At 63.0% G+C, this 56,821-nt stretch carries 56 protein-coding genes (1 of these 56 cut by a window edge); 31 read left to right on the top strand and 25 right to left on the bottom strand.

Annotation, left to right across the window (positions count from 1 at the left end):
* On the bottom strand, positions 1-65 hold the start of the coding sequence (locus AC1TPF_RS24850; protein WP_482145616.1) for an IclR family transcriptional regulator. It extends 727 nt beyond the left edge of the window; only the first 65 of its 792 coding nucleotides appear in the window; its start codon is at positions 63-65; its stop codon lies beyond the left edge, outside the window.
* Between the two features lie 175 nt (positions 66-240).
* Between AC1TPF_RS24850 and AC1TPF_RS24845 the strand changes: the two genes are divergently transcribed.
* From AC1TPF_RS24845 to AC1TPF_RS24805, 9 genes are all read left to right on the top strand, one after another.
* On the top strand, positions 241-1,290 hold the full coding sequence (locus AC1TPF_RS24845; protein WP_482145615.1) for an ABC transporter substrate-binding protein: 1,050 nt from the start codon (positions 241-243) through the stop codon (positions 1,288-1,290).
* A complete protein-coding gene (locus tag AC1TPF_RS24840) occupies positions 1,290-2,213 on the top strand; it encodes an ABC transporter permease (protein WP_482145614.1) in 924 nt (307 codons plus the stop codon). The genes AC1TPF_RS24845 and AC1TPF_RS24840 overlap by 1 nt, the downstream gene beginning before the upstream one ends.
* Positions 2,210-3,022, top strand: coding sequence for an ABC transporter permease (locus tag AC1TPF_RS24835; RefSeq protein ID WP_482145613.1), 813 nt, complete (start codon positions 2,210-2,212; stop codon positions 3,020-3,022). The genes AC1TPF_RS24840 and AC1TPF_RS24835 overlap by 4 nt, the downstream gene beginning before the upstream one ends.
* Positions 3,019-4,119 (top strand): ABC transporter ATP-binding protein, encoded by a 1,101-nt coding sequence (locus AC1TPF_RS24830; protein ID WP_482145612.1) that lies wholly within the window; start codon positions 3,019-3,021, stop codon positions 4,117-4,119. Before AC1TPF_RS24835 ends, AC1TPF_RS24830 begins: the two co-directional genes overlap by 4 nt.
* Complete coding sequence (locus AC1TPF_RS24825) at positions 4,116-4,802, top strand: DUF1028 domain-containing protein (RefSeq protein WP_482145611.1); 687 nt, start codon at positions 4,116-4,118, stop codon at positions 4,800-4,802. The genes AC1TPF_RS24830 and AC1TPF_RS24825 overlap by 4 nt, the downstream gene beginning before the upstream one ends.
* Positions 4,795-6,012, top strand: a complete 1,218-nt coding sequence (locus tag AC1TPF_RS24820; protein ID WP_482145610.1) for a M20/M25/M40 family metallo-hydrolase — start codon at positions 4,795-4,797, stop codon at positions 6,010-6,012. The genes AC1TPF_RS24825 and AC1TPF_RS24820 overlap by 8 nt, the downstream gene beginning before the upstream one ends.
* A 38-nt stretch (positions 6,013-6,050) precedes the next feature.
* Positions 6,051-7,427, top strand: coding sequence for an MmgE/PrpD family protein (locus AC1TPF_RS24815; protein ID WP_482145609.1), 1,377 nt, complete (start codon positions 6,051-6,053; stop codon positions 7,425-7,427).
* 86 nt (positions 7,428-7,513) lie between these two features.
* Complete coding sequence (locus AC1TPF_RS24810; protein WP_482145608.1) at positions 7,514-8,689, top strand: acyl-CoA dehydrogenase family protein; 1,176 nt, start codon at positions 7,514-7,516, stop codon at positions 8,687-8,689.
* A gap of 51 nt (positions 8,690-8,740) precedes the next feature.
* Complete coding sequence (locus AC1TPF_RS24805) at positions 8,741-9,253, top strand: flavin reductase family protein (protein WP_482145607.1); 513 nt, start codon at positions 8,741-8,743, stop codon at positions 9,251-9,253.
* A 63-nt stretch (positions 9,254-9,316) separates the two neighbouring features.
* Here AC1TPF_RS24805 and AC1TPF_RS24800 read toward each other — a convergent pair whose 3' ends face one another.
* Both AC1TPF_RS24800 and AC1TPF_RS24795 read right to left on the bottom strand, forming a co-directional pair.
* Complete coding sequence (locus tag AC1TPF_RS24800; protein WP_482145606.1) at positions 9,317-10,507, bottom strand: NAD(P)/FAD-dependent oxidoreductase; 1,191 nt, start codon at positions 10,505-10,507, stop codon at positions 9,317-9,319.
* Positions 10,508-10,553: 46 nt separating this feature from the next.
* A complete protein-coding gene (locus tag AC1TPF_RS24795; RefSeq protein ID WP_482145605.1) occupies positions 10,554-11,789 on the bottom strand; it encodes an allantoate amidohydrolase in 1,236 nt (411 codons plus the stop codon).
* Between the two features lie 146 nt (positions 11,790-11,935).
* On the opposite strand from AC1TPF_RS24795, the gene AC1TPF_RS24790 reads away from it, so the two are divergent.
* Positions 11,936-12,829, top strand: coding sequence for a LysR family transcriptional regulator (locus tag AC1TPF_RS24790; RefSeq protein WP_482145604.1), 894 nt, complete (start codon positions 11,936-11,938; stop codon positions 12,827-12,829).
* Here the strand turns inward: AC1TPF_RS24790 and AC1TPF_RS24785 are convergent.
* Positions 12,826-13,575: a glycoside hydrolase family 16 protein gene (locus AC1TPF_RS24785; protein WP_482145603.1), complete on the bottom strand. Its 750-nt coding sequence runs from the start codon at positions 13,573-13,575 to the stop codon at positions 12,826-12,828. The genes AC1TPF_RS24790 and AC1TPF_RS24785 overlap by 4 nt on opposite strands.
* A 250-nt stretch (positions 13,576-13,825) precedes the next feature.
* Here AC1TPF_RS24785 and AC1TPF_RS24780 point away from each other — a divergent pair, with 250 nt between their 5' ends.
* The 5 genes from AC1TPF_RS24780 to AC1TPF_RS24760 all read left to right on the top strand — a co-directional run bounded on the left by AC1TPF_RS24780 (position 13,826) and on the right by AC1TPF_RS24760 (position 18,742).
* Positions 13,826-14,599, top strand: a complete 774-nt coding sequence (locus AC1TPF_RS24780; RefSeq protein WP_482145602.1) for an SGNH/GDSL hydrolase family protein — start codon at positions 13,826-13,828, stop codon at positions 14,597-14,599.
* Positions 14,600-14,903: 304 nt separating this feature from the next.
* Positions 14,904-15,419 carry a hypothetical protein gene (locus AC1TPF_RS24775; protein WP_482145601.1) on the top strand — a complete coding sequence of 172 codons (516 nt, stop codon included), beginning with the start codon at positions 14,904-14,906 and terminating at the stop codon, positions 15,417-15,419.
* A 151-nt stretch (positions 15,420-15,570) separates the two neighbouring features.
* A complete protein-coding gene (locus tag AC1TPF_RS24770; protein ID WP_482145600.1) occupies positions 15,571-16,437 on the top strand; it encodes a hypothetical protein in 867 nt (288 codons plus the stop codon).
* 1 nt (position 16,438) lies between these two features.
* Positions 16,439-17,155: a hypothetical protein gene (locus AC1TPF_RS24765; RefSeq protein WP_482145599.1), complete on the top strand. Its 717-nt coding sequence runs from the start codon at positions 16,439-16,441 to the stop codon at positions 17,153-17,155.
* Positions 17,156-17,242: 87 nt separating this feature from the next.
* Positions 17,243-18,742, top strand: coding sequence for a protein adenylyltransferase SelO (locus AC1TPF_RS24760; RefSeq protein ID WP_482145598.1), 1,500 nt, complete (start codon positions 17,243-17,245; stop codon positions 18,740-18,742).
* Between the two features lie 107 nt (positions 18,743-18,849).
* On the opposite strand, the gene AC1TPF_RS24755 is transcribed toward AC1TPF_RS24760, so the two are convergent.
* Positions 18,850-20,202 (bottom strand): replication-associated recombination protein A, encoded by a 1,353-nt coding sequence (locus AC1TPF_RS24755; protein ID WP_482145597.1) that lies wholly within the window; start codon positions 20,200-20,202, stop codon positions 18,850-18,852.
* Positions 20,203-20,483: 281 nt separating this feature from the next.
* On the opposite strand from AC1TPF_RS24755, the gene AC1TPF_RS24750 reads away from it, so the two are divergent.
* The 3 genes from AC1TPF_RS24750 (at position 20,484) to AC1TPF_RS24740 (ending at position 22,382) form a co-directional block, all read left to right on the top strand.
* The gene (locus AC1TPF_RS24750) at positions 20,484-21,305 is read left to right on the top strand and encodes an alpha/beta fold hydrolase (RefSeq protein WP_482145596.1); all 822 of its coding nucleotides are present in this window, start codon (positions 20,484-20,486) and stop codon (positions 21,303-21,305) included.
* A gap of 659 nt (positions 21,306-21,964) precedes the next feature.
* Positions 21,965-22,210: a response regulator gene (locus AC1TPF_RS24745; RefSeq protein WP_482145595.1), complete on the top strand. Its 246-nt coding sequence runs from the start codon at positions 21,965-21,967 to the stop codon at positions 22,208-22,210.
* Positions 22,149-22,382, top strand: coding sequence for a response regulator transcription factor (locus tag AC1TPF_RS24740; protein ID WP_482145594.1), 234 nt, complete (start codon positions 22,149-22,151; stop codon positions 22,380-22,382). The genes AC1TPF_RS24745 and AC1TPF_RS24740 overlap by 62 nt, the downstream gene beginning before the upstream one ends.
* A 139-nt stretch (positions 22,383-22,521) precedes the next feature.
* Here the strand turns inward: AC1TPF_RS24740 and AC1TPF_RS24735 are convergent, their stop codons facing one another.
* On the bottom strand, positions 22,522-23,355 hold the full coding sequence (locus tag AC1TPF_RS24735) for a TauD/TfdA dioxygenase family protein (protein WP_482145593.1): 834 nt from the start codon (positions 23,353-23,355) through the stop codon (positions 22,522-22,524).
* A 143-nt stretch (positions 23,356-23,498) separates the two neighbouring features.
* Here AC1TPF_RS24735 and AC1TPF_RS24730 point away from each other — a divergent pair, with 143 nt between their 5' ends.
* Positions 23,499-24,152 carry a TetR/AcrR family transcriptional regulator gene (locus AC1TPF_RS24730; RefSeq protein ID WP_482145592.1) on the top strand — a complete coding sequence of 218 codons (654 nt, stop codon included), beginning with the start codon at positions 23,499-23,501 and terminating at the stop codon, positions 24,150-24,152.
* Positions 24,153-24,225: 73 nt separating this feature from the next.
* The gene (locus AC1TPF_RS24725; RefSeq protein WP_482145591.1) at positions 24,226-24,465 is read left to right on the top strand and encodes a response regulator transcription factor; all 240 of its coding nucleotides are present in this window, start codon (positions 24,226-24,228) and stop codon (positions 24,463-24,465) included.
* 11 nt (positions 24,466-24,476) lie between these two features.
* Here the strand turns inward: AC1TPF_RS24725 and AC1TPF_RS24720 are convergent, their stop codons facing one another.
* A complete protein-coding gene (locus tag AC1TPF_RS24720; protein WP_482145590.1) occupies positions 24,477-25,070 on the bottom strand; it encodes a TetR/AcrR family transcriptional regulator in 594 nt (197 codons plus the stop codon).
* Between the two features lie 94 nt (positions 25,071-25,164).
* On the opposite strand from AC1TPF_RS24720, the gene AC1TPF_RS24715 reads away from it, so the two are divergent.
* A complete protein-coding gene (locus AC1TPF_RS24715) occupies positions 25,165-26,109 on the top strand; it encodes an alpha/beta hydrolase family protein (RefSeq protein ID WP_482145589.1) in 945 nt (314 codons plus the stop codon).
* A gap of 46 nt (positions 26,110-26,155) precedes the next feature.
* On the opposite strand, the gene AC1TPF_RS24710 is transcribed toward AC1TPF_RS24715, so the two are convergent.
* Entirely contained in the window at positions 26,156-26,614 is a 459-nt protein-coding gene (locus AC1TPF_RS24710; protein ID WP_482145588.1) for a MarR family winged helix-turn-helix transcriptional regulator, read from the bottom strand.
* An 86-nt stretch (positions 26,615-26,700) separates the two neighbouring features.
* On the opposite strand from AC1TPF_RS24710, the gene AC1TPF_RS24705 reads away from it, so the two are divergent.
* Positions 26,701-27,591, top strand: coding sequence for an alpha/beta fold hydrolase (locus AC1TPF_RS24705; protein ID WP_482145587.1), 891 nt, complete (start codon positions 26,701-26,703; stop codon positions 27,589-27,591).
* A gap of 88 nt (positions 27,592-27,679) precedes the next feature.
* Here the strand turns inward: AC1TPF_RS24705 and AC1TPF_RS24700 are convergent, their stop codons facing one another.
* Positions 27,680-28,324, bottom strand: a complete 645-nt coding sequence (locus tag AC1TPF_RS24700; protein WP_482141550.1) for a LuxR C-terminal-related transcriptional regulator — start codon at positions 28,322-28,324, stop codon at positions 27,680-27,682.
* Complete coding sequence (locus AC1TPF_RS24695; RefSeq protein WP_482141548.1) at positions 28,312-29,562, bottom strand: sensor histidine kinase; 1,251 nt, start codon at positions 29,560-29,562, stop codon at positions 28,312-28,314. The genes AC1TPF_RS24700 and AC1TPF_RS24695 overlap by 13 nt, the downstream gene beginning before the upstream one ends.
* A 108-nt stretch (positions 29,563-29,670) precedes the next feature.
* On the opposite strand from AC1TPF_RS24695, the gene AC1TPF_RS24690 reads away from it, so the two are divergent.
* From AC1TPF_RS24690 to crcB, 4 genes are all read left to right on the top strand, one after another.
* Complete coding sequence (locus AC1TPF_RS24690; protein WP_482141546.1) at positions 29,671-30,441, top strand: ABC transporter ATP-binding protein; 771 nt, start codon at positions 29,671-29,673, stop codon at positions 30,439-30,441.
* 2 nt (positions 30,442-30,443) lie between these two features.
* Positions 30,444-32,954, top strand: coding sequence for an ABC transporter permease (locus AC1TPF_RS24685; protein ID WP_482145586.1), 2,511 nt, complete (start codon positions 30,444-30,446; stop codon positions 32,952-32,954).
* Between the two features lie 202 nt (positions 32,955-33,156).
* On the top strand, positions 33,157-33,603 hold the full coding sequence (locus AC1TPF_RS24680; RefSeq protein ID WP_482141542.1) for a fluoride efflux transporter FluC: 447 nt from the start codon (positions 33,157-33,159) through the stop codon (positions 33,601-33,603).
* Positions 33,600-33,977 carry a fluoride efflux transporter CrcB gene (crcB, locus tag AC1TPF_RS24675; RefSeq protein ID WP_482145585.1) on the top strand — a complete coding sequence of 126 codons (378 nt, stop codon included), beginning with the start codon at positions 33,600-33,602 and terminating at the stop codon, positions 33,975-33,977. Before AC1TPF_RS24680 ends, crcB begins: the two co-directional genes overlap by 4 nt.
* Positions 33,978-33,980: 3 nt before the next feature.
* Here crcB and AC1TPF_RS24670 read toward each other — a convergent pair whose 3' ends face one another.
* The 11 genes from AC1TPF_RS24670 to AC1TPF_RS24620 form a co-directional block, all read right to left on the bottom strand.
* Positions 33,981-34,913, bottom strand: coding sequence for an urea transporter (locus tag AC1TPF_RS24670; RefSeq protein WP_482141538.1), 933 nt, complete (start codon positions 34,911-34,913; stop codon positions 33,981-33,983).
* A gap of 61 nt (positions 34,914-34,974) precedes the next feature.
* Positions 34,975-36,021, bottom strand: a complete 1,047-nt coding sequence (locus AC1TPF_RS24665) for an urease accessory protein UreD (RefSeq protein WP_482145584.1) — start codon at positions 36,019-36,021, stop codon at positions 34,975-34,977.
* Positions 36,018-36,653: an urease accessory protein UreG gene (gene ureG / locus AC1TPF_RS24660; protein ID WP_482141534.1), complete on the bottom strand. Its 636-nt coding sequence runs from the start codon at positions 36,651-36,653 to the stop codon at positions 36,018-36,020. Before ureG ends, AC1TPF_RS24665 begins: the two co-directional genes overlap by 4 nt.
* A gap of 48 nt (positions 36,654-36,701) precedes the next feature.
* The gene (locus AC1TPF_RS24655) at positions 36,702-37,397 is read right to left on the bottom strand and encodes an urease accessory protein UreF (protein WP_482141532.1); all 696 of its coding nucleotides are present in this window, start codon (positions 37,395-37,397) and stop codon (positions 36,702-36,704) included.
* A gap of 10 nt (positions 37,398-37,407) precedes the next feature.
* The gene (gene ureC, locus AC1TPF_RS24650) at positions 37,408-39,132 is read right to left on the bottom strand and encodes an urease subunit alpha (protein WP_482141530.1); all 1,725 of its coding nucleotides are present in this window, start codon (positions 39,130-39,132) and stop codon (positions 37,408-37,410) included.
* Complete coding sequence (locus AC1TPF_RS24645) at positions 39,132-39,545, bottom strand: urease subunit beta (protein WP_482141528.1); 414 nt, start codon at positions 39,543-39,545, stop codon at positions 39,132-39,134. The genes ureC and AC1TPF_RS24645 overlap by 1 nt, the downstream gene beginning before the upstream one ends.
* Positions 39,546-39,603: 58 nt before the next feature.
* A complete protein-coding gene (locus AC1TPF_RS24640) occupies positions 39,604-40,458 on the bottom strand; it encodes a sirohydrochlorin chelatase (RefSeq protein ID WP_482145583.1) in 855 nt (284 codons plus the stop codon).
* Between the two features lie 11 nt (positions 40,459-40,469).
* Entirely contained in the window at positions 40,470-40,775 is a 306-nt protein-coding gene (gene ureA, locus AC1TPF_RS24635) for an urease subunit gamma (RefSeq protein ID WP_482141524.1), read from the bottom strand.
* Between the two features lie 724 nt (positions 40,776-41,499).
* Complete coding sequence (gene dmpG / locus AC1TPF_RS24630; protein ID WP_482141522.1) at positions 41,500-42,543, bottom strand: 4-hydroxy-2-oxovalerate aldolase; 1,044 nt, start codon at positions 42,541-42,543, stop codon at positions 41,500-41,502.
* Positions 42,540-43,499, bottom strand: a complete 960-nt coding sequence (locus AC1TPF_RS24625) for an acetaldehyde dehydrogenase (acetylating) (RefSeq protein WP_482141520.1) — start codon at positions 43,497-43,499, stop codon at positions 42,540-42,542. The genes dmpG and AC1TPF_RS24625 overlap by 4 nt, the downstream gene beginning before the upstream one ends.
* A 25-nt stretch (positions 43,500-43,524) precedes the next feature.
* Entirely contained in the window at positions 43,525-44,313 is a 789-nt protein-coding gene (locus AC1TPF_RS24620; protein ID WP_482141518.1) for a 2-keto-4-pentenoate hydratase, read from the bottom strand.
* A gap of 47 nt (positions 44,314-44,360) precedes the next feature.
* Here AC1TPF_RS24620 and AC1TPF_RS24615 point away from each other — a divergent pair, with 47 nt between their 5' ends.
* From AC1TPF_RS24615 to AC1TPF_RS24600, 4 genes are all read left to right on the top strand, one after another.
* Complete coding sequence (locus tag AC1TPF_RS24615; protein WP_482141516.1) at positions 44,361-45,119, top strand: IclR family transcriptional regulator; 759 nt, start codon at positions 44,361-44,363, stop codon at positions 45,117-45,119.
* Between the two features lie 113 nt (positions 45,120-45,232).
* A complete protein-coding gene (locus AC1TPF_RS24610) occupies positions 45,233-45,895 on the top strand; it encodes a hypothetical protein (protein ID WP_482141514.1) in 663 nt (220 codons plus the stop codon).
* A 22-nt stretch (positions 45,896-45,917) separates the two neighbouring features.
* On the top strand, positions 45,918-47,690 hold the full coding sequence (locus AC1TPF_RS24605) for a GMC family oxidoreductase N-terminal domain-containing protein (protein ID WP_482145582.1): 1,773 nt from the start codon (positions 45,918-45,920) through the stop codon (positions 47,688-47,690).
* Positions 47,691-47,765: 75 nt separating this feature from the next.
* On the top strand, positions 47,766-50,141 hold the full coding sequence (locus AC1TPF_RS24600; protein ID WP_482145581.1) for an FdhF/YdeP family oxidoreductase: 2,376 nt from the start codon (positions 47,766-47,768) through the stop codon (positions 50,139-50,141).
* Between the two features lie 34 nt (positions 50,142-50,175).
* Here AC1TPF_RS24600 and AC1TPF_RS24595 read toward each other — a convergent pair whose 3' ends face one another.
* Genes AC1TPF_RS24595 through AC1TPF_RS24585 form a run of 3 tightly spaced genes read right to left on the bottom strand, consistent with a single transcriptional unit; the run spans position 50,176 to position 54,995 of the window.
* Positions 50,176-50,907 carry an ABC transporter ATP-binding protein gene (locus AC1TPF_RS24595; protein WP_482141508.1) on the bottom strand — a complete coding sequence of 244 codons (732 nt, stop codon included), beginning with the start codon at positions 50,905-50,907 and terminating at the stop codon, positions 50,176-50,178.
* Positions 50,904-53,696, bottom strand: a complete 2,793-nt coding sequence (locus tag AC1TPF_RS24590; RefSeq protein WP_482145580.1) for an ABC transporter permease subunit — start codon at positions 53,694-53,696, stop codon at positions 50,904-50,906. Before AC1TPF_RS24590 ends, AC1TPF_RS24595 begins: the two co-directional genes overlap by 4 nt.
* A 54-nt stretch (positions 53,697-53,750) precedes the next feature.
* Positions 53,751-54,995 (bottom strand): ABC transporter substrate-binding protein, encoded by a 1,245-nt coding sequence (locus AC1TPF_RS24585; RefSeq protein WP_482141504.1) that lies wholly within the window; start codon positions 54,993-54,995, stop codon positions 53,751-53,753.
* A 336-nt stretch (positions 54,996-55,331) separates the two neighbouring features.
* Here AC1TPF_RS24585 and AC1TPF_RS24580 point away from each other — a divergent pair, with 336 nt between their 5' ends.
* Positions 55,332-56,030: a TetR/AcrR family transcriptional regulator gene (locus AC1TPF_RS24580; RefSeq protein WP_482141503.1), complete on the top strand. Its 699-nt coding sequence runs from the start codon at positions 55,332-55,334 to the stop codon at positions 56,028-56,030.
* Between the two features lie 74 nt (positions 56,031-56,104).
* On the opposite strand, the gene AC1TPF_RS24575 is transcribed toward AC1TPF_RS24580, so the two are convergent.
* A partial coding sequence (locus AC1TPF_RS24575) for an HNH endonuclease signature motif containing protein (RefSeq protein ID WP_482145579.1) occupies positions 56,105-56,821 on the bottom strand: 717 nt, incomplete at its 5' end.

Here is a 56,821-nt window from a genome sequence, read left to right as displayed (position 1 = left end):
CGGGTTTGCAGCGTGAGTAAGACCTCGAGACCTCGGCGAATGCTCGTATCGCGTGTTGGCGGCATGATCGTAGCCTCCGTCACCAATTGCAATGTGCGCAACAGCAAATGGCTCATTTGCAACTTCGGAAACATATTCTTAACGTCCCCGTCACCAACCAGGTACTTCTCGGGTGAAACATTCACTGTGTTCATACAGCAACTCCAGTTGCTATATTGCCAACCTTTGAAAAGAGGGCTCATGCGCCGCAAGTTCTGGCGTCTACTTTCCGCGACCACCGTATGCGTGGCGCTCGGCGTCTCCCTGACGGCATGCGGGGAAGGGACGGACTCCGACACCGGAACCCTGAAGTTCCTCAACTACGGCGACTGGGTCGGCGCAACCGAGATCGCGGACTTCGAGAAGGCCAACCCCGGGATCAAAATCGAGCAGTTTGCACTGCCTGAAGGCGGTTCGTCGGCGTTGGCTGCCCAATTGGCCAAGGACAAGGGTGTTTACGACCTCGTCGCGGTCGGCAATGCCACGGCTGCCCGGTTGGAGGCAGGCAAACAGCTCGCTGAATTCGACCCGGCATCGGTTCCGAATCTCGCAAACATGCCGCAGGAGTACGTCGACCAGTTCCCGTGGGGCATCCCCACGGACCTCGGCAAGACCGGGATCATCTTCGACAAGGCGAAGGTCCCGAATCCCCCGACATCGTGGAAAGACCTCTTCGACAGGGCCGAGCAGTGGTCGGGCAAGATCGTGCTCCCGGACTACGACCTCGACGTGGTGGCAATCGCCCTTCTCGCTCTCGGTTACGACATCAACACCACCGACAGTGGTGAGCTCGCGGAAGCCGAAGCGAAAATCAAGGAGATCAAGCCGCACCTGATGGCCTTCCAGCGGACCGGGCAGGCGAAATCGGTGATCGAAGGCTCGGCCTTGATCGCAGTGGCCCCTGACTATGCGTTCGCCGGTGCGAATAACGATGCGTTGGGCTGGGTTTCGCCGGAAGAGGGCACGCCGGGCTACATCGAAGGCGTCGCACTCGTTCCGGGGAGCAAGAAGAAGGAAGAGGCACTCAAGTTCCTCAACTCCCGCCTCCAGCCGCAGACGTATGCCGGGTTCATCAACAACACCGGTGCCTCGTACCTGATGCCGTCGGCCGAGCAGTTCATCGAGCCGCGCATCCTGGAGAACCCGGCACTCAAGCCGAGTGAGACCTCTCCGTTTGTTGCCGAGCAGTTCCTGTCGGCGGAGGACACCGAAGCGCGGGCCAAGATGTGGAACCGGATCAAGGCGAACTGATGTCCCAGGATCTACTCGACGCTCCACCCGGAGCATCGGTGCCGCGCGCGAAGGGCTCCCCACCCTCGCCGCGACGACCTCGCGGCTGGTCCGGAATCCTGCTCGCGGCACCGATGACCGCCTATGTCGCAGTCTTTTTCGTTGTCCCGCTGATAGTGCTCGCGATCTACAGCGTCTCCGAGTTCGATCTGCTGACCTTCGAAGTGAAGTCAGATTTCACACTCGAGAACTACCGTGAACTGTTCAGCGACACGTATATCGGAGCGGTGGTGCGGTCGCTGCTGATGACAGTCATCATGACCGTCGTCTGCGTGGTACTCGGATTTCCTGTGGCACTGACGATCTCCCGGGCCAGCGGCAAACTCAAGGCTATTCTGCTGGTCGCGGTCATCGTTCCGTACTGGATCAGTTTCGTGGTCCGCACCTACGCCTGGCTCGAGTTGCTGTCACCGACAGGCGCGGTCACCAAGCTCGCCGCGTTCCTTCATATCGTCCCCGACGGCACGCAGCTCGGATATTCACCCTTCGCGATCGGTGTCGGCATGGTCGCCGGCTACCTGCCTCTGATGATCCTGCCGATGTTCATGGCCTTGGATCGCATCGATCCGAGCCTGGGGGAAGCGGCGGCCGACATGGGACTGAGCAAGCGCCGAAGCTTCTGGAAGATCACCGTGAAGTTGGCCATGCCCGGCACCATCGCCGGTGTACTCCTGGTGGGCATCCCGGCAACCGGTGAATACACCATCCCGGCGATCCTGGGCGGCTCGAAGACCCTGTTGATCGGCAATGTCGAAACCGAACAGTTCCTCTCCACCGGCAACTACCCGTTCGGATCTGCCATCGCGACCACTCTGATGACCGTCATGCTTGTGGTTCTCTTTGTGTCCCGCAAGCGACTCGACCGATTGGGAGACATCACATGACGCGCCGCATCAGCCCGGCAGCCATCGTCACCATTGTCGTTCTCGCATTTCTCTACCTGCCCATCGGCATGGTGATCATTAATGCGTTCAATGCGAACGAGAACCTCATCAGTTGGGGTGGAACGACATTCAAGTGGATCACCGGGGCGTTCGCCGACGAACGTGTCCGAGAGGACTTCCTGACGAGCTGCGTGATCGCGCTGCTCTCGACGGTTGTCGCGGTGACCCTGTCGCTGGCCGCCGTGATGGCGGTGTCCCGTCTACCCAAGCGCGCCGGCGGCGTGTTGCAAACCCTCACCTACGCGCGATTGATGATCCCGGAAGTCGTCATCGCTGCAGGCATCCTCGTGGTCATCCAGCGCCTGGGGTTGAGCACGGGTATGTGGTCGGTGGTGGCGGGACACATCGTGTTCTGTTCGGCCTACGCGACGCTGGTGCTCCAGTCGCGGTTCGCCACCTTGACGGGCACGTATGACGAGGCCGCCGCCGACCTGGGCGCCCCACCATATCGGGTGTTCCTGCGGGTGCTGTGGCCGATGATGATGCCCGCCGTGGTGATCGCGGCACTGCTCTCGTTCACGTTCTCGTTCGACGACGTGGTCAGCACTGTCTTCTTGGCCGGACCGGAGACCGAGACGCTGCCGGTACTCATCCTCAGCCTCTCGCGCCACGGCACGTCCCCGGAAGTCAACGCGATCGCCGTCGCTTTCATGTTCGTCTCGCTCGTACTGATGTGTCTGGTCGGGTTGGCCTCGCGTCGGCCCAACAAGCAGTCACGTCGCGCCACCTCGGAAGAAGAAGTCTCATGACAACCACTGCCGATCGGGATCAGAGCCCCGCATCACTGCGGCTCGAGGATCTCGCCTGCGCCTTCGGCGACCACCAAGTCGTCAAGGGCATCAATCTCGACATCAAGGGAGGTGAGTTCTTCTCCCTCCTCGGCCCCAGCGGCTGCGGCAAGACCACCACGCTGCGGATGATCGCCGGCCTCGAAAAGGCCACCGCTGGACGCATTCTCGTCGACGATGCCGAGATCCAGAGCGTGGCGCCGCACAAGCGACCGGTGCACACCGTCTTCCAGAATTACGCCCTCTTCCCGCACTTGAACGTGTTCGAGAACGTCGCGTTCGGGCTTCGCGAGCGCAAAGAGAACAAGTCGGTCATCAAGGAGAAGGTCTCTCGATTCCTTGATCTGGTCGAATTGACCGGCAAGGAAGAACACCGCCCACGCGAACTCAGCGGCGGAATGCAACAGCGTGTCGCGCTTGCGCGCTCACTGGTCCTCGGCCCCCGCGTGCTCCTGCTGGACGAACCACTGGGTGCTCTGGACCTGCGGATGCGTCGCCAGATGCAGGTGCTGCTCAAATCGGTGCAACACGGGCTGGGCATCACGTTCGTCTATGTCACGCATGACCAGGAAGAGGCATTCGCGATGTCCGACCGCGTCGGGCTCATGCAGGACGGTCATCTGGTCCAGGTCGCCTCGCCCACCGATGTCTACCACCAACCCACCACCCGCTTCGCTGCCGGTTTCGTGGGTGCCTCGAACAGCCTCGACGCGACCGTCACGAGTCCAGGTCAAGGCTCTTTCGACGTGGTCATCCCCGGGATTGGCGAGGGCCATGTCGACGGAGTCGGCAACGTCGCCGCAGACGAGAAAGTCACCCTGATCCTGCGACCGGAAATGGTCAGTCTCCAGCCCGGCGCAGACACCGACTTCCGGGCCGAGGGCATCACGCAGGACATCGCTTTCCTGGGTGCGCGCACCTCGGTGCGGGTCGAACTGGAGACCGGACAGGTGATCACCGCCGACGTCGCCAGCCGCACCGTACCCGCCGATGTAACGGTCGGAACTCCCTGTCATGTCTCCTGGCGCAGCACCGACATGTGGGCGGTGACCCAATGACCTATTCCATCGTTGCCCGCTGCGGGCGCACCGGCCAACTCGGTGTTGCCACAAGCACTTCCGACGTCGCTGTCGGGGCACGCGTGCCATGGCTGCGCACCGGGGTCGGCGCCGTCGTCACCCAGCACCGCACCGATCCCCGCCTCGGGCCCCGGATGCTCGACCTGATGGAGCGCGGAGCAACCGCCGCGGAAGCCGTTGACGGCGCACGCCATTCCAGTGTCCACGCCGATTGGCGCCAGCTCGCGGCCATCGGGACCACGGGGCCCGGCGTCGGCTGGACCGGTGCGCACGTCGATGCGACCGGTGTCACCGTCGTACCCGCGGCAGACCATGTGGTCGTCGGCAACATCCTTGTCGGCGACGTGGTGGGCCAAGCTGCGAGCAAGGCCTTCGACGCCGGCAGCGACCTGGAACTCGGCGAACGCCTGGTTCTCGCACTCGAAGCCGGGCTGGCCGCAGGCGGCGAGCCGGATCCGCTGCGTTCTGCATGCCTTCGGATACATGGACACGAATCGTTTCCGCTCGTCGACCTACGCGTCGATGAGCACCCTGAACCTCTGCGTGAGCTCCGCCGACTGTGGGAGTTGTACGGTCCCGCGGCCGGAGAATACGTCAGCCGCGCACTGGATCCCGATGCTGCGCGTGGCGTGGCGCCCGGCGCGGAGGATGCCGATGCCTGAGACGACATCAGCTGAGAGAACCACGCCCCCTTCGGTCGCCGAGCTCACCGCACTGCTCGAGCCGCGACTGCGGAGCATTCTCGAACTGGCCGAGCGGCTCACCGAGGTCGAGAGCGGATCGTTCCTGCCCGCAGGCGTCAACCGCGTGAGTAACCTTGTCGCGCAACGGCTCGAGCCCCTCGGGTTCACTGCGGCCTGGCACACGATCGCGCCGGAACGGGGTCAGGCGTTCGAGGCCACCCTGGACACCGGGCAACCCGGACTTCGGCTGCTCGTGCTTGGCCACGCCGACACGGTGTGGCCGGCGGGATCAACTGACGACTGGCCGGTGGTGACCGACACCTCCGTCATGTCCGGACCCGGTCTCGGCGATATGAAATGCGCCCTGGCGATGGCCGTCCATGCGATCGAAGCCGTCCTCGAAACCTCGGCGCCGGGCGTCGCCTCGATCACCTACGCACTTGTGCCGGATGAGGAACTCGGCAGTGTCGACAGTCGCGAATGGCTGGCGGACCTCGGGCGACGCACGGACGTATGTCTGGCCCTGGAGGCTGGTCTGGCGGATGGTGGTGTGATCGTCTCCCGTGGCGCGGTAGGGGCCATGATCATCACCGCTCACGGAAAGACATCACACTCCACCGACAACAATGGTGTAAGTGCCCTTCGCGCATTGGCACCGCTGGTGGCGAAGTTCGAATCGCTCACCGACCGGGATCGACGCACGATTTGCACCGCCGGGATCCTGCGCAGCGGCACCGCTCGCCAGGTCGTTCCCGATCATGCCGAACTCCACCTGGATCTGCGTGCCCCCGACAACGCGGCAGGTGAGTCACTGGTCGCCGAGGTTCGCCGCCTGGCCGAAGCACGCTCCGGCAACGGCGTCACCATCGAGATCTCAGGGGGCATAACAAGACCCGCACTCCCCCGCACCGTCACCAACCCTGTGTATTCACTCGCCGAAGATCTGGCGTCGGCAGCCGGACTGTCGCTGCGACGGATCGATGAGATGGGCGGCTCGGACGCCAGCCTTGTCGGACAGTTCAGTCCCCTCGCGCTCGACGGTTTGGGACCAACCGCCTTCGACCAGTGCAGCCGCGCCGAATCGGTGCTGCGCAATTCGGTTGTGCCCCACACGGCAATACTCGCCGCGCTCATCGCTCACGCAGGCGAACTCGCCCAACATCTACCGAACCAGGAGGACCACAAATGACAAGCGACTCGCTCACGTGTGTCCAGGGTGTTGCAAATATGACTAGTCAAGTTGTTGATACAACAACTGTTGATACGAGTGACGTTCTCGAGTTCATCGTCGGGCTCACCTGGCAGCAGGTACCGCCTGAGGTACGGCGCAGACTCGGCATGTTGTGCCTCGACGCCTCCGTCGCGGCCCGCGCCGGCACCGAACTGCTTGCGGCACAGATCATCACCGACTTCGTCACGACCACGATGCGCGGCGAGGAGGCCACCTGCCTGCTCGACGGACGTCGCGCATCGACACCGGGCGCAGCACTGGCAAACGGCACGCTGATGAACGCCGTCGATTACGACGACGGGCATGCACTCGCCAAGGGGCACCCGGGAGCCGTGATCATCCCGGCCGCGCTGGCGATGGCCGAGGCAACCGGCGCGACCCACGAGGAATTCCTCCTGGCCACGCTGATCGGCTACGAGGTCGGCATCCGCGCCGCGATCGCCCAGCACGATCGTTGGCCGCTCTTTCACAGCAGCGGCACCTGGGGCGCCATCGGCGCCGCGGCTGCAAGCGCTCGGCTTCTGAAGCTGTCGCCGAAGCAGGTTGACGCCGCAATCGGGTTGGCGGAATACCACGCTCCGGTCGACCTGATCATGCGGGCAGTGGCCGAACCCACGATGGCCAAGGATGCGATGGGGTGGGGCGCGCACGTCGGCGTGACCAGCGCCCAACTCGCGGCCGCCGGATTCACCGCTCACCGTTCCGAATTCGTCGCCGATCGTCTTCACGGCGACACCGCCGATCTGGGCAGCGAATGGCAGGTGATGCAGATCTACGTCAAGCCCTTCCCGTGCTGTCGCTGGGTGCACCCGGCGCTGGCCGCCGCCGAGCAGGTCCTGCGCGACCTAGGCCTCGAACGACTCGATCCCGCCGACGTGACCGGTGTCCGGGTCCGAACCTTCCAGGCCGCGGCCGACCTGGCCCGGCTGGTGCCGACCACCAGCGAAGAGGCCCAGTTCAATCTGATCTGGCCGCTGGCCACCTACCTGACCACCGGCGGTTTCGGGATGGAGTCGATAACACGCGACCTCGGTGATCCGACGATCGCCCGGATGGCCGATCTCGTGGAGATCGTCGTCGACCCCGAACTCGAAGCCGGGTTTCCCGCGGTTCGTCGCAGCGCGCTCCAACTGACCCTCGCAGACGGCCGGACAGTGGACAGCGGGCCGTACTCCGCGGCCGGGAACGCGGACGATCCACAGTGGGAGGACGTGGTGCGCGCCAAGTTCCCCACCGTCCCCGACGAGCGATGGGCGGCCTTCGATCCCACCCCATCACCTGTTGCCTTCCGAGACTTGGTGGACGGAGATCCATTGCACCCGTTGACCTATCCGCTGACCCCGATCGAAGAGGGGGACCTCGGCGCCGCCTGATCGACCTCCTCACCTCATGCGCGGGTACCGCGCCCATTTCCATGCCCTACACCTCACCGTCGTAATCCATCACTGAAGGAGAAATCATGACCTCCCCCGAACAGACCAAACGCCTCGCTGCCATCGATGCGCTCGCCACAGGTTTCCGTGACCGCGCTCGCCGCTACGACGAAGAGGCGATCTTCCCCACCGAGAACTTCACCGAACTGCACGAAGCGGATCTCCTTGCCCTGACGCTTCCCGAGAAGTGGGGTGGCGCCGGCCTGTGGAGTGAGGGTGGCTTCGCCGAGTACTACGAGCTCATCGAGCGAATTGCCGCCATCGATGCTCCGACGGCACAGCTCTTCCAGGTCCACTCCCACGCCATCGGCATGCTGTCTCACGCGGCCACCGATGCACAGATGGAAAAGTACGTCGCCCCGATCGCCAAAGCCGGCCAGCTTGTCGCTTCCGTGGGCAGCGAGGCAGTTCCCGGCAAGAACAACGTCGGCACGTCGAGCAGCCAATTGACCCGCAATGAGCAGGGCCAGTGGGTCCTCAACTGCACCAAGCACTTTGCCTCCCTCGGCCCCGGCGCCTCGCACTACATCATCTGGCTGGCGTTGCCGGGCACCGAAACCTACGACCACCGCACGGTCGCGGTGCTCGTCCCCCGCGACGTCCCCGAGGTCGAACTGATCGACAACTGGGACGTGCTCGGCATGCGATCGACCGTCAGCTGGGCGGTCAAGGTGACCGACTACGTGCTCCCCGACGACGCGATCTTCGGTGAGCCGGGCGCGTGGGAGACCGACGACACCCGCACATTCACGCTCGCTTTTGTGGCCAACCACCTCGGTGCTGCTCGTGGCGCGTTCGACTTCACCGTCAATTGGGTGCGCGAGCGTCCGCAACTCGCCGACAGTGAACTGATCCAGTTCCAGCTCGGTGAACTCGCAGCCAAGATCTCGACCGCTCGCGCCGGGATGTTCGACGCAGCAGCCGCGTGGGATGCGGGCCAGCGATCGGAGGGCGAGTTCCGCGGCGTCCACACCCTCACCGTCGCCAAGCAGGTCTCCCTCGAGGTCACGTCTCGTTGCCTGGACATCTGCGGATCGCGCTCGATGTTCAAGACCTACCCGCTCGAGCGTTTCTACCGCGATACCCGGGCGTTCTCGCTGCATTACCGCGTGGACAACTACACCCGCAATCTCGGTGCATCGCTGCTGACGCAGGGGTTCTCGGTCAACGGCAACGGCGGACTGACCCCGACCCAGGCCTGACGGCTCACCGCACAATCACCTTTCGGCCTTCAACATCACGGGAGCGCACTCATGCAATCGATGACAACCACCACCGATCCGTTGGCTCTCAAGGCCGCGTACGCGAGAATCCCGACCGGGGTCACCGCCGTATGCGGTCAGGTCGAGGGTGAGTTGATCGGCATGGCCGCAAGTTCTTTCACCGCGGTGTCGTTGGATCCGCCGCTGGTGTCGCTGTCCGTCATGAACGGCTCGCGCACCTGGCGGCGCCTGCAGGATGCTCAGCGGCTCGGCATCAGTGTGCTGGCGGCGGACCAGGGAGCTGTATGTGGAGCGCTGGCGGCGAAAGAGGGAGATCGATTCGCGGGCGTCGACACAGTTGTGACGCCCGGCGGTGCCGTGCTCGTGCAGGGAGCGGGCGTCCGGCTGGAATGTGAGATTCAGAGCATCCAGCCCGCCGGCGACCACCTCCTCGTGCTGTTTCGGGTGGTCGGCCTCGATGTCGATGCCGAACACGAACCGCTGGTGTACCTCGCAGGCAACTTCCGCGGACTGGTTCCCGACCTGCCGCCGAGCGTCAACTGACTGCATCAAATGCCACCGCCCCGAATCGATTCCGATTCGGGGCGGTGGCATTTTGGCCGGGAGTCAGCGCATTTCGGCGGCACCCTCATAGGGGTTCAGACTCAGCAGCAGATCGTTCTCGGCAAAGCGGGAATACCGGAAGTCGCGGGGTTCGACATTCGGCAGTGTGGTTGTACCGTCGGTCACCAGATCGGCGACGAGCTTGCCGACAGCCGGAGAGATCTTGAATCCGTGACCGGAGAATCCGGTGGCCAAGAACAAACCGTCGACCGGCGACGGACCGATGATGGGGTTGTAGTCCGGCGTGACGTCATATGCACCTACGTATGAGCTGGTGACACGCGGGTCGGGCATGTCCGGAAGACGATGGCCCATCTTCATGACGATCTTCTCGAACGTGTCGTCATCCGCCCGGTTGACGTAATTATCTGGATCGATGTATTCCGGGGTCTGGTGATCGGAGTTACCAACCAGCAGTTCACCGTTCGGCTCGCGACACACATAGGACAGTCCCGCGAGGTCGGAGAGCACCGGCACCACCGGGGTGGGCTCGCCTTGATCGATGAGTACCAGCTGGGCTCGCTGCGCCTTGACGTCGAGGTTGAAGCCCAGGGGTGCGGTCAGACGCGGGGCCCACGGTCCGGTCGCGAGGATGACTGTGCCGCTGTGGATCTCATCACCGCTCGCAAGCCGCACGCCGTATACCCGGTCATCGTCTCCGCGGAGAAGTTCGGTCACTTCAGTCGATTGCCGAATGGTGACGCCGCGACGGCGAGCCGCCACTCCGAATGCCATCCCGGCCATCGACGCCTCGCCTCGGCCACCTCGGGGCTCATACGCGAACGCGGCGAAATCGTCGAGATGCAGCTTCGGCCAGAGTTCACTCATCTTGTCGTGGCCGATCAGGTCGACCTCGACACCCAGGCCCTGCATCATCGCGACGTTCTTCTGCAGTGGTTCGATGTTGTTCTCCGCCACACCGACGACATATCCGCATTGCTGGAATGCCATGTCGTCGCCGAACAGTTCGGTAGCTCGTTCGAAGATGTCGACGCTGTACCAGGACATGGCGGCCAGCGACGGGGTGCCGTAGTGGGCACGCACAACCCCGCTCGATTTGCCGGTCATGCCGGAACAGATGGCGTGTCGTTCGACGACGACGATCCCGGTCTCGCCGCGATCGGCGAGCGACCACGCGATGGCAAGTCCTTCCAGTCCGCCGCCGACAATGACGTAGTTGGCTGTCTCGGTCATCTCTTTTGATTCCTTCGGGTTCGATGGTGGGTCATTGGTCGGGATATCAGCGACTTGCCAGGTCCTGCAGGACGTCGGCGAGGGCGACTGCACCCGCTTCGGCGTCGGAATTCTCGACGTATTCCTCTGGGGCATGCGAGATTCCGGTGGGATTTCTGACGAACAGCATTGCGGTCGGCAAGTGCGCGGCCAACACTCCGGCGTCGTGACCGGCGCCGGTCGCCAGGATGGGTGCGTTCGGCAGAACGCGACAGAGCCGATCACGCAACGTCGGATCAAAGGACACTGTCGGGGAGACGGATGCTTCGGTCAGCGAGACCTCGCATCCTTCGTCTGCACCAGAGCGACGGCCCGCGGCGGCGATGTCCGAGACGATCTCGGCCACAACAGCATCGGAGTCGTGACGGACATCGAGCCATACATCGACCCGCGACGCGATGACGTTGGTGCCACCCGGGATCGGGTCGAGCTTGCCGACCGTGGCACGGGCATCACGGTGGTTGCGCGCGAGCCGTCGAACATCGAGAACCGTCTGGGCGGCGGCGATCATCGGGTCGCTGCGGTCGGACATGAGTGTGGTGCCTGCGTGGTTGCCCTGGCCGGTGAACGACAGCCGCCACCGGCCATGACCGATGATCGACGAGCCGATGGCAACCGACTGACCGAGGTCGATCAGGCCCCTCCCCTGCTCGACATGCAGTTCGACGAATACGCCGATGCCGGCGAGCCGCTCCGGGTCGGGTCCGATGTGCCGGGGGTCGTGGCCGTTCGCGATGGCCAGTTCTGCATACGTGACCCCATCGGAGTCAGAGAGCGCGCGCACACGGTCCGGATGGACATCGCCGGTGAGCAATTGCGAACCGAGACAAGCAAGTCCGTATCGCGAGCCTTCCTCTTCCGGGAACACGGCCAGCACGACAGGGCGGCGCGGTACGACGCCTCGAAGCCGAAGTAGATCAATGGCCACCAAGGCAGTCGCCACACCGAGCGGTCCGTCGTATGCGCCGCCGCCCGGCACGGAATCCAGGTGACTACCGGTGGCCACGGCGTCGCGCAGGGGCAGGCCTGCAGGGTTCCACCACGCCCAAATGATGCCGTTACGGTCGGTTTCGACGTCGAGTGATCGACGGCGCGCCTCTGCGATGAACCATTCGCGAAGCTCCATGTCGGCGCCGGAGTAGACGGGGCGGCTGTAGCCACCACGGGTGGGGTCGTTTCCGATGTCGGCGATGTCGGACATCAGTCCGGCCACCGAGCCCGGACTGACAGTGGAGTTGGTCATAGAGAGAGAATTCCTTCGTCGGGTCACGCGCTGTCGGTGCGCATCGACCAGAACCATCGATGCGGCCATTAAGTACATCAAGTCGATTGTTCTCAGTCCAATACCCAGATGCGCACCATTGATAGGGAATGCGGAATAATGGCGGCATGGAACTCAGACACCTGCGGTACTTCATCGCAGTCGCAGAGGAACTGCACTTCGGCAAAGCGGCTGCACGACTACATATGTCGCAGCCACCGCTCAGCGTGCACATCCGTGAGCTCGAGTCAGAGATCGGTACGCGACTGTTCGATCGATCGACGAGACGAGTCGCGCTGACGGCGGCCGGGGCGGCGTTCGCAGAACGCGCGCCCGCACTGCTTGCGACTCTCGAGGACGCAGTCGTCGAGGCCGCGGATATCGGTGCCGGAAAACGAGGCCGGGTGCGGGTCGGTTTCGTCAGCTCTGCCAGCGTCACCGTCCTACCGAGCGCGGTACGGCGATTCCGGGACGAGTACCCCTCGGTAGAGGTCAAGTTGGATCCGCTGACCACCCAAGAACAACTCGAAGCCCTCCGCACGAACGCACTCGATGTCGGCCTGCTCAGGACAGACGCGGTCCACGACGACATCGTCGTCGAGCCACTGCTTGCCGAGGAGATGGTGGCAGTTGTACCCAAGGGGCATCCGCTGGCACGTCTGCGATCAGTCGCACCGGCTCAGCTGGCAAACGAGGCACTGGTGCTGTTCCCGCGCGAGATGATGCCGGGATTCGTCGCTCAGGTGTGGAACATGCTGCGACCACACACGGTTGAACTCACCGTCGTCCAGGAAGCGGTCCATCACGAAACCGTCGTGGGCCTGGTATCCGCCGGTGTCGGCATTTCGATACTGCCGGCATCGGTGTCACGAGTGCAGACCCCGGACATCGTCATATTGCCCATCGACGGTGCACCGCGCACGTCGCTGATGGTGGCGACCCGCGCCGGCGAGAACTCAGCTGCTGTCGGCAACTTTCTGCGTTGCCTTGACCCGGACGGCAGCCGCCGCGACCGAGACTAGATCCCGTACTCGGCCACTCGGTCCACGTACATCTGCCCCGCCGGGAATGTGAACCCTCCGAAGTTGTCGAGTTGCAGTGTCAGGTGCATCGGTCGCGGCGGAAGCCGGTCAACGATTGAGCTTGTGCCCCAGACATTTCCGTTCCTGAAGACCTTGATGTGTTGTGGCGTCCATTCGACCGCCCAACTGTGCCACTGCGTCGAATTCACGATCGCGTGGTGCTGCTCGATGGAGTCCTGGGCACCGTAGTGCAGGAAGTAACTGGCCGTCTGCCGCGTCCCGTCTGAAATCTCCATGAAGTCGACTTCACCACCTTCTGGCCAGTCCTCGGCATCAGGCCACAGGAGTGCCGCCGCAGTCCACGCCGGGCCTGCGATCGTCGCACGTGAACAGATCTCCCAGCGTCCGTACTTCCGGCCGTCCCACTTCGGCGTCAGCCCACCGGAATTCCCGGCGATGTCGGCACTGATCACCAAACTTCCACCGGAGACGCCGACTGCATCCGGGGTACGTCGCCCGTTGTTGTCGTGGCCCGGACCGTCGTACAACTCCCAACGATCCAACGAAGCGACACTGTCGAAATCGTCAGAGTGCTCCGCCGTCCCCCACCCGTACCGGTCTGCTGCAGTCGTCGTGCAACGTGCCGACTCCGGCGTCCCCAGAGACGACGAGCCCAGATCCAGTGCCGTCGTCGGCCCCACCGTGACCAGCCACAGGGGAACAAGTCCAATGGCCACCCCCGCCACGCGTCGAATTGTGCGCAAGCCAGCCATATCCGTCAGCCTCCAAGACTTTCCATAATCCCCGATTACATAGCCTGCTTATTGCTGATCTCACTTCGACGAGCGGCTATCGCGCACGGGCCACGTCGTCGACCCTGACGAAGACGATTGGTGAGTCCGAACAACGCACGGCCAGAACGCACCATCGATAGCCTCGGCGACGCAGAGTGCTTCCACCACTCGCGAAAACGCCGCGAGCTCTACAGTTGGCCGCGTGAGTAGGACCGATCGCCAGAAGTACACTCCGGCTGCGCACCTGAAGAACGGCAGAGAGCCGTCGACCAGGCAGCTCGTGCTGTGTGCGGGTGACAGCATCACGCGCGGCGACGTCAGCGCTGACTGGGTGGGCAGCCTGCAGTCCAGGTATGCCGATCGCAACCATCAGTTCGTCAATGCCGGTACCAACGGTCATCTCGCCTGGAATGTATTGCAGCGCATGGACGAGATCATCCGGTGCGAGCCCGATGTTGTCACCCTCATGATCGGATCCAACGATGTGCAAGCTGCTTTCAGCAGCGCAGGGCCAAGTATCGCAAAGCGCGCAGGGATTCCGCGGGTTCCGACGCTTGATTGGTACGGCGAGTGTGTCGACGCGATCCTCGGACGCTTGACGTCCGAGACCAACGCGCGAATTGCGGTTCTGGAGATACCCATCCTCGGGGAAGACCGCGGCAGCGTGATCAACGAACATGTGAACACCTACAACGGAGCGCTCCGAGAAATCGCGAGCGCCCATGGTCTGGCCTGCCTACCTGTGCACCAACGGCTCGTCGATCTGTTGCCCGCTGTCCACAATCCGCCACCTTACGAGGGAAAAACGGGGCCGATCATCATGGCCACCCTGAGCCACCGCATCCTTCGACGTTCCTGGGATTCAGTGTCCGCGCGAAACGGTTTGGTGCTCTTGACCGATCAGATTCATCTCAACGACAAAGCAGCAGCCGTCGTTGCCGATTCCGTTGCGGAGTTCTTGGGCACACACCCCTGACCATTCTGGCTTGTGCGCCAGGCGCCATCAATTGCGAATCATAAAAGACACATTGCATTCGCCTACCCGCAGCGGTTTTCCTCCGCAGGGCGACCCATCGTGGGCGTGCAATTCAACCGGTGGGCGTTAAGCCAGATGATTTACCACCTGCTCTTTTGATGTTATCCGTGGTCACACATATGAAGAACTTCTTTCGGAAATTGCAATTTCTCAAAGTCAGTAACACAAACTGTTTAGCGACGATTACCATGGTGTACGATCCATAAAATTGGGCCAATTCGCCCTCCCTCAAAGGACCCCTCAAATGCGCAAATCACATCTCGCCATTTCCGCCGCCGCCAGTGCCGTCGCACTGGCAATTCTCTCACCCGGGCTCGCCTCTGCCGCCGATACCAGCGCGACATTCACGGTCACGGGCGGCGCATTGGCAATCTCGGCGCCCGCTTCGCAACCGTTGACGGTAGACGGCAATGCTGGAGCCCTGCAGGTCGCGGGCGGAAACATTCCCGGCATCACCGTGACGGACGCACGACAAACCACTGGCGGCTGGATTGCTTCGGCAATCAGCACCGACTTCGTGAGTGCAGCCGGGACTGTCGCCGCCAGCGACGTCGACTACTTGGCCTTTGGCATCGATCCCTCGGGGACTGTGGCCGCCGAAGCTGTTGCAGCCAACCTGGCCACCGAAGTACCCGTGCTGAATGCAACCGGGGTCTCGGGAGCCAACACCGTCACGTGGGATGGCGCCATCACCATCGAACTTCCCGCTGACGTCTTGGCCGGTACATACACCGGCACGATCACGCATTCGGTGGCGTGATCTGACCATGTCACCTCGACGGGGAGCAATTGCGACCCTTTTGGCGCTCTGTCTCACCGTGCTGGCGATGCTCGTTCAGGCGCCGGTTTCCGCTCAACCAACGGATTCTCCTCAATCCGGTGGAGTGGGGATCCGCCTGCTCGAGGCGCCGGTGACACTTCAAGACGACCCGCGAGCACGGTCCTACATCGTGGACAACCTGGCTCCGGGGACAAAGATCACTCGTCGGATCGAGGTGAGCAACAGCAGCGATATCGAGCGTGAGATCAGCGTGTACACCGGGGCAGCGTCGATCGGTGACGACGGCGGGTTCCAGGTCGCCGCGGATCGCACACCGAACGAACTCACCACCTGGATGTCGGTGTCTCCCAGCTCAGTCACCCTGGCTCCGAATTCCACGGCGGAAGCCATTGTCTCCATCGACGTACCTCGCGACGCCCCCGAGGGTGAGCAATACGCGGTTGTGTGGGCGCAGACTGCCGGCGAGCACACCTCGGCCGGCGTTCAGAGTCTGAGCCGGGCAGGAATTCGCACCTATTTGTCGGTCGGACCGGGCAACGGTCCTCCCACCGACTTCGGCATAGACCACATGCGAGCGCATCGATCCGAATCCGGCGCGCCTGAGGTGGTTGCGGAGTTGACGAATACCGGTGGTCGGGCACTCGATCCCACTGGGACACTGACTCTTACCGGTGGCCCGGGTGGAATCTCGACCGCTCCCGTCACAGGCTCGGGCAGCTCGGTCGCGCCAGGTAAAACGGGGACGGTGACGTTCACCCTCGACCCGGCGCTTCCCGACGGACCGTGGGAGGCAGCCATCGAGATCAGCAGCGGACTCACCACCCGGACGTCAGAAGGATCACTGACCTTTACCGGCGACGGATCGACGGCAGCAGCCCCCGCCGAATCCAGCGATGGGACATCTGCCTGGATGTGGGTGACGATCGCAGTAGTAGTCGTGCTGGTCCTGTCGATCGCGGTGTTCGTGCTGATTGTGCGGCGGCGGAAGACGAACTGAGATGCGACAACGAATCCTTCGACTGCCGTTGCCAGTTGCCGCCGCGTTGATGATCGGATTCACCACTATCGGGACGCCGGCGGCAGGCGCGGAGCCCACTGACATCGACTGTGTGCCGGTTACGACGACCACCACGCCGACAGTGACCACCACCGCACCGATTGACCCTTGCCCAACCGAACCACCCAGCACCACAACGGCGGAACCCACGACACCGTCCGAGTCCACCGCTTCCCCGTCCTCCGAATCGACCCCAACGTCGACAACTGTGTTGTCCACGATCCCGACGATTGCAGTTGACGAGGCCGCGCCCACACCGGCGGCCGGGCCCCCTACCATCTCCGCGGGTTCATCTCTGGTCGGACCGGCCACCATCGCGCCCGGACAGACATGGACCGCAACCATGGATGTGGCCGTCACGAATGCCGGAGACGATGGGTGGACTTCATCGATCAGCCTGTCGCCGCCCAGGGGTACGAACACCGGGTACCTCCTGATCCCGGTGGCGGCGACCTACAGCGCCCCGCCGTCGGCCTGCAACCCGGGCCCCGATGTCGCGCCCGCAGCCACCGTGCAACTGACCGAACAAGCTCAAGTTGCGAAAACCGGTGGCCCGCAGTGCGTCACAAACTGGACGGCAACCGTGTCAATCCAGATTCCCGAGACCGGAGTGCTTGCCGACACCTACCAGGCGACACTCACGCACTCGGTCTATTGACGACTGGGAAGCGACAGATAGGGACCTTCCCGACCAAGCATTCGTCCTGCCCTCCCCTGCTCGCCGCACGGTGGTTACCCTCGAATGATGGCTGCACTCCCGGATTCCCCAGTAGGTACGAACACAGCGTTGACCGGCCTCGAGAGCACCTTCGCCGACGAACTTGGCGATCTGACGGTGCCGTGGCAGGGCGCTGCGGCGCCTGACCCCACATTGCTCGTCTTGAACGAGCCACTCGCGGTGTCATTGGGATTGGACGTCGAGGCACTGAGCAGCGCGGACGGGGTCGGTGTGCTGTCCGGATCAACGGCACCGGTCGGAGCCAAGCCGGTGGCGATGGCCTATGCGGGCCATCAATTCGGCGGGTACACGCCACTGCTCGGGGATGGTCGGGCACTGTTGGTCGGCGAACTGGAGTGCAGTGATGGTCGCCGAGTAGATCTGCATCTCAAGGGCTCAGGGCCCACACCGTTCTCACGGGGCGGCGACGGGTTCGCAGTTGTCGGTCCGATGCTGCGCGAATACCTGGTCAGCGAATCCATGCATGCGCTCGGCATTCCCACGACGCGCGCGCTGTCGGTGGTCGCCACGGGCCGGGACGTTCACCGAACCGGCGCCGAACCCGGCGCCGTTCTCGCCCGCATCGCGGCCAGTCACCTGCGCGTGGGCACCTTCGAATACGCGGTCCGCCGTGGTGAGGTCGTGCAGACACTCGCCGACTACGCAATCGCACGCCACTATCCGGAGCTGACCGAACTGCCGACGAGCAGTCGCTATCTGGAGTTCTTCAAGGCGGTGGTCGAGGCACAGGCGTCGCTGGCGGCGCAATGGATGCTCATCGGTTTCGTGCACGGGGTGATGAACACCGACAACACCACCATCTCCGGGGAGACCATCGACTATGGACCGTGCGCTTTCCTCGACGCGTTCGACCCGGCTGCGGTGTTCAGTTCGATCGACCACGGCGGTCGCTACGCGTTCGGCAACCAGCCTGCTGTCCTGAAGTGGAATCTGGCGCGGTTCGCGGAAACACTGCTGACACTGGTCGATTCCACTCCGGATGACGCGATCACCGCAGTTTCCGCAGTTCTCAACACCTTCGACGAACGCTACGAGGGCCACTACGCGGCGGGTATGGCGGCAAAGCTCGGCTTGGCCGGCGCGTCCGTCGATCGAGCACTGATCGACGACCTGCTGACCCTGATGAACGAACACAGCGCCGACTGGACGGGCACCTTCCGCGCCCTCGCCGACGAACTACGCGGAAACTCTTCGCCTCTCGACAATCTCGTACCCCGCGAGCAGATCGAACCCTGGTTGGAACGCCGACGCGCCGCCTTGACGAAACACGAGCGCGGAGCAACCGAGACCGCGGACGCGATGGACCACATCAACCCGCTGTACATCCCACGTAATCATCATCTCGATGCCGCCTTGCGTGCCGCCACCGATGGTGACCTCGCTCCGTTCGAAAAGCTGTTGGAAGCCGTCACGCATCCGTACGACCGCCGCGACGAGTGGTCCGACTACGCCACACCGGCTCCGGAGTTGTTCAGCGAGTCATTCCAAACCTTCTGTGGCACCTGAGTATCAACGTCGCGCCCACAAGCGTCCCCGCCAGAGGTGACCGAGGGGATCATGCCCCTCGGAGGCAGCTGTCGGGCCCGACCATGGGGCGGCCCTCAGCAACAGGTCTACGTGTCGTTGCCGGACTCGTCGGACTCGTCGGACTCGTCGGACGACTGTCGGCGCTTGCGTAGCTGAGCCAAGCGGTGGAGACGTTCCCGGATGTGCCGTTCGTAGCCGCGATCTGTGGGTTCATAGAATGTGCGACGGTCCATGTTGGTTGGGAAGTAGTTCGCACCGGAGAATCCGTCGTCGGTGTCGGGGTCGTACTCGTATTCCTTGCCGTAGCCGAGATTCTTCATCAGCTTGGTCGGTGCGTTGAGGATATTGAGAGGTGGGGCGAGAGAGCCCGTCTGCTTCGCCGCCTTGGTGGCTGAACCGAAACCTCGATAGACGGCGATAGACTTCGGGGCGGTCGCCAGGTAGACCACGGCCTGTGCGATCGCGAGCTCACCTTCGGGAGAACCCAACCGCTCGTACACATCCCACGCGGCCAGCGCCTGATGGATCGCTTGCGGATCAGCAATGGCGATGTCTTCGTTCGCAAACCGGACGAGACGTCGGGCGATGTAGAGAGGGTCTTCACCACCGTCGAGCATGCGTGCGAGCCAGTACAGCGCGGCATCCGGGTCCGAACCTCGCATCGACTTGTGCAGAGCGGAAATGAGGTTGTAGTGACCCTCCTGGGACTTGTCATACAGCGGAGCCCGTTTTTGAACCACTGCGGCCAGCGCGGCCGTGTCCAGGAGTTGCTCAGTGTCAGGGAGAGCGAGGAGCTGTTCGCACATGTTGAGCAGGTACCGGCCATCACCATCGGCCAATGCCAACAATGCGGTTCGGGCTTCGGCGTCGACGGGTAGGGCTCTGCCGCTGAGCTGTTCGGCGCGCGTGACAAGAGCCTCGAGGGCGGGCTCGTCGAGACGCTTGAGGACAAAGACCTGGCATCGAGACAGGAGTGCGCCGTTCAGTTCAAAACTGGGGTTCTCGGTCGTCGCGCCTACGAGAATGATGGTGCCGTCCTCGACGTACGGCAGAAAGCTGTCCTGCTGGGCCCGGTTGAATCGGTGGATCTCGTCGACGAACAGCAGAGTTCCCTGGCCGACCTCACGCCGCTTTTGTGCAGCCAGGAATACCTTGCGCAGATCTGCGACACCGGAGAACGTCGCCGACAACGGCTCGAACACCAGATCGGTCTGCTGTGCCAAGAGACGAGCGATTGTTGTCTTCCCGCATCCGGGCGGACCCCACAGGATGATCGACACGAGTCGCTGCTGGGCGACCATCCGCCCGATCGGCGCATCCGACGCAAGGAGATGATCTTGGCCGACAACGTCTTCGAGCGAGGTCGGCCTCAGTCTGTCGGCGAGCGGTCGGGACGTATCGTCCACCTCGAACAACGACGGCGGCGGGTTCTGCTCCATGGCTATAACCTCGGTTCCTGATCAGCTCTCAACGGTGCCACGCCACCGGGCCGTCCACAACATCGCTGGTGGTGATCGACGGCGCAGGTATGCCAGCCCAGCGACGGCGGTGGCCGAGAATTGACGCCGGTCCAGCGGTTCCGGTTCGACAGCGGGTTGCCTGCGTCGGTAACCATGCGTGAATGGACAGTCGTCGAGGCCAATGGGTCCTCGACGTACGCTGGAAACCTCCGACGGAATCAGGGAGAGATGAACCCAGACACCAAAACAGGAGGAGCCATATGACGTGGAGTTTGACCAAATCAATTGAACTCGCGGACGGAGTCGTGCGCTGGGAATCCTTCGGTGACGGTCCGCCGATCGTGCTCGTGCATGGCACGCCGTACTCGTCGTTCCTGTGGCGCGACGTTGCGGTTGCGCTGGCCCGCCACGGACGACGCGTCTACGTCTTCGATCATCTCGGGTACGGACAATCCGATAAACACGACGGCCAGGACCTCACCCTCGCGGCACAAGGCCGCAACTTTGCAGAGCTGCTGCGTCAGTGGAATCTGCACCGTCCCAGCATCGTTGCCTGCGACATCGGTGGTGCGATCGCGCTACGAGCACTACTGCTCGAACAGGCCGACTACTCGGATCTGACACTCTTCGATGCCGTTACCGGAGGAGACTGGGAGCGCGGTCTTTTCGCGCTGATCCGCGAACACCACGACGTCTTCGAACAACTCCCCGCCTACGCCCACGAAGCCCTGGTGGCCGCACACCTGCGCAACGGCACGCACCAGGGTTATCGCCCTGGTGTCCTCGAAACGTATCTGGAGCCGTGGCTCGGTCCCGACGGGCAAGCCGCTTACTACCGGCAATACCGGCAACTCAGCCAAAGTGACACCTCCGATTACGAGCACCTACTCAGCACCATCGATATCCCCGTAACCCTGCTGTGGGGTCGCGAAGACCAGATCCTGCCCCCTCCATACGGGCACTGGATCGAAGAACGAATCCCCAACCAGGGACTCACGTGGATCGATGATGCAGGGCACCTACTGCCCGAAGACGCACCGGCCCAACTGATCGAGCGATTGGTACAGGTTCTGGGTACGTGAGGGGTCAAGGATTGGGAGCGACAGGCGGCCGGTCAACGGCCATGCGGTTTCTCTGCGGTATCTCGCTCGTCTCCAGTATCGCGGCGCCGTCCATCGCCTGTTCAGCACCGCCGATTGAGCCTTCACCGACTTCCGAACCGCCACCGGCAGCATTCGTTGACCGTCTGCCACTGACAGACTGCGGACAGACATGGGCTGACGGGCCTGACTTCACATTTGAAGAGCTATATCCCCGAAGTGCCATCGACTGCCTCATGAGCGGTCGAGTTGACGGCGGCGGTGAATTCAGCGTCACGATAATCACCACGGAGGGCGACCCCATCACCACCTACTATCGCGTCGCCGAAGAAACTCTGACAGTCGATATCTTCATCGACCGAACAAGCGACCGGTACAGCGGTGGACCTGGTTGGACATCTCTGACTTGCCCGGTGAACACCCTGACCGCCGAGGCACTTCGCGCCTGCACCAGCAACATTTAGTAAACTCGACCTCACAAACGCACTCTCCATCGACACCCTCTCCACCCGGGCCGGTAGCGGATTGCGTGGTATCCATGAACGCGCGGAACTTCTTGGTGGCCAAGCCTTCACCGGTCCCGTCGACGACCACTGGCGGATCTGCGTGACACTTCCCCTTGATGGACCACGGTGATCGCCATGGATGTGCGGATGCCACTGATGGACGGGATCGACACGACGCGCGCGATCCTGCGGTCGGTACCGACACCGCCGAAGATTCTGATCGTGACAACCTTCGAGAACGACGAGTACGTGTACCGGGCATTGCGGGCCGGCGCCGACGGTTTCCTACTCAAGCGTGCCCGTCCCGCCGAGATCGTCAATGCCGTACGCACTGTCGCAGAGGGAGATTCGCTCTTTACCCCGCCACTGTTCGGACGCTGACCGCTGGTCACGGAAATGCTTCTGCCCGCCGAATGCGGAAATTGCCACGCATATGTTCATCGGCGCCGAAACCGTGAAATCTCATGTCAGCGCGGTACTTTCAAAGCTCGCTGTACGTGACCGGACACAAGCGGTCATCGTGGCCTACGAATCAGGTTTCGTCACAACCTGACTTCCGGCCGGTTCAGAAACCTGAAACCACCTCGGATAACCGCTACCGGGTGTTGATGGTGACGATCGCTGCATCATCCACTTCGACCTGGTCACCACGGCCACGCCTATCTTCGACGTCATCCTGATCGGTCATCTCGTCAGTACGGCCGCTCACCGCGGACGGTGACCCGCTGCATCTCTCTGGCACCTCCTGCGGTGTCGTGGCACGCGTAGTGCTGGGTGGTTCGGTTATCCCACATGGCGACCGAACCCACCCGCCAACTGAAACGGCACTGGTATTCCGGCCTTGTCGCCTGCTCATACAGAAGCCGCAGCAAAGCATCACTCTCTCGAATATCCATACCGACGATTCGACTGGTGAAAGGCTCGTTCACGTAGAGCAGTGGCGCGCCCGTATCCGGATTTGTGCGTATTACCGGGTGCTCGACGGGAGGAAACTCTTCGGACATTGCGGCTCTTTTGTCCGGCCCGACGCCCGGCCCAAAAGCTCTGTCGAAATCGTGCACTGCGCGTAGCGGCATCAATGCCTCTTGCAGAGAAGAGCTCAAGCCCGCGTAAGCCGCTTCCATATCTGCCCACAGCGTGTCGCCACCCATCGGCGGTACCTCGAGCGCACGCAGAATGGAGCACAACGACGGCTCCGCACGCCAGCTGACATCCGAGTGCCAGAAGTTCTCGCCATAGGGAAACTTCGCGCGTTGCGCGGCGGCATCGGCGGACCGCGTCAGCGTCATCAGCTCGGGATACACCGGATCAGCGGCCACCGGATGCCGTTCCAGATCACCGAACAACCGCCCGAATGCAATGTGCGAGTCTGCCGTCAGGTGCGATTGGTCCCGGAAGAAGAGGACCTTGAACTCCACCAGCGCCTTCCGCAGGTCGTCGACCACGTCTGCGGGCAACTCGCCGGAGAGCTGAATGTTGGAGACCTCAGCACCGATACGGCTACTGAGTGGCCGGACTTGGATCATCGAGGACTCACTTTCGTGGTGTTGGAAGAGGAGAACAGGCGGAGGAGAGGCCTCTGAACTGGTAGTTCTAACATGTGTTTTAACTTAAACACTTGTAGAACCGGAGTGTCAACCATTCCGGAGCGCCATGAGATGATCTGCGGATGGACGGGGTAACTCCACCGCGGACGGTGCGCGAACGCACTCTCGTCGAAGTGATCGAGATCGCCGAACGCCTCTTCGCGAGTCGTGGCATCGACGGCGTTTCGCTGAGGCAGATCGGTAGCGCCGCCGGTTCCCGTAATCCGGCATTCGTGCAATACCACTTCGGCTCGAAGGCCGGCCTGCTTCAGGCGATCGTCGAACACCGCCTGCCCGCGGTGAATATTCGTCGTCTGGAGTTTCTGCAGCAGCTCCGCGATGAAGGCCGGGAGAACGACCTACGCGGTCTCGTCGAGGCATCCGCGCGCCCATTGCTCGACCTCGATCCGCAGACAAATTACTACGTACGGTTTCTCGCCAGGCTGATTTCCCGTCGCGAAGATCTCGTGCTCGCGTTTGCGGCGACCGATTCACATGAGAGCGCCCATGCCACAGCCATGAGGACCATGACCGCGATGCCCGATATGCCTACGCCTGCCCGACAGCAAAGGCATGCGATGGCGTCCGAGCTGATGCTCCACACAATTGCAAACCGTCACACACAAATCGCTGCGGGTGACGACGACGGACTCGACCGAACGGCGTTCGAGAGCGGGCTTTTCGACGCGATGGTGGGTCTGCTTGCCGCGCCCTATACGCCGGTCGAGCGACATTGACTTTGAGCAATTCCACTGAACTCGCGGACGAAGTCGTGCGCCACCATCCCAGCTGGGCACGGGCAAAAGCCGAGTGCCAGAAGAACCCGACAACGCCGGATCCAATGAAGTAAATGAGCCTGAAAAACGCGAGTCAACCGTGCTGCGGTTGATAACACGCGGCCCGCCGAATGCGGAAATTGCCACGCATATGTTCATCGGCGCCGAAACCGTCAAATCTCATGTCAGCGCGGTACTTTCAAAACTCGCTGCACGGGACCGGACACAAGCCGTCACCGTGGCCTCCGAATCCGGTTTCGTCACAACAACTTGAGACGCTATCGGTCACTCCAGCCCGGCGAGAAAATGCTCCGCAGCGTCATGCACGCGTGTTTGATCGCCACTCGCGAGAAGGTCGAGAAGCAACCCCCGGATCGTGGCAATCACCAACGTGGCCATCCGGGTTGCCGTGGCCGGGTCGGTACCCCGCCCCTGGGCTTCACATAGGGTCTTCATCCAGTCGGTGCCCACCTGCTCCAAGAATTCCGCGTAGGGCTCCGGCGCCTGCAGTGCGCTGCCATAGACAGCGAAGAACAGCCGAAAAGTCGCCCACTGACGCCGATCCGAGCTCCATGTCCACACCGCGCGCGCAGCGGCGGCGAGATCTGGCTGCTCGCCGGACAGCTCACCGGTGGCCACGACGATGCGTTCGCGCAGCCGCCCGAGGATGGCCTCGAGCAGGTGCTCCTTGGTGCCGAAGTGATGCACCAGCGTCGTCGTCGACACACCGAGGGCCGCCGCGATGGGCCGCCATGACAGGTCGGCGAATCCCTGATCGGCGGCATAATCAACCGCTGCGTCAAGGAGTTTCGCTCGCCGGTCGTGGTCAACAGGTCGCCCGACCATGGTGTCCTCCATACTCATCCAACTTGACTTCATAGGACGATCGTTCTAGTAATAGTTATTAGAACGAACGTACAGGTAATCATGGCACAGCGATCGGCCGACACCGCCGACCCGCGAGAGGAATTCGATGTACAACGCAGACCAGGCAATCGCAGACAACGGTCTCGCCCATCCGACACCTGTTGTGTCAGTGAGCCCGATAGAGCTGCCCGCCCCAGAACGCGGTGCGGACCTGCAGCTACGCATCTCGGCTCCGGCCATCGGCGGCGATCTGCCCATCATCTTGTTCTCCCACGGCTTCGGATCGTCAATGCGGGCCTATGGTCCCCTGACCGACTTCTGGGCAGCTCACGGCTTTGTCGTGATCCAGCCGACGCACCTGGACTCTCGAATGGTCGGACTCGGACCAGACGACAGCCGACAAAGTCGGTTGTGGCAGTACCGAATTGAGGATATGAAGCGCGTCCTGGACAACATCCACGTTGTCGAGGCGGCGGTCCCGGGTCTCGCGGGACGCCTGGACCACACCAGGATCGCCGCAGCTGGGCATTCGTTCGGCGGCCAGACCACCGGCAGCCTGATGGGTTTGCGCGTTCTCGACGAGAAAACCCAGCAAGGTCCCGACATGTCCGACCCACGGGTCAAGGCCGGCGTGCTGATCGCGACCGCAGGTCGCGGCGGAACCGACCTCCGTCCCGAATACGCCGAGCACATGCCTTGGCTCAACCCCGGTTTCGATCACATAACCAGGCCGACCCTGGTCGTCGCCGGAGATGCGGATATCAGTGTTCTGTCCACACGGGGGGCGGATTGGTCGGCCGATCCGTACTGGCTCAGTCCAGGTGCCGAATCGCTGATCACCCTGTTCGGAGCTGAACATTCACTCGGCGGAATCCCCGGGTACGAGGCCGCAGAAACCACCGACGAAGACCCTGCTCGCGTGGCAACACTGCAGCGGTTGACCTGGGCATTCCTACGCAGCGCCCTCTATCCCGACGATCCCAGTTGGGCACAGGCAAAAGCCGAGTACCAGCAGAACCCGACAACGCCCGGTCGAATCGACTCGAAGTGAACGAGCCTGAAAGACGTTGGGTGAGTCCGACACTCACCCGGGTCCACTAAGGGGTCCAGCCGGGTGCGTCGATGCGTATCGCTTTATCTCCGACGAGGGTTGTCAGCGACTGCTCGAATCTTGCCAGTTCTGCTGCGCCGATCTGTTGTTCAAACTTCTCACGCAGCTCGTCAAACACAGCCTCCCCCTGGCGCAGGACCTCGAAACCACGTGGCGTGACCTCGAGCCGCTTGCGGCGGGCATCGTCGGGATCGGCGTCTCGCGACACGTAACCACGGTCGATGAGAACTGAAATCGTCTTAGCTGCTGCCTGTTTCGACACCGACATACGGCGACCCAGTTCCGATGCACTGTCCGCGCCCGCCGCGATTGCGCGGATCGCGAAGTCGTGGGCGGGACGAAAATCGTCGTATCCGCGATCAGCGAGGTCGACCATCGCAGCGTCTACCAGCGTGCGGTAGCCACCGAGGAGAAGGAGCGCGAGATCGGCGCCAGAACGCAACATGCATACAGATTAGAGACAACGCCTGGACAAAGACAACCTGGTTGCCTATTGTGAAAGACAACCTGGTTGTCGACCGAAGGAAGTAAATGATCCAACCCACAGCCCCAAGCCCATCCGCTCCCGGGATCACCCATCACAACGCGCAGGTGAACGGCGCGACGATCCACTACGTATCCGCAGGCACTGCCGGGTCCCCAATCCTGTTGGTCCACGGCTTTCCCGAGACCTGGTGGACGTTTCACAAGGTCATTCCGCTCCTTGCTGCGGAGCACCGCGTCATCGCCGTCGACTTACGCGGGTTCGGCGACTCGAGCAACGACGACGGTGACTACGACAGTCCAACCTCAGCTGAAGACCTGCACCAACTCATCGAGCAGCTGGGCCTGGGGCCCGTACACATCACAGGCCAGGACATCAGTGGAGCCACCGTCTTCCGTCTCGCCGCCATGCATCCAGATGACATTCGCAGCTTCACCGCGATCGAAATGGGGCTCGCCGGCTTTGGCCTCGAGCAGTTGGGCGACATCACCCATGGCGGCTCCTGGCATATCGGTGTCCTCGCCGCGCCCGACATCCCCGAGATGCTGCTCGCCGGGCGTGAGCGGGAGTTCCTGGGAGGCTGGGCATTCCCGGCCATGACCGCGGCTGCGGGGTCGATCACCAGTACCGACATCGACGAGTTCGTTCGCACGTATTCCCGCCCCAACGGCTGGCGTGGCGCGGCCGGCCTCTATCGGTCGATGCTCATCGAAGGCAGGGGCCTGCAGCAACTGGCCTCCACCAGCCCGCTGACAATGCCCGTCCTGGCGATTGGCGCCGGTGGCGGATCGATCACCGCAGATACCGTCCGCCACATCACGGCGGGAACCATCGAGACAGTGCAACTCGAAGGGGTCGGCCACTACGTCGCCCTAGAGGCACCAGAATCTCTTTCGACAGCGATCCTTGATTTTCTGGCGCGGGTCGACGCCGGCTGAGCCTACAGATCGGCCCTGAAGTCTGGCGATGACGGGGCCACCGAGGGCAAATATCCCTCGCAGCCCTGCTATTCGCCAGGTTTCAGGGCTACGACCGCAGGTGTGCGAGTACCGCGAGCACGCGCCGGTGTCCGGTGTCCGTTGCCGTCAAACCCAGCTTGGCAAAGATGTTGCCGATATGTTTGCTCACCGCGGTGTCGGTGACAAAGAGTCTGCGTGCGATCTCGGCGTTCCCCACGCCTTCGGCCATCAGTTGGAGTACTTCCGATTCACGTGGTGTCAGGGACCGGATGGGGTCGTCGGCACGGCGTCGACTCATCAACTGCGAGATCACTTCTGGGTCCATCACAGTTCCGCCCGCCACCACGCGGTGCAGCGCGTCGACGAACTCCTCCACCTTGCCGACCCGCTCCTTGAGCAGATACCCCACACCGGACGCGCTGCCGGAGAGAAGTTCTCCGGCGTAGCGGTCTTCCACGTAGGCAGAGAGCACAAGCACCGGGAAGTTCGGGACCCGCCGGCGCGCCTCGATCGCGGCCTTGAGTCCTTCGTTGGTGAACGTGGGTGGCATACGCACATCCACCACCGCACCGTCAGGCGGGTCGGCGTCAAATGCGTCCAAGAACTGTTCGGCATCAGCGACCGCAGCGGTCACCTCGATGCCGACACTACGCAGCAAGAGCGCAAGCCCCTCACGCAGCAGAGCGTCGTCTTCCGCGATCAAAATCCGCATGGCAGCTCCACTTCGAGTTTCGTCGGTCCGCCGGGTGGGCTGTCGAGCGTCATGATTCCCTCGAATGCTGCCACACGCCGACGGATACCCGGCAATCCACTGCCCACTGCCTCATCGGCCCCGCCCCGGCCATCGTCGAGTACTTCGATGACCAAAATGTTGCCCGCCACACCGCTACGGGTGCTGATGGTCAAGTGCACCGTGTCCGCACCACTGTGTTTGACCACATTGGTCAACGCCTCGGCCACAACAAAATAGGCCGCGCTCTCGACGGCGGCGGGTGCACGGTGCAAATTCCGGGCGTCGAGTACGCAGGTCACCGAGCATCGGCCGGCCAGCGCTGCCACCGCGCCGTCAAGGCCCAGCTCATCAAGGATCGGCGGATAGATGTCGTGGACGAGTGTCCGCAGTTCCGACAGCGCATCCGTTGCGGCGTCCTGAGCTCGAAGGAGTTGTGGGAGGGCCTGTTCGGGGTCGACCCGCAGTGACCGCTCCGCGAGCCCCAACATCATGACGACCCCGACGAGCCTGTTCTGCGCGCCGTCGTGCAGATCACGCTCGATGCGCCGCAGTTCGGCGGAGTGTGCGTCGAGGGCAGCGGCCCGGCTGGCGGTCAGAGCCGAAACCCTCTCGGAGAGTTCGGTTTCGCGCCCTGGTGCCAACAACCCTGTCGTTATTGACGTGACCCCCCTGGCCAACATCGGATTGAGCCACCACGTCAGCAGCCCATAGGCGGCCGCGACCAACGGCATCGTGGCGGCCAGTGCCCACGAGGTGACCGGGTACGGGCTTCCTGCCGGACTGTCGGCCGGCATTGCCCACCAGTAGAACGGGGTCGACAGCGAATCCAACGCCGCCAGCGGCAAGACCACGGCAACCAACCCGGTGACCAGCGCCCCAAAGGCATGCAGGAACAACCACGCAAGGTCGCGACGAGTGGAAGGTGCCCACAGCGCCCTGCGCACATCACCGAATCCAGCGACCTCATCCAAGGGCGGATACCGCTCTGGGATCACAGTTCCCGTGTACCGCCCCGCGCGCAGCCGCGCCCTGCCCGCCCAGAGACGCAGCAGCCGCAGATAGGTCGGGGCCATCAGCCACCCGACGATCAGGATCATCAGTGAAACGACGAACAGTCCGGCAATCACCAGCGCCAACGACACCCACGCCGACACCCCTTCGACCATGAGATAGCGAGATGCCCGCCACCAACGTGCGGCTTGCCCGGTTCGCCTCATCGCTCCAGGATGCCGTACGGCGCGGCCGATGACGGTATAGCCCACTACACCATTGACCGGTAGGCAGCGGGATGGTTCACACCACCACAGATTCGTAGCGTTGCTGCCATGACCTCTTACGCCCCGCTACATCCAACAACCGCAGTGTCACCACCACCGGCGATCCGGCTCGATGATGTGACCAAGACCTACGGATCCGGAAGCAGTCAGGTGACCGCACTGGACGCGGTGAACCTCACCCTGCCCGTGGGCGGTTTCACCGCGATCATGGGCCCCTCCGGTTCGGGTAAGAGCACTTTCCTGCACTGCGCCGCCGGTCTCGACCAACCCACCCGCGGTGCAGTGTGGCTGGGCGACACCAAGATCAGCGCACTGAAGTCGCGCAGGCTGACCACCTTTCGACGTGACCACGTCGGGTTCGTGTTCCAGGCCTACAACCTCATGTCGGCGCTGACCGTGGAACAGAACGTGACATTGCCCTTGCTGTTGGCCGGACGAACCGCCGACCGCGCACACCTCGAACATGTCCTCGGATCGGTGGGGCTCGCCGGCATGCAGGGTCGCCGCCCGGGCGAACTGTCCGGCGGCCAGCAGCAGCGGGTTGCCATCGCACGCGCGCTGGTCAGCCGCCCCCGCGTGCTGTTCGCCGACGAACCGACCGGCGCGCTCGACGGCCGTACCGGTCAGCAGATCCTCGCCCTCCTGCACAGCGCCGGCACCGAACACGGTCAGACGGTGGTGATGGTGACCCACGATCCGGTCGCCGCCGCACAAGCTGATCGCGTGCTGTTCCTTGCCGACGGACGCTTCGCGGGTCAGATACACGCACCCACTGCAAGTGCCATCGCACAAACTCTGACCGACCTCGGGCAGTGGTGACCATGCCAAACACTCGCCTTGGCGGCCTCACCCGCGCGAATCTCCGCCGCCATCGCAACGGGTTTGTGGCCGTGTTCATCACGGTGTTCAGCGCCGCGTTGCTCGTCTGCGCTCTGGGGATCTTGTTCGAATCAGGTATTCGCGGCGGTGCCAAACCACATCGATTCGCCGACGCCGATGTTGTGGTGGGAGCACCACAGACACTCGATACGAAGGAAGACTTCGACAAGCCCTACATCGAGCGCGCACTACTGCCCGCGTCCGCCGTCGACGAATTGGCGAGTCTGCCTGACGTCCGTTCCGCGGTCGGTGATGTCAGTATTCCCCTCTCCGACGACAGCGGCCGACAGTTCGATGCCCACGGTTGGTCCTCGGCCATCTTGGCACCGTTCACCCTGACGGCGGGACATCCACCTACCGGTCCGGACGAGGTGGTGAGCACCGGCCCCGCGACGCTCGGCGACCGAGTGACGCTACGGCACGGCGGAATCGGAAGCGAATACACCGTGGTCGGTGTCGCCGCCGCTCCCTCACCCGCAACCGTTACCCGTCCAGCGACACTCTTTTTGGAAGATTCACGCGCGCAGCAGCTCTGGCCACATCCGAATACCGTGGCCGTCATCGGGCTACTCGGTCACGACGGTGTCGACTCCTCGGCGCTGGCCTCACAGGCCCATGCCGAACTCGGCGACCTCGATGTCACCACCTACATCGACGACGCCCGCGCCGACGCCGAATATCTTGATGTCGGGGCAGCTCGCGGCGAACTGGTCGCCCTGACCTCTGCGCTTGCCGGGGTGGCACTGATGATCGTCGTGTTCGTCGTGTCGAGCACTGTGTCGCTGTCCATTTCGCAACGTCGTCGCGACTTCGCCCTACTGCGATCAATGGGCGCCACACCACGCCAGATTCACAAGCTCATCGGATCCGAGGTGTGGGTGGTCGCCTGCGCGGCAGCACTATTGGGCGTCATGCCCGGATATCTTCTGGCACAGGTCATTCGCGTTGAGTTTGCCGGGGCGGGAATAATCCCCGGCGACTTCGACCTGGCCATCAGCCCCCTCCCGGCCCTCGCCGGCATCGCCACCGCGGTGATCGCCGCCCGACTCGCCGCCGCGATCTCAGCACGTCGTCCGGCCCGCCTCGACCCGATCGAGGCGCTCCGAGAGTCGGCAGTCGAGGCCGGCGCGATCAGTCGAACCCGCACCACCCTTGGCCTTCTCATCGGCCTCGGGGGCTTGGTGACCGCGTTCATGCCGCTGGTTGTTCCCGGGCCGGATGCGCTTGCCGGTGCCGGCGTCTCGGTGCTGCTGTTCATCATCGCGGTGGCACTCCTCGGACCGACACTGGCCTCGGGTGCGCTGCGTCTCATCGGTGGCCCCATGCGCCGTAGTCGCTCTGCCGCAGCGGTCCTCGCCGCCGCAAATCTCAATGCCAACGGACGTCGGCTCGCGACGGCGATAACACCCTTGGCTTTGGTGATCGCCTTCGGATCGGTCCAATTGGGAAGCCAGAGCACCCTGACCGCAGCGGCGCAGCAACAGGTCGAACAAGGAATGACGGCGGACCTGGTTGTAACCGGGCCGGGAGGTGTCGAGCCGACACTCATCAACACGATCGCATCGATCGACTCCGTCGAAGCTGCCAATCCGGTCACCCGAAGCCTGGCCTTTCACACCACGAGCAGGGCCGACGATCCCACCACCGAGGCCTACCCCGTACTCGGCATCGATCCATATGAGGCAGCCACCACCCTCGATCTCGACGTCCACAGCGGCGCACTGACCGAACTCCGCACCGGAACAGTGGCACTCAGCGACGATGCCGCTGCGACCATGGACGCCGGAATCGGCGACACCGTGCCGCTCCGGCTGGGCGAAGGCACCCTCATCACACCCACCGTCATCGCCACCTACAGTCGCGGACTGGGTTTCGGTGACATCACACTTCCAGACCAGCAAGTCCGCGAACACACCGCCACCGGACTGGTCGACCACATAGTGGTAACAGCAGCGGCAGACAGGATCGACGAGACCCGGATGGCCATCGAATCGATCGGCGGACTCACGGTGATGGACAGCAACGGTTTTGCCGTCGCGAACCGGCAGGAGCAACGATCGCAGGACACGGTGAATCTTGTTGCACTGTCGTTCCTTCTCGGGTTCCTTGCCATCGCGGTGGTCAACACACTGGTGCTCATGACCACCGAGCGCCGCCGCGAGTTCGCCCTGTTTCGCATGGTCGGCGCACAAACAGGCCAGATCCGCGGGATGGTTCGATGGGAGGCACTGGTCGCCGTCGCAGTCGCAGTGGCCGCCGGGACGATCATCGCGTACCCGCCGCTGTTCGGGATCGCAATCGCGTTGCCGGGCATATCCTTTCCCACCCTCTCCCCCTGGGCCTACGGGTCTATCGTCGGCGTCACCAGCCTGCTGGGTTTCGGCGCGATCACCGGCACTGCATGGAAAGTGTTCCGCCACAATCCGGTCGATGCCCTCGGGTCGCAGGATTGAGCGACCTCCAACCATCCTCACTCCAGTCGCGTCTTCCAGCAATAGCGCGCGAAATGCCCGATATGCCCGTTGAGTTCGGGATCAATTCACCCAGTCCGGCCCGGTGACAGTACTTGCTTGACTAGCCTGAACCAATGGACACCATGTGGCTCGTCCTGGAGATCGAAGTATTGCCGGCGGGCGCGCACGAGGAGAAGGCTCGATGACGGCGCCGACACGGCCCGCGTACTTGCAGGCACCCAACATCGGCCTTGTCCTCGTGGGCGGCGCCGTCGGCGCGGGCGCTCGCGAGGGACTCTCCCTCGGCGTTCCTGATCTTGACGGTGTCCCCGTGGTGATCACGGTGGTGAATGTGGTGGGCGCGTTCCTGCTCGGCTATCTGTACGAGGCACTCACACGTACTGCACCGGGACCGACCAGAACCTCGCAGCTCAAACTGCTGCTCGGCACCGGGTTCTGCGGCGGCTTCACCACCTATAGTTCGCTTGCGACAGATACGGCAGTGCTGATCGACCACACCCGCTGGGGCATGGCATTGCTGTATGCACTCGGCACCGTCCTCGTCGGCGCAGCCGCGACCATCGCGGGCATCGCCTCGGCAGCGAAGATTCACGAAGCGCACGGCACAAACGGTCAGCAGCGATCATGACATTCTGGTTGTTCCTGCTACTCGCTTTCGCCGGCGGCGTTGGCGCCGTGACGCGGTACGTCTTCGACGGATTCCTCCACTCCAAGATCAACTCGACGTTCCCGTGGCCCACCGGAATCATCAACATGATCGGTTCCCTCGTCCTTGGCTTTCTCACCGGCCTGATCGTGAGCAGGATTGCCTCGACGGACGTGGGCGCGGTGATCGGCACGGGATTCCTCGGCGGTTACACGACCTTCAGCACCGCAAGCTACGAGACGGTGCAACTTGTCCGCGACAAGCGGTATGGGCTCACCCTCGCGTACGGCCTCGGCGTGCTGGTGGTGTGTGTCGCGCTCGCGTTCGCCGGATATCGCTGGGGCGCTTCGATTTAGATATCATGTGCGTCGGAGGTAGGTGGGTACAAACGCTGCGATCACCAGCAGTACCCAGGTGGTCAGGATGTAAGGCCAGGTGTAGTGCGGACCGCCATAGTAATCGGTCATGAGGAGGGTCGCCACCGCCGTCAGCACTGTTCCGATTGCGGCATACACCCACGAGATCACGGTGTTCTGGAGGAATGTGACCGACAGGGCGATCGCTGTCAGAACGCCGGAATAGCCGGCGAGGCCCTCAGCGATTGTCCCGGAACTATCACCGTACGCCATCGCGCACAAGGTTCCGATCACGCTGCCCATCACCGCGGCGAGGCCGACTTTCCAGGACGCGACGAAGAGGCCCAATAGGATGAGCGCCCCGCTCCAGATGCTGTTGACCAGAACCACCTCGGAGACGTTCGTGAGCAGCGAGCGCATTATCGACTCGCCCGTCCCGTCGGCGACGTGGTGGGGTGCGGACTTCTCGTGAATACTCTTGGTCACGACGAACATGACGCCCGCAGTAATGCAGAATGGCGCAGTTGTCGAGGGCAAGTTGAAGCGAGCCAACGGTTTCGAAGCAAAGATCCACACCACGATCCAGGTGACGGGTGCACAGACGATGCCGGCGATCACAGTCACCAGATAGGACCAGCCCTGATCGCCGAGCGCGGTATAGACCGCAGCGCCGATGAGTGCGCCGTTGAAACCCTGCATCCCCATCCGGACGTTGTCGGCACCCACTTTCATCAGGGCACCGGTGACGGTGTTGCACACCGTGCCGATGACCACGAGGACTGCCATCTGCCAATCGGCGACCAGGAACGCGAGAAGGATCAGCAGGCCGGTCCAACTGTTGCTCTGGAAGAAGATCTCAGACACACCGCGGGGCAACGTCGCCGACAACTCAACCCATTTGTTCGGTGGCGCCGCTTCTTTACTGCTCGTCGACATGTCATCTCCCTGGTTCAGGGTCGGGTCGTGTGACGGGACGCCCCCGGCCTTCATCGCACTGTCAGGATTTTCGGATCGCCGGCGCTTCTCTTCCCGTGAGTAACAGACGTAGGGCGCTCCAGGCAGTCGTCGTGGCGCGCAGGATGGCCCGAGTGTCGTCGCCCAGCATCCGCACCCACACACCGGTGTCGCCGGGGAGCGCGCTGACACCGAAGACGACGCCCGCCTCGGTCGACGATGACAGGACGCTGTGCAGGAGGTCGCTTATCTCGGTGACGGTTGCGCGCGGGGTGAACACGTAGAGCATGGAGAGCACGTCGTGGTCTGCGAGAACCGCCAGGCCGCCCGTGTCCTCATCGACCGGAGTCAGTCGCACCCGATCGAGCGCGACCATGGCCCCGTCCGGGCGACGGACCTCGAAGTCGGATGCGAGTGCGGTGTACCGATGACGCTCGTCGCGCGCCAAACGCCCGCCGATGAGGGTCTCGCCGGCGATGAGGGTGGCCGACGGCGCCAGTGTCACCCGCGTGCGCTGATACAGGCGGGCACCCGCGAACGCGATGACAGGGTCGGGAAGAAGCTCGACATACGCGTCCGCATCGACGCGCAGGTTCATCTGCGCGACTGCGTAATCGTGTTCCATCCGTAGGACTTTCGTGTACGCCGCGGTCGTCAGGTACGCGGACGTGCCAGCCCCGAACACGAGATCGGTCCGGAGCCGGTCACCCTGCATGACCCCGGCCCCGGTGGACATGAGGTAGGTATATGGCATGTCGGGACGCGCGAGGTCGTAGTACAGCGGACGCATGATCTGCAGCGGCGATTTCTGGTAGTGCCCGACAAGTTCCGTCCCGCGTTCGTTCCGGCCGAACTCCAACTCCAGTACGCCGACCTTTCCCGGGCTCCCGGTCGGCAACGTATCGGGTACACCTGCGAGACAGGCGATCTCACGCGGAACGCGGTCCGGCTGGTAGAACGCGGGGTCGAGTCGGTGCCCTCCATACCGTTTCGATTGCACGTCCACGGGTGGGACGACGGACATTCCGCCCGCCCGGCCGGTGCCAGGGGGCGGACCGGTGTCCGCCGCCTGGACTGTCGCTGCACTCACCGGGACATCGCAGCGGGGCGGGCATTCCAGAGCGCGAGGATGTGATCCTGCAACTCATCGATGCCTTCCCCCGTCAGGGAGTTGGTCAATACCACGGGCTTGCCGTCGCGCACCCGCAACGCGTCGGACTCCATGACATCTATGTTCGTCCGTACATATTGGGCGATGTCGATCTTGTTGATCACCAGGATGTCCGACTCGGTGATGCCCGGGCCGCGTTTGCGAGGCATCTTCTCGCCTTCAGATGTATCGAGCACGAACACGAAGACATCCGCGAGTAAGGGCGAGTACGTGAGCGTCAGATTGTCTCCACCCGACTCGTACACGAGGGTGTCCACATCGGGGAACCGCTCGAGCATCTCGGCCCCGGCCGCGAGGTTCATGGTGGGATCGTCACGTACGGCGGTGTGTGGACAAGCACCGGTCTCGACACCGACGACGCGATCGGGGTCCAGCACACCCGCGAGTTCGCGGCGTACGTGCTGCGCGTCCTCCTGGGTGTAGATGTCGTTGGTGATGACCGCCGGTTGCCTGCCCGCGGCAATGAGCCGCGGCACAAGGGCTTCGGCGAGTGCCGTCTTGCCCGAACCCACTGGTCCGCCGATCCCGATTCTCAATACGCTGCCGCTCATTCGATCACCTCATCTGTTCTTGTTGGTCTGTGGATGGAGTCGGAGCCGTCAGCTCGCGAAGAGCCTCGCGTCCGCGCGCTCGTGTTGGGCGGACATGGCGTCCGCCATCGGGACACATCCCCCCATGTCCTCGAGGTCGCGGTCCATCGCCTCGGCTGTGGCCTGGGCTATCACCGGGCCGATTGCACGCAGCATCACCTGCATCTGCAGGTGATCAGTGAGCCGAAGCCGCAGCGCCGCACCGAGAAAGCTCACCGAGAACGCGAACATATCCGAGGCGACGGCCTGTTCGGCGCCCACACCCGCCGCGACGTAGGCCACAGCGGTCGCGACCGGCTGGCACCCGGGGGTCCGCTTGGACGCGATGGCCCGTTTCCATTGCTCGAGCTCCACACCTCCGATTGCCGCGAGGGCAACGTCCGTCATCTGGTGGCCGCTACGCACCGCTGCCCTACGCATCTCCGCATTCAGCTTGGCGGCGAACAGCATCTCATCCACGAGATACACACGTTCCCAATCACTTTCCCGGGTGGCCTCGTGCGCCCGGGCCAGCGCTGTGGCATCTCCCGGACCGACCGAATGGAGCAGCAATCCCCGCAGAAGATCCTCGACGCCGTCCTTGTCGACCGCGCGAGCCTGGGCGAACCCCTCCAACCCCTGCGACATGGTGAAGAATCCGCTGGGGAATGCGGAGTCGGAGAGTTGCAGGCTCACAAGAAGATTGCCCACATCGGTCGAGGTCATGTCAGGTTCCTCAAGCAAGGAAGAAGAGCTGGGCCATCGGCAGCGACTGCGCCGGGTCGATGTGTGCGGGCTTTCCGTCGAACGTCACCTTGTATGTCTCGGGATCGACGTCGATCAACGGTGCCTTGTCGTTGCGGACCATATGCGCCTTTCCTATTCCACGGCACCTCTTCACGGGCAGCACCTGACTCTCGAGCCCGAGCTTCTCGGGCACACCGAGGTCGATGGCCGCCTGCGACATGAAGCTGACCCGGGTGCTCTGCCGTGCCTTGCCGTACCCACCCCACATCGGGCGGTAGAGCACGGGCTGCGGGGTGGGCAGCGAAGCGTTCGGGTCACCCATGACTGCCCAGTTGATGAAGCCGCCCTTGATGACCATCCGCGGCTTCACCGCGAAGGCGTCGACGTTCCACAAAACGATGTCCGCGATCTTGCCTGCCTCGAGTGATCCGATGTAGTCCGAAACCCCTTGCGTGATAGCCGGGTTGATGGTCACCTTTGCCAGGTAACGCAGGACCCTGAAGTTGTCGTGACCTTCGGAGTCCTCGGGCAGAGGTCCGCGCTTGTCCTTGCTGTGGTGGGCGGTCTGAAACGCGCGGGTCACCGATTCGCCGATACGTCCCATTGCCTGGGAGTCGGACGAGAACATCGAGAGGACACCTTCGTCGTGCAGCACGGTCTCGGCAGAGATCGTTTCGGCGCGCACCCGCGAGTCGGCGAACGCAACGTCTTCCGGGATGTCGTGCGAGAGGTGGTGGCACACCATGACCATGTCGAGCAGCTCGTCGACCGAGTTGACCGTATATGGCAGGGTCGGGTTGGTAGACGAAGGAAGAACATTGGGGAGACCAGCAGCCTTCAGGATGTCCGGGGCGTGGCCTCCACCGGCACCCTCGGTGTGGTACGTGTGGATGGTGCGTCCGTCGATCGCCGAGATGGTGTCTTCGACGAAGCCTGCTTCGTTGAGGCTGTCGGTGTGTATAGACACCTGGACGTCGTACTTGTCGGCGACGGTGAGGGCATTACGGATCACCGCAGGAGTGGCCCCGAAATCCTCGTGAACCTTCAGCGACGAGGCGCCTGCTTTGATCTGCTCCACGAGGGCCTCGGGAAGGGAGCCGTTGCCCTTGCCGTGGATTCCCATGTTCACACCGACACCTTCTGCTGCCTCGAGCATGCGGTGGAGGTACCAGGCGCCTGGTGTCGTGGTGACGCCATTGGTCCCGTCAGTGGGCCCCGTGCCACCCCCGAACAGCGTGGTGATGCCGTTCGAGAGGGCAGCCTCCGCCTGCTGCGGCGAGATGTAGTGCACGTGCGTGTCGATCGCCCCGGCGGTCGCGATGCAGTGCTCACCCGCGAGTAACTCGGTCCCGGGTCCGACAACAAGACGCGGATCCACGCCGCTCTGCAGGTGTGGGTTACCCGATTTCCCGATCCCGGCGATCTTTCCGTCCTTCACACCGATATCACCCTTCACGACGCCGAGGATCGGGTCGATGATGATCGCATTCGTGATGACCAGATCGAGCACACCCTGCGGACCGGTCGCCGCGGGGTCGGCGGCCATCCCGTCGCGTGCGGTCTTACCGCCGCCGTACACGACCTCGTCGCCGTAATACCCTTCGCTGTAATCCTTTTCGATCTCGATGACCAGGTTCGAGTCGGCCAGATGGACTTTGTCTCCCGTCGTCGGGCCGAAGAGATCGGTGTACTGCTTGCGTGAGATTGTGGCCATCAGCTTTTCCTCTTCTTGTCGGATCCGGTGCCCGTTTTCGGTTTCCCGTCTTTGAACCCGCCCTCGGTCATCCGCGCGAGCGCGTCGATCTTCGTCTGCTGCGAATCCAGGCCGCCGTTCACGAGTCCGTTGAAGCCCACCGCCCGGCGCGACCCGGAGTACGACGTCAATGTCACATCTCGTGTGTCGCCTGGCTCGATACGCACTCCGGTACCGGCCGGGATGTCGAGATGCATCCCGTACGCCTTTTCCCGCTCGAAGAGCAGCGCGCGGTTCACCTCGAAGAAGTGGAAGTGCGAACCGATCTGCACCGCCCGGTCGCCGGTGTTGCTGACCGAGATGGTGACGCTCTGATGGCCGGCGTTGATCTCGATGTCTTCGTCCTGGTGGTGATATTTGGGGCTGCCCAACATGGGTTGATCCCTCCACTATTTTTTCGGGGCGCCGCGATCTGCGTCGCCGGATGATGACTCAGTGAGGCGAGGTCAAGACCTCGACGTGAAACGGGTTGCCGTTGTCCGGCGTCTCGTGTCTGTGGGAATGGGGATGTGCGTGATGCCCGGGACCGTCGTCCTCGAAGCCGTGCGAGTGGGCGTACCCGTGGCCGTGATCGGCGAGCAGGCCGGCGGCGATCCCGTCTCGTCCGTGACCGAGCTCGTGCTGCGCCGCGGCCACCCGTCGACGGACGACATCAAGGAGCGCCCGTTCGGAGAGCAAAGGCCCGAAGAAGCTCGCATGGTCGGTGGGCAACCCGGCAGGCGCGGTGCGGGCAAAGCCCGCCGGTACAACAACCACGTCATCGGCACCCAGCAGCCGCGACCGCTCGATGGCGCGGGTCAGCTCGCCGTGCTCCCCGACGCACGCCACCTCGACCTGCGTTCCGGCGCCGTGGGTGCGAACCAGGTGGGCGATGCGGTGCAGCTCGGCGTCATCGAAAGGGTTCGATGACGGCGCGGCGATGATCATGCCCGCGCCCGGGCGCCGCCGGGCTGTATCTGCGGCGGCTCTACGGAGCCATGCGATCAGATGGTCGGCTGTGCCGAACTCCGTACACAGCGCGACACGACCCACAGCGCCCTCGGCGGCGCTCCACCGGAGCGTCTTCGCGGTCTCTGCCACCATGACCGGATCCCGGCCCCAGGTCATCGGAAGAACCAACACGGGGCCGCTGCCGTCGGCAAGGAGTCCGGTCACCGCGTCGTGTAGCGGACGTCCCGACGGGGTGATCACCGCATCGGGCAACATATCGAGCAGTGGAACCAGGTCAGCGCCGTGCGCGCTCTCGTGGCCGCCGACAAGGACGGTGGCCACTGCGTCCTGTCGCACGGCCGGCATGGCTAAGCGCCCACGGGATCGTGACAGGAGACGAGCTTGCTGCCGTCCACGAACGTGGCTTCGACCTGAAGCAAGGAAAGGCGCGCTCGCACCCCCGGCATGCAGTCGGACTCCGCCACCACGTGTTTGCCCAATTCCATGCACTCGGCAACCGACTTGCCGTCGCGAGCCGCTTCCAATATCGCCTCCGAGACCATGGCCTGGGCTTCGCTGAGATTCAGCTTGGTGCCGCGGTCGCGTCGTTTTCGGGCAAGTTCTGCAACCTGGTAGATGACGAGCTTGTCCATCTCGCGTGGAGTTAGATTCATGGCCTCGACGACCTTCCTGCTGTTACGGCCGGCGCCCTGAAAAAACGCCGGCCTCGGAGTGCAGTACTTCGGACACTATTCGAAGTACAACGAACCCTCAAGAGTTTCCAAGAATTGCCGTGCAGTAGAGATGATCTCGACTGTGGGCGAATTCCATATCACCATCCGACATGCCCGAATAACCGCAATTCGCCTGTGGTGCAACACTATTCGAATACCCATTGGAACCGGACACTTCAACTCTGCCAACTCGGCTAATGGGTATTTACGCAAAGTCTGGTCACGCAGCCACCTCGGCGCATCGTCGATGACAACGTCACCGGAATCGTTTCAATCGAATTCCATGAATGATGTTTACCAATGTCCGAATTCCGGTTCCGGAGTCGTTAGATCTGCTATGAGAATGGGTTATGCCTCCTTCACCACGGGAAGGGCACTGTCCTTATGTGACTGAAGTTTCCGGTGTGCAGTCATTGACCAACGTCCGGGCAACACGCCTGACTCGGATGATCCTCGGCTCGATCTCATCCGGCGGCAACTGTGCTTACGGACCCGCTGCCGTTCACGCTCGGCCTGTCGATCATCGCACTGATCACGTCCGCGCCTGCCCAGAATCGTCCTCCTCGGCACAGGTCACGGACAAAAAACCAGGCGCCTTATGTGTGCACTCGTGCACACATAAGACGCCTGGTTGGTTCCGAGATGAACTCGAAAGCCCGCTGTCCTACTTCTTACCGGCCACCAGATCCAGCGCGATGTCGGTGATCAGGTCTTCCTGGCCACCGACGAGTCCGCGAGCCCCGACTTCGAGCAGCACCGTACGGGTGTCGAGTCCATATTGCTTGGCCGCAGCCTCGGCATGCCGCAGGAAGCTCGAATACACGCCCGCGTAGCCGAGCGTGAGGGTCTCCCGGTCGACCTGCACAGGCCGATCCTGCAGCGGACGGACGATGTCGTCGGCAGCATCCTGCAATCCGAACAGGTCACAACCGTGCTTCCAGCCCTCGATGTCCGCGACCGCGATGAAGGGCTCGATCGGGCAGTTACCGGCACCCGCGCCGTGTCCGGCGAGCGATGCGTCCACGCGGGTCACACCTTCTTCCACTGCCACAACCGAATTGGCCACGGACAGCGAGAGATTCTGGTGCGCGTGAATGCCGATCTGAGTGTTCTCATCGAGCACATCCCGATACGCACGGACACGCTGCCGAACACCATCCATCGTCAACCGGCCACCGGAGTCAGTGACGTAAACACAGTGCGCGCCATACGATTCCATCAGCTTTGCCTGCTCAGCCAACGCCGCAGGCTCGGAGAGATGCGACATCATCAAGAACCCGGACACATCCATCCCGAGTTCACGCGCCTTGCCGATGTGCTGAGCCGACACGTCGGCCTCGGTGCAATGGGTCGCGACGCGAACCGAGGTCACGCCGAGGTTGAACGCTCGTTCGAGTTCGACAACGGTACCGACACCCGGCAGCAGCAAGGTCGTCAGCTTGGCCCGGTGAACAACCGATGCCGCGGCTTCGATCCATTCCCAGTCGGTGTTGCTGCCTGCTCCATAGGTCAGGCTGTGTCCGGCGAGCCCGTCGCCGTGGGCGACCTCGATCGCGTCGACGCCCGCCCGATCGAGAGCGCCGGCAATCCGGGCCACATTTTCGGGTGAGATGCGGTGCCGGCTGGCGTGCATGCCGTCGCGCAGGGTCACGTCCTGGATGTACAGGGCCGCGCCATCGACCACGGAAGCTCTGTTGTCAGTTGTCATCGGGCCATCTCCACTGTTGAATCGGTGAGTTTCGTTTCGGCGATGCGTTCGGCCACCTGCAGTGCCGCCGAGGTCATGATGTCGAGGTTTCCTGCGTAGGCAGGCAGGTAGTGAGCAGCACCCTCGACCTCGAGGAACACCGACACCTTCCACAGACCCGGACCGACATCGACACCGCCGGTCAGGGTGGCGACGGACTCCGCGTCATCGAGCTTGGTGAACTGCACCTCCTGCTTGAGGCGGTATCCGGGAACGTAGGCCGACACCTTGGCGACCATGTCGAGGACCGACTGCCGGATCGCATCCTGATCCGGATCGGTGACCAGGGTCAGCACGGTGTCCCGCATGATCAGCGGCGGATCGGCCGGGTTCAGCACGATGATCGCCTTGCCGTAGGCGGCACCACCGACCATTTTGATCGCCTCAGAGGTGGTTTCGGTGAACTCGTCGATATTTGCCCGAGTTCCGGGTCCGGCCGACTTCGAGGCGATCGACGCCACGATCTCGGCGTAGTGAACCTTGGTCACAGCAGACACCGCCGCCACGATCGGGATCGTGGCCTGCCCGCCGCAGGTCACCATGTTCACGTCCGGTGCATCCAGGTGCTCTTCGAGGTTGACCGCGGGCACCACGTAGGGACCGATCGCGGCCGGGGTGAGGTCGATGAGCCGCTTTCCGTACGGGCGCAGCGCTTCTTCGTTGGCGACGTGCGCCTTGGCAGAGGTCGAGTCGAAGATGATCTCGATGTCGGCGAAATCCGGGTGGTCGATGAGACCCTGCACGCCGGTGTGCACGGTGCTGATGCCCATCCGCTTGGCGCGGGCCAGTCCGTCGGATTCCGGGTCGATACCGACCAGGACCGCGATCTCGACGTTCTTCGCCACTCGCTTGAGTTTGATGACCAGGTCGGTCCCGATATTGCCCGATCCGATGATCGCGGCCTTGACTGTGCTCATTGTGTTCTGCTTTCGGAGGGGTTGGTCAGGCACTGAAAACTGCGGTGGCGCTGCCGATGCCGGAGATGGTGGTGACGTAAGTGGAACCGGGCTTCGCAGGCACCATCGGCCCCAATGCGCCGGAGAGGACAACGTCTCCCGCATAGAGGACGGTTCCGTATTCGATCGCGGTGTTGGCCAGCCACGCGAGGGCATTCCACGGACTTCCCAGGCAGTCCGAGCCCTTGCCCTGCGAGACCTGCACGCCGTCTTCGGTCATGGTCATCTGGACGCCGGCCAGGTCAGGAGCACTCTCGCGGTCGCATCGGTCGCCGAGAACGTACAGTCCCGACGATGCATTGTCGGCAACGGTGTCGGCCAACCTGATGTCCCAGTTGGCAATTCGACTGTCGACGATCTCAAATGAGGCATAAATGTCGGAAACATATTGCGGCGCATCGGCTTCGGTGATCGGGGCCGTGATATCCCGGGACAGCACAAAGGCGATCTCCGCTTCGACCTTCGGCTGCAGCAACCGCGTGGAATCCACCTCGGCGTCACCGGTGCAGTCCATGTCGTCGAGCAATACCCCGAAGTCGGGCTGGTCGACACCGAGCTGCTTCTGCACCGCAGGCGAGGTCAGACCCGTCTTGCGGCCGACAATACGGCGACCCGAAGCCACCAGTGCCTCGATGTTCAGGGTCTGAACCCGATAGGCGGCTTCGATGTCGTCGCTTCCGATCAGGTCGCGCACCGGCTCACACGGTGTGCCCGATCGAGTCGCGGCAGCCAAACGCTCGGCAGCAGCCTCGATCACATTCACTTGCGTTGTCATGAGGACGAACATATGGCCAAGCCCAACCACTGACTAGGATTCATCCCATGCCACGGGACGGAAATATGTCGCAGCTCGAAAAGTCGGCGCTTCTGCTCGATTCTTTCCCGGGCGGAACCGCACTTACGCTGGCCGAGGTCTGCACCCGAACCGGTATCCCCCGCTCGACCACCCACCGGCTGCTGGTCGAATTGACCGACCTCGGCTGGATCCAGCGCAGCGGAAACAAGTTCGAACTCGGCATGACGCTGTTCGAGTTGGGCGAGCGGGTCTCGGTCAAACATCGCCTCCGGGTGGCCGCCATGCCCTTCATGCAGGATCTGTTCGCGGTCACCGAACAAACCGTCCACCTCGCGGTCCGCGACCAGTATGACGTGGTCTACATCGAAAAACTCCACGGTCACACCGCTCCGCCTTTGCCTTCACAGGTCGGTGGTCGGCTCCCCCTCACCTGCACCGCGGTGGGCAAAGCGCTTCTCGCATTCGAATCCGCCGAGTTCCAGACGGAGGTGCTCTCGCGCCCGCTACGGCGTTACACCGCGAACTCGATCACCGATCCGAGAACTCTCGAGCGCGAACTCGCCCACATCCGCGCCCGGGGTGTGGCGCTCGAACGGGAGGAAGCGGCGGAAGGGAGCTGCTGCGTCGCGGCAACGGTACTGATCCGGGACGAGCCGGTCGCCTCGCTGTCCGTATCGGTGCCGAAGGACCGGTTCAAACCCGAACTCCTGGCCCCTGCCGTACAAACCGCGTCGCTGGCGTTGAGCCGACTGTTGTCCCGCGCCGGAGCGAAGGGACAAAATTAGCCGGTGCCGCAAGGCACTCCTATTCGCTGCCGAACGCTCGCAACCTTGCTAATGTGTGCCAACCCACAGTCCAGGCGCGGCGCTGTGTCACCCCTCTACGGCAGGAGCGGAGCGTGCTCAGTCGTCGCCAGTTCTTCGTCAGGGCCGGTGTGGTCGGCGTGAGTCTGACCGCAGCAGTGGCACTCCCGGGCGCCATGTCACGAACCCGGGTCTACGCCAATTCACTTCCGCCCGTGCGGGATACGATCAACGGCATTCTTTCGTTCATCGTTCCGGGCGATGACGAATACTCTCGCGCGCAGGGTATGGCGACCAATCGGCCGGGTGGGGTGTCACCGGGAATCCCTGAATCGCTGGAGAAGACGCTCGACCGGGCAGTCCCGATTCCGGTCCTCGGACCGGCATTCGGGATCACACTTCCGGGTGCTGCCGCCATCGCTGCGCTGATCAACATCTTCGCGGTGACACTCAATCCGGGTTCGGTGCGCGGCCGTTTCGCGGCACCGTTCGCGAACCTCTCGCATCGGGAGAAGGCCCAGGTCTTCGAGATGCTCGACACCAACCCACTGTTACCGGGACTACCAATCAAGTTCGCGGTCAACGCAATACCCACTCTGGCCGCGTTCGCCGTGTATTCCGAGGTGTCCGCATTTGATGCCGGTACCAAGCGGCTGACCGGACGCCCGGTCGGCTGGGAGCTGAGCAAATATGAGGGTGTGAGCGACGGCTGGGATGAATTCCGCGGCTATTACCAAGGGGTTTCAACCATCGATTGACGTATCGGCATGAGGGGGTTTGATGACAGACATCATTGTGATCGGTGCCGGTGGCGGCGGACCCGTGGTGGCGAAGGAACTCGCCGCCCGTGGCCTGGACGTGCTCGTTCTGGAAGCGGGTCCTCGGCACGGCGATCCAGAGAATGAATGGACTCACTTCGAGGACGACGCAAACAATCCGATCACCGGATTCTTGCGCGAGGGTCCCGGCGATCGGTCCAAGGGGCCGTGGTTACGGGATCTGCCGCAGAGTTCATTCGTCTGGCAGGTCAGCGGCGCCGGAGGTACCACCCTGCACTATTTCGGCAACTGCCCCCGTGCGGCACCCGGTGTGTTCAACGACTACGCCGGGGCGGATCGGCAGATGTACGACACCGCGAATCTGTTCCCCATCGGCTACGAAGACCTTCGCCCCTACTACGAGTGGTGCGAGGCAACGCTTCCGATCCAGACCGCTCCGATGGGCACCAAGGAGGAGATCTTCCTGCGCGGGGCCGCGGCCATGGGACTACCGCACCAGACCTCACTCGACACCACCGGACCGGCACACCGAGCACAACAGAACGCGATCCTGCAGCCGGGAGGTACGGCGGGTCGCACTCGCGATCCGAACCGGCTGCGCTATCCCGAAGCGCAGGGATGCACGATGTGCGGGCACTGCTACGAGGGCTGCTACCTCCCCAAAGGCGCGCCCCGCAACCTCAAAGCCCGGCGCTCGACCGACAATTCATACATTCCGATGATGCTCACCGCCGACGCGTGGTCTCGTGGAGGCAAGGCAGCCCGGCTCGTCACCGACGCATTCGTGACCAGAATCCTCACCCGCGACGTGAACGGCGAAACCACCGCGCACGGTGTCCAATTCCGGACCTCGGACGGATCCATGCACGAAGAGACCGCCAAGGTTGTCGTGCTGGCGGCCGGTTGCATCGAGTCTCCCCGACTCTGGCTGCAGTCCCTGCTCCCCAACCCGAACGGCTGGGTGGGCCGGGGAATCACCGACCATCACATGGACTGTGTCTTCGGGGTTTTCGACGATTACACCGGCGAGACCAAGGGCGCGGGTTCCAATGCCCGCGTCGATTTTCCGGGCTATGGCGGCATCGAGCAGGTCTGCCTGCCGCCGGCGTTGCAAGCGTATGCGATGAACTTCAGTGACTCGGGTATCGAAGGCTACGGCCGCGCGGGCAGCGTGGTCGATTCGGCGGGCGCCGACACTTATGGCCGTCTTGTCGGACGAGACCTTCTCACCACGCTCGACGACGCCAACAAAACGCTCGCCGCCCTCGTCATCACGGACGACGATGTCGAGCCAGGCAATACCGTCTCGGTACCGGGCATCCTCCCTCCGGACGAGAATGGCCTGGCACCGCGCGTCACCGTTCAGCATCGCAACCGGTCGGCCCGTACCAAACGAAACCGGAAGTACTGCGCCGAGAAGGCCGTGGAACTCATGCGGGCCGCAGGCGCCCACACAGTCCACCGCTGCGATTGGCCCCCGCTCATCCTGCATTCACAGTCGAGCATGCGCATGGGTGAGGACGCCAACACATCGGTGCTCGACTCAGACGCCCAGGCCAGATGGGTCAAACGTCTCTACATCGCCGACAACTCGGCCTTGGCCAATTCTCTCGGAGGCCCGAACCCCACGCTGACGACCCAGGCAATCGGGACGCGAACCGCGGAAAGGATCTTCCAAACCTACTTCGGCGGGGACAATTGGGTGACGAAGGAATCCCCGGTGTCGTCGATCGACGACCGCGTCACCGAGGCGGTCATCGCCCGAAACCTGTAGATGCCGCTTGAAAGCGACCCCGACGGGGTACCCGAGGACTGCGGTGCGAACGACCGGTCTGCGAAGAGGGGTTACATGTCTGACGAAAACAATCGCGAGAACGAACGTGACCTCGCGAACCTCGACATCGAAAAGCCCAAAACCCACGCGGCGGGACCGACTGCGGTCGCGGTGTCCATGAAACGGGCACTGGGGCACATGGGGCCGGTCCGGACCGCGAAGACACTGCTGAAGCTGAATCAGGCCGAGGGCTTCGACTGCATGAGTTGCGCCTGGCCCGATCCTGAACCGGGCCACCGGCACACTGCCGAGTTCTGTGAGAACGGCGCAAAGGCGGTCGCAGAAGAAGGCACCACAACCCGCGCGACGCCCGAGTTCTTTGCCGCCCACAGCATCGAGGACCTGGACAGTCGCACGGAACACTGGCTCGGACAACAGGGACGTATCACCCATCCGATGGTCAAACGCCCCGGCGCTACCCACTACGAAGCCATCGACTGGGACGACGCGTTCCGCCTCATCGCCGAGGAGTTGAACGGCCTCGGTACCCCAGACGAAGCCACTTTCTATACGTCGGGACGTGCCTCGAACGAAGCGGCCTTCGTATATCAACTGTTCGCCCGCACTTTCGGCACAAACAACATGCCCGACTGCTCGAACATGTGTCACGAGTCCACGTCGATCGCACTGCAGGAGTCCATCGGTATCGGGAAGGCCAGCGTCACCCTCGAAGATGTGTACGAGGCTGAACTGATCGTCATCGCCGGCCAGAATCCCGGCACCAACCATCCCCGCATGCTCTCTGCCCTCGAGAAGGCCAAGCAGAACGGCGCGACGATTCTGACCATCAATCCCCTCCGTGAGGCCGGCCTGGTCAACTTCAAGAACCCTCAGACACCCCGCGGCATGGTCGGACCCGGTACCGATCTGACGGACATGTTTCTACCGATCGCACTGAATGGTGATCTCGCCCTTTTCCAGGCCTTTGGCTCGCTGCTCGTCGAATGGGATGCCCTCGACCACGAGTTCATCGACGCCCACACCAACGGCTTCGCCGCCTGGCGCGATCACGTCCGGAACGTGGACTGGGATGTGATCACCGCAACCACCGGTCTGTCGCGTGAGCAGATCACCGACGCCGCGAAACTCCTACGCGATTCGAAGGCCACCGTCTTCTGTTGGGCGATGGGCCTGACGCAGCATCGCAATGCGGTGGCCACCATCAAGGAACTCACCAATGTTGCTTTCGCACAGGGCAACATCGGCAAACCGGGCGCCGGTCTTTTCCCGGTTCGAGGACACTCCAACGTCCAGGGCGACCGGACGATGGGAATCTGGGAACGTGTACCGGAGCATTTTCTCGACGCTCTCCAGAAAGAATTCGACTTCGACCCACCGCGCAAGCACGGCCTGGACACCGTCGACTCCATCCGGGCTCTGCGGGACGGCAAAGCGCACTTCTTCATGGGTCTCGGCGGGAACTTCGCTCAGGCGACCCCTGACAGTGATGTCACATTCCGGGCGTTGCGCAACGCGCGGATGACCGTGCAGGTCTCGACCAAGATCAACCGTTCTCACCTCGTCTGCGGACAGACCGCACTCATCCTTCCCACGCTGGGCCGGACCGAACAGGACGTACAGGCCGGCGGATCCCAGTACGTCTCGGTCGAGGACTCCACCTGCTCGGTGCATTCCTCCCGTGGACCGCTGGCACCGGCCAGTCCACACCTCAAGTCCGAGGTCGCCATCATCACCCACATCGCCGAGGCGACCCTCGGTAACCGATACGGCGTCGACTGGGCAGCGATGCGCGATGACTACCGCAACATTCGCGCCCACATCTCGCGGGTCGTCCCCGGATGCGAAGGGTACGAGGTCAACGTTCGCAAACCCGGCGGGTTCATACTCCCCCACCCACCGCGTGACTCTCGTACGTTCGAGACCGACTCGGGCCGTGGGGAGTTCGCGGTGTCACCGATCGACGTCCTTCAAGTGCCCGCCAATCACCTGATCCTGCAGACTCTGCGCAGCCACGATCAGTTCAACACCACGATCTACGGATTCAGTGACCGTTACCGCGGCATCGAGGGTGGCCGACGAGTGATCTTCATGCATCGCGAGGACATCACGGCACTCGGCCATCGCGACGGGGACATCGTCGACATCGTCACCCGCTGGGACGACGACGATCAGATCCGGTGTGCACCAGAGTTCCGGATCGTCGAGTACGGCACCCCGCGAGGCTGCGCGGCGGCCTACTATCCGGAGACCAATCCTCTTGTGCCGCTGGACTCCACCGCACTCAAGAGCAACTGTCCGACTTCGAAATCGATCATCGTCTCGCTGGTACCGGCGGGCCAAGGCCGCGTCGAGTCCCACACCGGCAGCCAGCAGGCGACCGGATCCGACTGGGATCACAAAACGCATCCGCAACCGCATCACCTGAGCTGATCAACGATGCCCGAGACGCCCGACGAAGGTCATCTCATCGGCTGCCGGCACCGGACTCGCCCAGATAGGCGCGTTCGATCCTGCCGACGTCACCGGAAAGCTCCGTCGCGTCGCCGGAGAGACTCACCTGACCGTGAACCAGGACAACGGCTCGGTCGGCGATCCCGAGGGCAAGCCGTACATGCTGTTCCACCAGCATCACCGCAGTCCGCTCGGTTGACGCGACGTCACGTAGGACGGCCAGGATCGATTCGACCACGACGGGCGCCAACCCCATACTCAGCTCATCGATGAGAAGTACCTTGGGTCGCTGCACAAGCGCCCTGCCGATCGCAAGCATCTGTTGCTCGCCGCCGGAGAGCTGACCTGCCGCGAGGTTCAGGCGAGGTTCAAGCGCCGGAAAGAACTGCAGCACTTGATCTATGGACGCGCGCGCCGTTCGTCCACGCTCCCGAATCGCAAGCCGGAGATTCTTCTCGACCGACAGTTTCTTGAACAATGCACGATCGTCGGGCACCAGGACCATGCCCCCGCGCACCGCGGCACGCGGATTCCCGGACCCGAGTTCGTCGCCTGCCAACAGCACCGAGCCGCCGAGCCTGGGAAGCAATCCGGCCAACGTCATCAGCAGTGTTGTCTTGCCCGCGCCGTTCGGCCCGAGAAGAGCAACGATCTCCCCTTCAGCGAGCGCGAGATCGAGACCACGCACACACGGACTCGACCGGACGTAGCCGGCATTCAGATTGTGACAGGACAGAACGCTCATCTTGACACCTCATCCGTTGCGGTGGAGCTCTCGGTCTCCGCCGAGTCGTCGAGTTGCCTGGCAGGAGAACCGAGGTAGGCGCGAATCACCGCGTCGTCAGACCTGATCTCGTCGGGCGTTCCGGTGGCGATCACCCCGCCGAGGTCGAGCACGATGACGCGGTCGCAGATGCTGAGTACCAGTTCCATGTCGTGATCGACAAGGAGCATCGTCGACCCCATCGAGCGAGCCGCTTGCAATCGTTCGCCCAGCCACCTGCTCTCGGTGGTGTCGAGACCCGCAGCCGGCTCGTCCAACAGGGCAACGACCGGTCTGCCTGCGAGCACTCGGGCCACCGACACCAACTGCCGCCTGCCCTGGGAAAGATCAGCTGCTGCAACGTCCGCCAGATGTTCGATCTGGAGCAACCGCAACACCGCGTCGACGGTCTCTGACGTTTCACCGCCGGCCCGAACCGCGCCGACCGTCACGTTCTCCGCGACCGAGAGTTCGTCATACAGCTCCAGGTCCTGGAAGGTGCGGCCCAATCCGAGGCGGCTACGCCGGTGAGGTGCCAATCCCTCGATCTGGTTACCGTTCAACGTGACTCGACCGCGAGAATCGGCAAATCCACTGATCGCGTCGATGAGCGTGGTCTTACCTGCACCGTTTGGTCCGATCAAACCAACGATTTCACCGGACCGCAGATCAAAGCTGACGTCGTCTACGGCGAGCACAGGACCGTAGTGAACACTGACGCCCTGGACCGCCAGGACCACGTCGTCGCCGATACGGACTTGGGGTGCAAGAGCCCTCTCCTTGTCGGCCGGTGACAAATCATCAGTATCAGACAAGTCGCCTGTACTCGCCCGGAGCGCTCGACCTGCCAATCCCGGGATCCGGATCCGGTGCAGGTAGCCGGCAAGTCCATCCGGAGTGGTCACCACAACGACCACCAGCAGGATCCCACTCGAGAGCATGTAGTAGTCACCGAAATGCAGATACCGGTCGGAGACGTAGAACATGAGACCGCCGGGCGCCAGGATTCCGGCAAGGAGACCGCCGGACACCGAGGTCACTCCGGCCACGTAGAAGACGGCGAACAGGCCGATGCCGGCGAATACACCGAAACTGCCTGCGGTGGCGAGGGTTTGCTGATAGCCCAGGAGCGCACCACCGAGACCGGCCACAAAGGATGCGATCGCAAACGCAACGAGCTTCGTCAGTCCGACGTTGATTCCCGCAGCCGCCGCTGACCGTTCGTTCGCACGGACAGCGAGCATCGAAGCACCAAGACCGCTGCGCCGCAGACTCGCAACCCCAAGTGCAACCAGTGCGAGGAAGACCAGACAAACAATTCCGAATGCCAGCCTCGGATAACCTTCACCGGCCCCGATCCCGAGGTCGATGCCGAACAGAGTCGGTGGCTCGATCGCTGCGCCCTGCATACCGCCGTTGAAGGTCGGGTTACGAAACCAGAAGGCCTCCAGGAAGACCGCAAGCGCGAGGGTCGCCACCATCAACGGCAGACCGCGGACCCGTAGCGCAGGCAATCCGACCGCGACTCCGATACCCATCGCGACCAGCGCCGCAAGGACAGGAGCGATGGGAAAGGGGATGTCCAGATCTGTGGTGAACCGGGTCAGGCTGTAGGCGCCGACACCGGCAAGGGTGAGCTGCGCCAGCGACACCTGGCCGGCATACCCGGTGATCACCACCTGAGAGAGCGCGATGACAGCGAAGATCATCGAGCAGACCACCGCCAACCGAATGCTCCCCGACGTCAGGAGCAAGGCGAGCATCCCGGCACCCAGACCGGCTGCGGTTCCCAGCAGCAGTCGGCGTGGACGGGGCGATCGTCCGAGATCCTGACGGGTCACCGCACCCCGTCCCGGAAGCGGCTGCCCACGGACGAGCAAGAAAATCATAATCAGCAGCAACGGAACGGCTTCGGCGACGCCCGCCTGAGGGAACCAGTCGATCGTCGCCTGAAGATTGGTGGCCTCGGATTGCACCATCCCGATCACCAGGCCCGCGCCAACGGTCAGTGCGACACTCGAAAAATTGCCCACCAGTGCGGCGGCGAGGGCGGGAACGATGAACATCGAATAGGCAACCGGATTGAGCGGGACTATCGGTGCGATGACCACGCCACCGACAGCAGCGACCGCTGAGGACAGGGCCCAGTTGCTCACTGCGATCCGGTCCGGAGACAGACCGGTGACCAGCGCACCCTTTTCCGACTCGGCCGCGGCCTCTGTCTCGAGCCCAAAACGGGTGTACCGCAGGACAAGACCGGCGCACACGGCCAAGGACACAACAACAACGGCCAACCACAGCCGATCGGTCGGGACCACGGTGTCGCCGATCGAAATGGTGTCGAGTTCGAAGATGGGTCCCACGGTCGGCGTATCGGTACCCACTCGCAACGCGATCAGTGCCTGGATCACCAGCATCAGGCCGATGGACGCGACCGCTTTTGCCAGAGCCGGCGCGGCGCGCATCTGGCGAAACACGATGAGGTAGAGGATGACTCCCAAGATTGCCGCGATGACAACGGACAGCGCCATCGCGGGGATCACGCTCAACTCACCGCCGAGATCGATCCTCGCGGGCAGACCCGGAATCGGGTTGAGGAGTTCACCCTTTCGTAGGAAGGCGTAGGTGTACGCCGCGTAGAGGGCCACCGCGCCGGTGGCGAAGTTGACCACGCCGGAACTCTTGAAGGTCATCACGAGCGCGAGCCCCAGGGCGGCAAAGACAGCCCCGTTACCCAGGCCCAGAAGAAGAAACGAGAAGTGCTGTGTCATCAAGTGTCCTCGACCGGGGGCCGCAAACGAGACGCGACCCCCGGTCCGTTAGATCTAGCCGTTGTTGACTGGGACGGTGTTAATGAACGCCCCGTCACCGGTGACGTCACTGACGAGAATTGCCTTGCTGCACAGTGCACGAAGCGGCGGGAACGCCTTTCCGTCGCAGGTAAAGGTCAACCCCGGTGCCGCGGGGAACGGAACGTCCTTTGCCGAGGCCAACGCCGTCGTGAACTGCTCCGGCGTGACCGGACCGGTGAGCGACTTGCCGACCTCACCCATCGACATGACGACCTGGTACCCGGTGTAGCCAATACCTGCGGGATCGGTATCGGGTGCGTATTTCGCCATCACATCCTTGTAGAGCTTCACCGAAGGATCATCGGAGCTCAGGTTGACGGTTGTGAATGCCTTGGCACCGGTGATCGCCTCCATACCAACGCTTTCGGTCACACTTTGGTCGATGCACGTGGCAATCAGGTACTTCTGCACCGTCGGCGCCACCGTCTGCAAGGCTTTGAGAGACGTGATGCACTGCGATGAGTCGCCGAGAATCGTGACGGCGTCGGGCTTGTTCTGCAGGCCGGCGGTGATCTGGGGCGTGGGATCGGCCGTCCCGGTCGGGATGGTGACAACGTTCAGTTCGATGCCCGCCCGCTTGAACAGTGGGTCACCGAGCGCCTTCACCGACGCTGCCGCGTCGCCGCTGTCGCCGACGAAAACGGTGAACTTCTTCACGCCTTCCTGAGCGGCAACTGTTGCCTGGCCGGTCATCACCGCGATGATCCCGCCCGAGAGCATGAACGAACCGGGCGAGACCATTTCCACCTGCGAGACCGGAGCCTGCGCAACATACGGGATACCCGCGCCGGTGATGATCGGCAACATCACCGCACCCTGCGCACCCAGTGGCGTGACCACTGCGGCAACCTTCTGCTCGACCATCTCGTTCGCGCATTTCGTCGCCGACGCCGGCTCCTCCTGCTGCTTGCAGACGACGAGATCGACTTTGTGTCCACCGATACCGCCACCGTTGTTGTTCAGGTACTCCGCTGCGGCCTCACCACCCTCACGAACCATGGGCAGATTGACGGTCCCGCCTTCCGGCGCGATGAAACCGAGTTTGATCGGCTCACCCTCCGGCACATTCGATGGCAGTGAAACGTCGGCCGCAGCCGAGTTGGTCGATCCGGATGACGAGTCGCTACAGCCCGAAACCAACCCGAGTAGTAGTAGTGAAGCCGCGCCGCAAAGCGCAGCGTTGCGGACCTTGCGTCGTCGTGACTGTGTTGTTTTCAAGTGGGGTCCCTTCAGAGAATAGAACGCAGCTGACCAGGTCAATCTTCGAGTCGGCAAGAAATCGAACGGCCAATGATAGGGGCGACCATACGAGGTCTCGGCAAGACTGTAACGCGTTACAGAACACAGAAATCGCGATTCGGCCAAACCGGACCGCCTCTTGTCGCAGCGGCACTTTGACGCCCTTTCGTCAGACCAGGGAGGTGCTACCGTTTTGGCGTCGCGGGACTTGGTCAGCGCTCACTCGCGCCGATCAACGATGGGCGGGCTTCGAGATGCAGTCCTTCTGCCCGAGGTTCTGAACATCGACGACCAGCGCGCGGATGAGAGAGAAAGATGGCTACGGCGAACTCCAGAAAGGCAGCAGGGATCCGCCGGCCGCGAGGATCGATCTCAGCAGAAGAAATCATCGCCGGGGCATTCGAAGTCGCCAACAGGACGTCGCTGAGTCAACTCAGCATGGCCTCGCTCGCCAAGCACCTCGATGTCGGTGTCGCCAGCATGTACTGGTATTTCCGCAAGAAAGAAGACCTCCTCGACGCGATGACCGAACAGGCGGGCGAGGAATACCACGCCGCAACGCCTTCGGTCCGGGCCGACAACTGGCAGGACGCCCTGCGTAAACATTTCCGGAAGATGCATCAGACATTCCAAAATCATCCGGTGCTGGTCGAGTTGTTCCTCTTGCGTGCCAGAACGGGACAACTGAGTCCGGTGTCGATCAGCGCGACCGCGAACAAACTCGACGCGGTGATCACCGAGATGGTGGACGCCGGATTCACCCCACCTGACGCCCTCGAGGTGTACCTGTCGTTGTTGGCACATGTGTGCGGCGCGGCAATGATCGATCATCACGGCGTCTTCTCCGGCGACGGGGGCGGCGGCCCGCACAGTGACACCAACAGCGCATTGACCGCGCCACTGTTCCAAGAGCTTTCAGAAAAGGGTCGTCGCATCGACGACGTCGAGGAGACGACCTTCGATTTCACATTCGAAGCGATTCTCGAGCACGCCCAGAAAATGATCGCGGGCTGACCGCGAACCGATACTATCCACGACTACCGTTCTGCCACTGATTGATCCGCACTGTTCGCACACCCGCGGTTCACCTAGTAGGTCGGCGGCGGGCTGTTCCGTCCCAGTTCCTCGCGGTGTTTCCGGATGAGTTGCTCATCTAGTTCACGTTGTCGACGGTTGGCGAGTCGTTCTTGTTGGCGGCGTGCTTGTTTGGCAGCGGCGCGTGAGTTCTGCCGGGATGCGGGCGGCTGTGACGACGGCGTCGATGTTCGTGGTGGCCGGCCGGGTGAGCCGCGTTTGTTGTCGAAGACGACGTGCCTCAAGGTGGGGAACAGATCATCCCCGGTCCAGCCTGGGCCGTGGTAGTTGCGGCCTTCGGGTGTGGTGAAGATCAGCCGGGTCCGCCCGGAACGTGGGTCGGGGAATTGGTCGTCGAGCCAATCGGAGTACGTCTTCAACAGATGGTGAAAACGGCACAGCGTCTTCATCTCTGACGGATGGGTGCAACCACCGGCCTCAGGCTCGTTGTGGTTGTACTCGCAGGTGTGGTCGAGGTCGGCGCCCCATGCCTTGTGCTCACATCCAGGCCACATGCAGTAGACGTCCCGGATCCGGAGGTAACTGTCCAGGACAACCGAGGGCCGGTACTGGTCACCAGGCTGGGTGGCCGGGAGTGGAATGACCTGAGGGAACGGGGCGGTGACTATGCCGCTCTCGGCTGGTGGGTTCTGTGGTCCGCGCATGTATATTTTCGGCCGCTTTGTCTTTGGTGTCTCCGGTTCGGGCCGCTCGGGTGCAGGCTGCACTGG

This window comes from Williamsia sp. Y853, assembly GCF_056786495.1.
This window is presented reverse-complemented; position numbering and strand designations above follow the sequence as displayed.

Bases quoted from the DNA above. Each gene is read 5' to 3' on its own strand.
- AC1TPF_RS24845 (WP_482145615.1), top strand. From the start codon at position 241: ATGCGCCGCAAGTTCTGGCGTCTACTTTCCGCGACCACCGTATGCGTG.
- AC1TPF_RS24840 (WP_482145614.1), top strand. From the start codon at position 1,290: ATGTCCCAGGATCTACTCGACGCTCCACCCGGAGCATCGGTGCCGCGC.
- AC1TPF_RS24835 (WP_482145613.1), top strand. From the start codon at position 2,210: ATGACGCGCCGCATCAGCCCGGCAGCCATCGTCACCATTGTCGTTCTC.
- AC1TPF_RS24830 (WP_482145612.1), top strand. From the start codon at position 3,019: ATGACAACCACTGCCGATCGGGATCAGAGCCCCGCATCACTGCGGCTC.
- AC1TPF_RS24825 (WP_482145611.1), top strand. From the start codon at position 4,116: ATGACCTATTCCATCGTTGCCCGCTGCGGGCGCACCGGCCAACTCGGT.
- AC1TPF_RS24820 (WP_482145610.1), top strand. From the start codon at position 4,795: ATGCCTGAGACGACATCAGCTGAGAGAACCACGCCCCCTTCGGTCGCC.
- AC1TPF_RS24815 (WP_482145609.1), top strand. From the start codon at position 6,051: ATGACTAGTCAAGTTGTTGATACAACAACTGTTGATACGAGTGACGTT.
- AC1TPF_RS24810 (WP_482145608.1), top strand. From the start codon at position 7,514: ATGACCTCCCCCGAACAGACCAAACGCCTCGCTGCCATCGATGCGCTC.
- AC1TPF_RS24805 (WP_482145607.1), top strand. From the start codon at position 8,741: ATGCAATCGATGACAACCACCACCGATCCGTTGGCTCTCAAGGCCGCG.
- AC1TPF_RS24800 (WP_482145606.1), bottom strand. From the start codon at position 10,507: ATGACCGAGACAGCCAACTACGTCATTGTCGGCGGCGGACTGGAAGGA.
- AC1TPF_RS24795 (WP_482145605.1), bottom strand. From the start codon at position 11,789: ATGACCAACTCCACTGTCAGTCCGGGCTCGGTGGCCGGACTGATGTCC.
- AC1TPF_RS24790 (WP_482145604.1), top strand. From the start codon at position 11,936: ATGGAACTCAGACACCTGCGGTACTTCATCGCAGTCGCAGAGGAACTG.
- AC1TPF_RS24775 (WP_482145601.1), top strand. From the start codon at position 14,904: ATGCGCAAATCACATCTCGCCATTTCCGCCGCCGCCAGTGCCGTCGCA.
- AC1TPF_RS24765 (WP_482145599.1), top strand. From the start codon at position 16,439: ATGCGACAACGAATCCTTCGACTGCCGTTGCCAGTTGCCGCCGCGTTG.
- AC1TPF_RS24760 (WP_482145598.1), top strand. From the start codon at position 17,243: ATGGCTGCACTCCCGGATTCCCCAGTAGGTACGAACACAGCGTTGACC.
- AC1TPF_RS24755 (WP_482145597.1), bottom strand. From the start codon at position 20,202: ATGGAGCAGAACCCGCCGCCGTCGTTGTTCGAGGTGGACGATACGTCC.
- AC1TPF_RS24750 (WP_482145596.1), top strand. From the start codon at position 20,484: ATGACGTGGAGTTTGACCAAATCAATTGAACTCGCGGACGGAGTCGTG.
- AC1TPF_RS24745 (WP_482145595.1), top strand. From the start codon at position 21,965: ATGGATGTGCGGATGCCACTGATGGACGGGATCGACACGACGCGCGCG.
- AC1TPF_RS24740 (WP_482145594.1), top strand. From the start codon at position 22,149: ATGCCGTACGCACTGTCGCAGAGGGAGATTCGCTCTTTACCCCGCCAC.
- AC1TPF_RS24735 (WP_482145593.1), bottom strand. From the start codon at position 23,355: ATGATCCAAGTCCGGCCACTCAGTAGCCGTATCGGTGCTGAGGTCTCC.
- AC1TPF_RS24730 (WP_482145592.1), top strand. From the start codon at position 23,499: ATGGACGGGGTAACTCCACCGCGGACGGTGCGCGAACGCACTCTCGTC.
- AC1TPF_RS24720 (WP_482145590.1), bottom strand. From the start codon at position 25,070: ATGAAGTCAAGTTGGATGAGTATGGAGGACACCATGGTCGGGCGACCT.
- AC1TPF_RS24715 (WP_482145589.1), top strand. From the start codon at position 25,165: ATGTACAACGCAGACCAGGCAATCGCAGACAACGGTCTCGCCCATCCG.
- AC1TPF_RS24710 (WP_482145588.1), bottom strand. From the start codon at position 26,614: ATGTTGCGTTCTGGCGCCGATCTCGCGCTCCTTCTCCTCGGTGGCTAC.
- AC1TPF_RS24705 (WP_482145587.1), top strand. From the start codon at position 26,701: ATGATCCAACCCACAGCCCCAAGCCCATCCGCTCCCGGGATCACCCAT.
- AC1TPF_RS24700 (WP_482141550.1), bottom strand. From the start codon at position 28,324: ATGCGGATTTTGATCGCGGAAGACGACGCTCTGCTGCGTGAGGGGCTT.
- AC1TPF_RS24695 (WP_482141548.1), bottom strand. From the start codon at position 29,562: ATGAGGCGAACCGGGCAAGCCGCACGTTGGTGGCGGGCATCTCGCTAT.
- AC1TPF_RS24690 (WP_482141546.1), top strand. From the start codon at position 29,671: ATGACCTCTTACGCCCCGCTACATCCAACAACCGCAGTGTCACCACCA.
- AC1TPF_RS24685 (WP_482145586.1), top strand. From the start codon at position 30,444: ATGCCAAACACTCGCCTTGGCGGCCTCACCCGCGCGAATCTCCGCCGC.
- AC1TPF_RS24680 (WP_482141542.1), top strand. From the start codon at position 33,157: ATGACGGCGCCGACACGGCCCGCGTACTTGCAGGCACCCAACATCGGC.
- crcB (WP_482145585.1), top strand. From the start codon at position 33,600: ATGACATTCTGGTTGTTCCTGCTACTCGCTTTCGCCGGCGGCGTTGGC.
- AC1TPF_RS24670 (WP_482141538.1), bottom strand. From the start codon at position 34,913: ATGTCGACGAGCAGTAAAGAAGCGGCGCCACCGAACAAATGGGTTGAG.
- ureG (WP_482141534.1), bottom strand. From the start codon at position 36,653: ATGAGCGGCAGCGTATTGAGAATCGGGATCGGCGGACCAGTGGGTTCG.
- AC1TPF_RS24655 (WP_482141532.1), bottom strand. From the start codon at position 37,397: ATGACCTCGACCGATGTGGGCAATCTTCTTGTGAGCCTGCAACTCTCC.
- ureC (WP_482141530.1), bottom strand. From the start codon at position 39,132: ATGGCCACAATCTCACGCAAGCAGTACACCGATCTCTTCGGCCCGACG.
- AC1TPF_RS24645 (WP_482141528.1), bottom strand. From the start codon at position 39,545: ATGTTGGGCAGCCCCAAATATCACCACCAGGACGAAGACATCGAGATC.
- ureA (WP_482141524.1), bottom strand. From the start codon at position 40,775: ATGAATCTAACTCCACGCGAGATGGACAAGCTCGTCATCTACCAGGTT.
- dmpG (WP_482141522.1), bottom strand. From the start codon at position 42,543: ATGACAACTGACAACAGAGCTTCCGTGGTCGATGGCGCGGCCCTGTAC.
- AC1TPF_RS24625 (WP_482141520.1), bottom strand. From the start codon at position 43,499: ATGAGCACAGTCAAGGCCGCGATCATCGGATCGGGCAATATCGGGACC.
- AC1TPF_RS24620 (WP_482141518.1), bottom strand. From the start codon at position 44,313: ATGACAACGCAAGTGAATGTGATCGAGGCTGCTGCCGAGCGTTTGGCT.
- AC1TPF_RS24615 (WP_482141516.1), top strand. From the start codon at position 44,361: ATGCCACGGGACGGAAATATGTCGCAGCTCGAAAAGTCGGCGCTTCTG.
- AC1TPF_RS24605 (WP_482145582.1), top strand. From the start codon at position 45,918: ATGACAGACATCATTGTGATCGGTGCCGGTGGCGGCGGACCCGTGGTG.
- AC1TPF_RS24600 (WP_482145581.1), top strand. From the start codon at position 47,766: ATGTCTGACGAAAACAATCGCGAGAACGAACGTGACCTCGCGAACCTC.
- AC1TPF_RS24595 (WP_482141508.1), bottom strand. From the start codon at position 50,907: ATGAGCGTTCTGTCCTGTCACAATCTGAATGCCGGCTACGTCCGGTCG.
- AC1TPF_RS24590 (WP_482145580.1), bottom strand. From the start codon at position 53,696: ATGACACAGCACTTCTCGTTTCTTCTTCTGGGCCTGGGTAACGGGGCT.
- AC1TPF_RS24580 (WP_482141503.1), top strand. From the start codon at position 55,332: ATGGCTACGGCGAACTCCAGAAAGGCAGCAGGGATCCGCCGGCCGCGA.